At 46.4% G+C, this 57671-nt stretch carries 42 protein-coding genes and 1 riboswitch (1 of these 43 cut by a window edge); of the genes, 35 read left to right on the top strand and 7 right to left on the bottom strand.

Going from position 1 to position 57671, the window contains the following annotated elements; genetic code table 11:
* From AC50YG_RS07615 to AC50YG_RS07605, 3 genes are all read right to left on the bottom strand, one after another.
* Positions 1-1699 carry the 5' portion of a hypothetical protein gene (locus AC50YG_RS07615; RefSeq protein ID WP_473756565.1) on the bottom strand. Its footprint begins 65 nt before the window's first position, so the window shows 1699 of its 1764 coding nt (coding positions 1-1699); its start codon is at positions 1697-1699; its stop codon lies beyond the left edge, outside the window.
* Positions 1700-1989: 290 nt separating this feature from the next.
* On the bottom strand, positions 1990-3480 hold the full coding sequence (locus tag AC50YG_RS07610) for a hypothetical protein (protein ID WP_494825890.1): 1491 nt from the start codon (positions 3478-3480) through the stop codon (positions 1990-1992).
* Positions 3481-3806: 326 nt separating this feature from the next.
* Positions 3807-4412 carry a DJ-1/PfpI family protein gene (locus AC50YG_RS07605; protein ID WP_494825889.1) on the bottom strand — a complete coding sequence of 202 codons (606 nt, stop codon included), beginning with the start codon at positions 4410-4412 and terminating at the stop codon, positions 3807-3809.
* 298 nt (positions 4413-4710) lie between these two features.
* Positions 4711-4810, top strand: a riboswitch (purine riboswitch).
* 495 nt (positions 4811-5305) lie between these two features.
* Here AC50YG_RS07605 and purE point away from each other — a divergent pair.
* The 12 genes from purE to purD all read left to right on the top strand — a co-directional run bounded on the left by purE (position 5306) and on the right by purD (position 18674).
* A complete protein-coding gene (gene purE, locus AC50YG_RS07600; RefSeq protein WP_494825888.1) occupies positions 5306-5791 on the top strand; it encodes a 5-(carboxyamino)imidazole ribonucleotide mutase in 486 nt (161 codons plus the stop codon).
* Positions 5791-6975 (top strand): 5-(carboxyamino)imidazole ribonucleotide synthase, encoded by a 1185-nt coding sequence (gene purK / locus AC50YG_RS07595; RefSeq protein ID WP_494826359.1) that lies wholly within the window; start codon positions 5791-5793, stop codon positions 6973-6975. Before purE ends, purK begins: the two co-directional genes overlap by 1 nt.
* A 4-nt stretch (positions 6976-6979) precedes the next feature.
* Complete coding sequence (gene purB, locus AC50YG_RS07590; RefSeq protein WP_341281089.1) at positions 6980-8275, top strand: adenylosuccinate lyase; 1296 nt, start codon at positions 6980-6982, stop codon at positions 8273-8275.
* 16 nt (positions 8276-8291) lie between these two features.
* Entirely contained in the window at positions 8292-9191 is a 900-nt protein-coding gene (locus AC50YG_RS07585) for a phosphoribosylaminoimidazolesuccinocarboxamide synthase (RefSeq protein ID WP_494825886.1), read from the top strand.
* Positions 9192-9350: 159 nt separating this feature from the next.
* On the top strand, positions 9351-9593 hold the full coding sequence (purS, locus tag AC50YG_RS07580) for a phosphoribosylformylglycinamidine synthase subunit PurS (RefSeq protein ID WP_494825884.1): 243 nt from the start codon (positions 9351-9353) through the stop codon (positions 9591-9593).
* A 3-nt stretch (positions 9594-9596) separates the two neighbouring features.
* On the top strand, positions 9597-10292 hold the full coding sequence (gene purQ, locus AC50YG_RS07575) for a phosphoribosylformylglycinamidine synthase subunit PurQ (RefSeq protein ID WP_046231573.1): 696 nt from the start codon (positions 9597-9599) through the stop codon (positions 10290-10292).
* The gene (gene purL, locus AC50YG_RS07570; protein ID WP_494825882.1) at positions 10270-12513 is read left to right on the top strand and encodes a phosphoribosylformylglycinamidine synthase subunit PurL; all 2244 of its coding nucleotides are present in this window, start codon (positions 10270-10272) and stop codon (positions 12511-12513) included. The genes purQ and purL overlap by 23 nt, the downstream gene beginning before the upstream one ends.
* Positions 12498-13976 (top strand): amidophosphoribosyltransferase, encoded by a 1479-nt coding sequence (gene purF / locus AC50YG_RS07565; protein ID WP_341281092.1) that lies wholly within the window; start codon positions 12498-12500, stop codon positions 13974-13976. The genes purL and purF overlap by 16 nt, the downstream gene beginning before the upstream one ends.
* Positions 13977-14103: 127 nt before the next feature.
* Positions 14104-15147, top strand: coding sequence for a phosphoribosylformylglycinamidine cyclo-ligase (gene purM / locus AC50YG_RS07560; protein WP_341282863.1), 1044 nt, complete (start codon positions 14104-14106; stop codon positions 15145-15147).
* Complete coding sequence (gene purN / locus AC50YG_RS07555; protein ID WP_494825880.1) at positions 15147-15773, top strand: phosphoribosylglycinamide formyltransferase; 627 nt, start codon at positions 15147-15149, stop codon at positions 15771-15773. Before purM ends, purN begins: the two co-directional genes overlap by 1 nt.
* A 69-nt stretch (positions 15774-15842) precedes the next feature.
* Positions 15843-17393, top strand: coding sequence for a bifunctional phosphoribosylaminoimidazolecarboxamide formyltransferase/IMP cyclohydrolase (purH, locus tag AC50YG_RS07550; protein ID WP_494825878.1), 1551 nt, complete (start codon positions 15843-15845; stop codon positions 17391-17393).
* Positions 17394-17408: 15 nt separating this feature from the next.
* A complete protein-coding gene (gene purD, locus AC50YG_RS07545; protein WP_494825877.1) occupies positions 17409-18674 on the top strand; it encodes a phosphoribosylamine--glycine ligase in 1266 nt (421 codons plus the stop codon).
* Between the two features lie 161 nt (positions 18675-18835).
* Here the strand turns inward: purD and AC50YG_RS07540 are convergent, their stop codons facing one another.
* Together AC50YG_RS07540 and AC50YG_RS07535 are read right to left on the bottom strand one after the other, a co-directional pair.
* Positions 18836-19285 (bottom strand): hypothetical protein, encoded by a 450-nt coding sequence (locus AC50YG_RS07540; RefSeq protein WP_494825875.1) that lies wholly within the window; start codon positions 19283-19285, stop codon positions 18836-18838.
* Between the two features lie 107 nt (positions 19286-19392).
* Positions 19393-20241, bottom strand: coding sequence for a DUF6973 domain-containing protein (locus AC50YG_RS07535; protein WP_494825873.1), 849 nt, complete (start codon positions 20239-20241; stop codon positions 19393-19395).
* A gap of 331 nt (positions 20242-20572) precedes the next feature.
* Here AC50YG_RS07535 and AC50YG_RS07530 point away from each other — a divergent pair, with 331 nt between their 5' ends.
* The 9 genes from AC50YG_RS07530 to AC50YG_RS07490 all read left to right on the top strand — a co-directional run bounded on the left by AC50YG_RS07530 (position 20573) and on the right by AC50YG_RS07490 (position 30740).
* Positions 20573-21664, top strand: a complete 1092-nt coding sequence (locus AC50YG_RS07530) for a polysaccharide deacetylase family protein (RefSeq protein ID WP_494825871.1) — start codon at positions 20573-20575, stop codon at positions 21662-21664.
* 43 nt (positions 21665-21707) lie between these two features.
* Positions 21708-23126 (top strand): FG-GAP repeat domain-containing protein, encoded by a 1419-nt coding sequence (locus AC50YG_RS07525; RefSeq protein WP_494825869.1) that lies wholly within the window; start codon positions 21708-21710, stop codon positions 23124-23126.
* Positions 23127-23146: 20 nt separating this feature from the next.
* On the top strand, positions 23147-23908 hold the full coding sequence (locus AC50YG_RS07520; RefSeq protein ID WP_473756801.1) for a response regulator transcription factor: 762 nt from the start codon (positions 23147-23149) through the stop codon (positions 23906-23908).
* Entirely contained in the window at positions 23905-25314 is a 1410-nt protein-coding gene (locus AC50YG_RS07515; protein WP_494825867.1) for a sensor histidine kinase, read from the top strand. The genes AC50YG_RS07520 and AC50YG_RS07515 overlap by 4 nt, the downstream gene beginning before the upstream one ends.
* Positions 25315-25881: 567 nt before the next feature.
* Positions 25882-26463 carry a thioredoxin family protein gene (locus tag AC50YG_RS07510; protein WP_494825865.1) on the top strand — a complete coding sequence of 194 codons (582 nt, stop codon included), beginning with the start codon at positions 25882-25884 and terminating at the stop codon, positions 26461-26463.
* A 116-nt stretch (positions 26464-26579) separates the two neighbouring features.
* Positions 26580-27401 (top strand): alpha/beta hydrolase, encoded by an 822-nt coding sequence (locus AC50YG_RS07505; RefSeq protein WP_494825863.1) that lies wholly within the window; start codon positions 26580-26582, stop codon positions 27399-27401.
* Positions 27402-27757: 356 nt separating this feature from the next.
* The gene (locus tag AC50YG_RS07500) at positions 27758-28816 is read left to right on the top strand and encodes a DUF3048 domain-containing protein (protein ID WP_494825861.1); all 1059 of its coding nucleotides are present in this window, start codon (positions 27758-27760) and stop codon (positions 28814-28816) included.
* Between the two features lie 292 nt (positions 28817-29108).
* The gene (locus AC50YG_RS07495) at positions 29109-29720 is read left to right on the top strand and encodes a DUF47 domain-containing protein (RefSeq protein WP_341281104.1); all 612 of its coding nucleotides are present in this window, start codon (positions 29109-29111) and stop codon (positions 29718-29720) included.
* A gap of 24 nt (positions 29721-29744) precedes the next feature.
* On the top strand, positions 29745-30740 hold the full coding sequence (locus tag AC50YG_RS07490; protein WP_341281105.1) for an inorganic phosphate transporter: 996 nt from the start codon (positions 29745-29747) through the stop codon (positions 30738-30740).
* A 200-nt stretch (positions 30741-30940) separates the two neighbouring features.
* Here the strand turns inward: AC50YG_RS07490 and AC50YG_RS07485 are convergent, their stop codons facing one another.
* A complete protein-coding gene (locus tag AC50YG_RS07485) occupies positions 30941-31510 on the bottom strand; it encodes a tyrosine protein kinase (protein ID WP_494825859.1) in 570 nt (189 codons plus the stop codon).
* A gap of 341 nt (positions 31511-31851) precedes the next feature.
* On the opposite strand from AC50YG_RS07485, the gene AC50YG_RS07480 reads away from it, so the two are divergent.
* From AC50YG_RS07480 to AC50YG_RS07415, 14 genes are all read left to right on the top strand, one after another.
* Positions 31852-32142 carry a YerC/YecD family TrpR-related protein gene (locus tag AC50YG_RS07480; protein ID WP_046231556.1) on the top strand — a complete coding sequence of 97 codons (291 nt, stop codon included), beginning with the start codon at positions 31852-31854 and terminating at the stop codon, positions 32140-32142.
* 13 nt (positions 32143-32155) lie between these two features.
* The gene (locus AC50YG_RS07475) at positions 32156-32944 is read left to right on the top strand and encodes a sirohydrochlorin chelatase (protein ID WP_494825857.1); all 789 of its coding nucleotides are present in this window, start codon (positions 32156-32158) and stop codon (positions 32942-32944) included.
* A gap of 420 nt (positions 32945-33364) precedes the next feature.
* A complete protein-coding gene (locus AC50YG_RS07470) occupies positions 33365-34282 on the top strand; it encodes a diacylglycerol kinase (RefSeq protein WP_494825855.1) in 918 nt (305 codons plus the stop codon).
* A 153-nt stretch (positions 34283-34435) separates the two neighbouring features.
* Positions 34436-35959, top strand: a complete 1524-nt coding sequence (gene rlmD / locus AC50YG_RS07465; RefSeq protein ID WP_494825854.1) for a 23S rRNA (uracil(1939)-C(5))-methyltransferase RlmD — start codon at positions 34436-34438, stop codon at positions 35957-35959.
* A 486-nt stretch (positions 35960-36445) separates the two neighbouring features.
* The gene (locus tag AC50YG_RS07460; RefSeq protein ID WP_494825852.1) at positions 36446-38095 is read left to right on the top strand and encodes a hypothetical protein; all 1650 of its coding nucleotides are present in this window, start codon (positions 36446-36448) and stop codon (positions 38093-38095) included.
* Complete coding sequence (locus tag AC50YG_RS07455; RefSeq protein WP_494825851.1) at positions 38079-40043, top strand: hypothetical protein; 1965 nt, start codon at positions 38079-38081, stop codon at positions 40041-40043. The genes AC50YG_RS07460 and AC50YG_RS07455 overlap by 17 nt, the downstream gene beginning before the upstream one ends.
* Complete coding sequence (druD, locus tag AC50YG_RS07450) at positions 40036-41088, top strand: Druantia-type antiviral defence protein DruD (RefSeq protein ID WP_494825849.1); 1053 nt, start codon at positions 40036-40038, stop codon at positions 41086-41088. The genes AC50YG_RS07455 and druD overlap by 8 nt, the downstream gene beginning before the upstream one ends.
* Positions 41088-46343, top strand: a complete 5256-nt coding sequence (locus AC50YG_RS07445) for a DEAD/DEAH box helicase (RefSeq protein WP_494825848.1) — start codon at positions 41088-41090, stop codon at positions 46341-46343. Before druD ends, AC50YG_RS07445 begins: the two co-directional genes overlap by 1 nt.
* A 429-nt stretch (positions 46344-46772) precedes the next feature.
* Entirely contained in the window at positions 46773-47201 is a 429-nt protein-coding gene (locus AC50YG_RS07440) for an Imm44 family immunity protein (protein ID WP_494825846.1), read from the top strand.
* Between the two features lie 45 nt (positions 47202-47246).
* Positions 47247-50405 carry a DEAD/DEAH box helicase gene (locus AC50YG_RS07435; protein ID WP_494825844.1) on the top strand — a complete coding sequence of 1053 codons (3159 nt, stop codon included), beginning with the start codon at positions 47247-47249 and terminating at the stop codon, positions 50403-50405.
* A gap of 15 nt (positions 50406-50420) precedes the next feature.
* Positions 50421-50816 carry an 8-oxo-dGTP diphosphatase MutT gene (mutT, locus tag AC50YG_RS07430; RefSeq protein ID WP_494825842.1) on the top strand — a complete coding sequence of 132 codons (396 nt, stop codon included), beginning with the start codon at positions 50421-50423 and terminating at the stop codon, positions 50814-50816.
* Positions 50817-51580: 764 nt separating this feature from the next.
* The gene (locus tag AC50YG_RS07425) at positions 51581-54649 is read left to right on the top strand and encodes an S-layer homology domain-containing protein (RefSeq protein ID WP_494825840.1); all 3069 of its coding nucleotides are present in this window, start codon (positions 51581-51583) and stop codon (positions 54647-54649) included.
* Between the two features lie 130 nt (positions 54650-54779).
* On the top strand, positions 54780-56513 hold the full coding sequence (locus AC50YG_RS07420) for a dockerin type I domain-containing protein (protein WP_494825838.1): 1734 nt from the start codon (positions 54780-54782) through the stop codon (positions 56511-56513).
* A gap of 220 nt (positions 56514-56733) precedes the next feature.
* Positions 56734-56964 carry an NUDIX hydrolase gene (locus AC50YG_RS07415; RefSeq protein WP_494825836.1) on the top strand — a complete coding sequence of 77 codons (231 nt, stop codon included), beginning with the start codon at positions 56734-56736 and terminating at the stop codon, positions 56962-56964.
* A gap of 330 nt (positions 56965-57294) precedes the next feature.
* Here the strand turns inward: AC50YG_RS07415 and AC50YG_RS07410 are convergent, their stop codons facing one another.
* Positions 57295-57633: a sensor histidine kinase gene (locus AC50YG_RS07410; RefSeq protein ID WP_494825835.1), complete on the bottom strand. Its 339-nt coding sequence runs from the start codon at positions 57631-57633 to the stop codon at positions 57295-57297.
* Positions 57634-57671 lie beyond the last annotated feature (38 nt).

The following is a 57671-nucleotide window of genomic DNA, read 5'->3' as shown; positions in this document are numbered from 1 at the left end:
AGCCAGCGGGGTGGCTATCGTCGCGAACGGAAGGCATCCAATGCTCGAATGCGCCAGACGTCAGCTCAATTGCCGAGCCATCTGACATTTCATAGCGGCAGGAGCCCTGCTTCAAGAAATAGTTGCTGCTGCCGGCAATGGCTTCGAGACCTTCCCCGCTAAGCTTGCCATCCTTGGCAAAAACAAACGTCAGCTGCGTCATTACATCTTCTTGCAGCTTATCGGAATGTAGGCGAATGTCCCAGCCGTCTGCCGTTTGCGTAAGCTCCGATTCAATAAAATGCTCCTGCAAATGGGTTCTTTCCCGCTCTCCATGGGGAAGCAGGTACCAAGGGGCGTCCGCTGTTACGCCGTCCGCATCCAGCTTCGGAAGCAAATGGCTAGGAATGGGCCCATTATAGCCTTTATACATGCGTTTGCCGAGCTTATAATGTCCATCTTCCGCTTGAAACTGGTCGAAGCTGACGACGCCCGGTGTAAAGGCAGTCGACACTTTAACCGCAAGCAGGCTCGCCGAGCCATGGCGGAGCGAGAAGAAGGATGGCGCACTCGTCATAACCGTCGCGCTTGTCTGTCCATCGCGGACACGAACGAGCGGCGCGCCGAAGGCGGTATGCGCAGAGCTGTGAGTAATATGAAGCTGATGCCCCTGCTTTTTCATCTCCTGCAAATCTTCATGAATCGGGTGCTGACCGTTGATGATTTTTACATATCGATCTGACAGCGCAGCCCGCTCTATATGGCTGATGTCCATTTGCTCCGGATAGAGCAGATAGCCAATGAGCGGATGGTCTGTCACCGAGAAGAACTGTTTAAAGAAAGGACCCGCATAATCGGACAAGGCGGCAAACAGCGGATCGCGGTCATACGATGCCATCAAGCGGTAGGGGAGAAAATAGCCGGACATATCCGAAGGCTGTCCATAATCCTGCCTGCCAGAATAGTCCGTTACAACCTCTCCGGAAGGATGAACCAAATATTGCATCATTCGCAAATTGCTGCGTACACTTTCCAGCAGCTCAGGGCGATCAAGCGACAGCGCTGTATGGTACAGGGCAATATCGCTGACAGCATTGTAGATGCCATTGCTGCGCTCGGTCCATTCGCCATCGGCAGTAATATCAATGCCTTCTGCAAGCCATGCATTCGCACGAGCCACAAGCGCCGGATCAGGGAACGACTTGTTCAACAGGCCGAGGGCTGCTGTTAGAATCCAGCGGTGATTTGGCGTATGGCAGCCGCCCTCAAGCATGGCCGGCGTTGCCCGCTTCAGAAAAAGTGCAAGCAGGGAAATAGCTTTTTCAAAAGCGGGATATTCCACACTTTGCTGCACCAATAGCTCATAAAGCTGCGCAAAACCAATCACGACAAAGCCGGTATCTGGCGGCGAGTGATAGTTGGTTGAGCCAAGCGTAATCGTTCCGTCGCTATGCTGGCGGTTAAGCATATATTGCAGCGCAAGCTCAAGGCTGGCAAGCAGCTGCTTGTCGCGATAAAACGCCGATTCCGGACTGCACAGGGCAGCAGTCCACTTTGCGATGACAGCGCCTGTTCCGACATGGCTCGGATGAGGCAGGCCTGTAAATGAGTCTATAATGCCTCCGACATTGCGGCTTTCGGAGTCTTTAATTTGAAGGCCCAGAGATGGGGTGACAAGCTGATCATTTAATTGAACCAAGCGCTGATAGATGGAGTCCATGTTGTTGCTCCTTTTTAGGTTTGTGTATAAATCCGTTTTACAATGAGAAAATCTTCATTTCGACCCTTTAGTAAAGCGCTTTACCTGACACGGCGAATTCATAATTGGCCTCTTCATACATATCATTCGGTTTGAGCCAGATTTGATTCTCGTTCAGTTTACCATATTTCTCGAGATTTAGGCGTAGTCTAACTGTCTTATCACTCTGAATGCATTCTAAACAAAACAAGGCATTCTCCCGTTAGTAATAAACGAATAGAGAATGCCCTGCATTTTTAGTGAAAAAGATTTTAGTAAACAGAAATATCAACGAGGCTTCCGTCATTAAATAATGTTTGCAACGTTTCATTATTAAGGGAAGCAAGCGTTAGAAGCTGTGAAGGGGTAGAAGCGACTTTAAGAGGAATACTTTCTCCCCATTTTGTTAAATACCATGAGCCCTGGTTTTGTGTAATGAAGTATTTGACATTCATAAAAGTAAAGGATACTTCATGTCCCGTATTTAAGTCTTCTATCCATTGATTATAACTATAATTTAAGTCTGTTTCTATAATGTACCACGGACCCCTCTGCGGCTTGTTGTTATAATTCCAGTCATGCCTGTGCGGAACATTTGGGTTAATTTGCGCATTACCATGGTTAGTATAGTCAATATCTAGCTCTGCCTTGCCATCGGAGCCATAGTATCTTCTTTGTTCCAATTGGCCCTGCCTCATATTGTCTTTAGAGCTATAAGGTATTCCGATAACAGGTAAGCTTCGCGCATTATCTACTACTGAATGATAGGGAGCGGGACCTCCATTAAGCTTCGCATTGTCATAAGAGAGGAAAGTATAATTGCTAGCATTTGATGTAGTTAAGGCAGCAAAGTTACCCGTCACACTCGGAAAGCCAATGACAATTTGTCCGGTTATTAAGCCGCCTGCACGGCCAATGGTTGGCGTTTTATACTGTTTAACCGTGTAATCGGCATTGAGTACGCCTAGCGGAGCGGGCATTACGATAGAATTTGGAAATACAGTACTTGTTGGGTAAACAGTCTCTACGTAACGGCTTCTGGTGCGTCCATCTACGAAGTTAGGCTTCGTCGTATACGTGCCTTTCTCAATTTTAAATCGGGTAACGAATTCATTATAGGCGTCGCGGGCGTTGGCGAAAGGCTTGTTGTTTAGGTTTAATAAATTATTGTACCTAGCGTATGTCCCGTTATTTGTCACGATGGTGGCATAACCGTCTATATTTACAATTATATTAGTTATGAATCCAGCATCTATATAACCTATATTTGGATTTGCGCCGTTGCCAGAAATGTAGGTTACAGAACTTGGCCGTATAATCGCACCTGGTGCCATAATATCGGTAATGATTTTATTTGTCGTATCATAAGTTGCTCCGCCTCCAAAATGGTCAAACCATTTATCCTGCAAGTATGCCAGTGTCCGAGGCGACCAAGATACGACATAAGAATTAGGTGTGTTCCAGCCAGCTTGCATTCCATATGTACTTTCTGTAATGGAAGTCTTAATAGAAGCGGGTGCACTATCCCAAAGCGATTTTGCGAAAATTTGAATATTCTCTTGCAGTTCAGGCTTAACTCCAATTGCACCATCAGCCGAAGCGACATAAACGGCTCCACTCCAATAGGCTAACGCGGCGGCTTCAATGCCTCCTTCTGCAACGGGAAGTGTACTTGCCGCTGTCTTTTTCACAGGGGTTGTGATAGCGGCTACTAGTGATACTATCAACAGAGCAGCTAGGATATTTCTTAAAGTCTTCAACATTTAATAAACCTCCATTTTGTAATGAATCCTAAGTATTAGGTCAATTATACTGTTTTCCAGTAAAATTGTTATTAATATACTACAAAAGTTGTGTTTTGGCGATATTTTAAATAATTTATTTGGTATTTTTTAATGCGATGTGTATGTTATACGGCGCTGAGTTGCTGCTCCTTGCTTATATGTGGAAAACTTCATCAATGCATCCCTATGGCTGTAGTTGTGAATAGTCTGAAATTGTTTGAGAAGGAGAGCAGCGTGTAAAATAAGCAAAAGCCACGTCCATATCTAGACGCGGCACTAATTGTAGTCCCTGACATTGATGTAAGCTATAGCTCATACTTTCCGTCATACTCCATAGCTCTAGCTGTATTTATTGCTGTCTGGATGTCTAGAATCCTTCCAACCATATGCAGCGACATCTCGATGCCTGCGGAAATGCCAGCCGAGGTGACAACAGCACCTTCATCTACAAATTTCACGTTTTCGACGACTGTCGTCTGTGGGAACTGCGTCCGCATGCGTTCGATGCTTGCCCAGTGTGTCGTGGCCCGCTTGCCATCCAGCAGGCCAATTTCTGCAAGCAAGAACGCTCCCGTACAGACGGAGGTCATCCACGTCACCTGTTCGCTCTGCTGTTTGATCCACGCAAGCAGCGCCTGATTATGAATCTCGTGCCGTGTGCCCATGCCGCCAGGAATAACGAGCACATCGAATACAGGAGCATCCGCGAAGCTGTAATCTGGAGTTACCTTAAGGCCATTCTTGGCCGTAATGAGCGCACCCTTTTCAGAAATAGTCGATACTTGAAACGGGTGATAGGCATCCTCCTGCCCCCAGTTCAGCGCTGTTACTGCAAAAACCTCGAAAGGACCGGCAAAATCAAGCACCTCCACATCATTAAACAAAAGAATGCCTACTTTGTAATTTTCCATAGCTCATTTCCTCCGCTTCCTTTTTCATAAATGAATGAAATTTACATTCGTACTGTGTTATTCTGCGGAGGCCTTGGAAACCCTCTCGACAAATAAGCAGGGTCCTGCGAATATTCCTCCCATAAATCCACTTCACTTATAGCTGTCTGCGCGTAATCCCGAGTAGATTCCTGTCATATTATGATATTTTACCTGCCAAAAACGAACTTTAATAAAAGCTACTCTTTTCAACGTTCGTATTTTGTTGACAGCCCCGTGGGGATTAGATAAACTGGAGGAGGTCAGTAGCGGAGCAATCCGTTTATTATAGTGTTGGTCTCGTATAATCTCGGGAATTGGCCCGAAAGTATCTACCCGAAAACCACAATTTTCGGACTACGAGCAAGCTTGAAGCTGGTATGCTTGAGCTGCCTTTTTTGAACAAGAAGCAAGTATAAGTAGTATAAGTTTTACACTTATATTCGGCGTCTGGTTCTCCGCGAGACGAAGCATGCCGTTCAAGGACGGCGATAGCCGTTTCACCTTAAAATATAGGCAAGGATATCATTTCGTTATCTTTCTCTATATTTCTCGGAATGAAACGCGCCGTGCCGCCAAGGATGGCGTCTGTCGTTTCACCTTAGGGCAGCCTTGTGCTACTTTGTGCCTTGTTTTTTGCAAGGTTGCGGAAGTGGCGGCTTACTTCAGGCATAAAGAGCGCCAAGCGGTTCCCGGAAGTCGGGAGGCTGCGCTGTGCGCTCGGCTCGGGTCCCGCAGCATACGTATGATTAATACTCTTACGGTAGCTGTCGGGATTTTTCTGTTGAAATCGGGCAGTTTAGAAGGTAAGGAAAGCATCAAGTTACGGTTTTATATGGTTTACCTATTATATAGATGAAAGAAGGTTTGAACGCATGTCTGCGAAGGTAGGCGTCATCATGGGCAGCAAGTCGGATTGGGATACAATGAAACTGGCTTGCGATGTGCTGGAAGAGCTTCAAATTCCTTATGAGAAAAAGGTTGTATCGGCGCACAGAACGCCCGATTTAATGTTCGAATATGCGGAAACGGCAGCGGAGCGCGGACTTAAGGTCATTATCGCGGGGGCTGGCGGAGCTGCACATCTTCCCGGCATGGTCGCCGCCAAAACGGTGCTGCCGGTTATTGGCGTTCCTGTCAAATCTTCGAATCTCAGCGGTCTCGACTCGCTGCTATCTATTGTGCAAATGCCGGGCGGCATTCCGGTAGCTACAGTAGCAATCGGAAATGCTGGCGGCACGAATGCTGGACTGCTGGCCGCACAGATGCTGGGCGCGTTCGATCCGGACATTCAGGCACGCGTGATCACACGGCGCGAGCGCGTCAAGCAGGAAGTGCTCGAAAGCAGTGAGACGCTATGATGGTCGAAGCGGACAAGCAGCGGCCGGATAACATCCGCACGCTGCTGCCAGGCAGCACAATCGGCGTACTCGGCGGCGGGCAATTGGGCCGGATGATGGCGCTCGCAGGCAGCGCGATGGGCTACAAATTCGTCGCGCTTGATCCAGCGGTGGATTCGCCTTGCGGACAAGTCGCAGATCAAGTGGTCGGCGCCTATGACAATCATGAGGCAGCGCGCGAGCTGGCGCAGCGTTCAGATGTCATTACGTATGAGTTTGAAAATGTGAATGCTGAAGTAGCCGCGATGCTGATGAAGGAATCTTACGTGCCGCAAGGCAGCAAGCTGCTTTATACGACGCAGCATCGGCTGCGGGAGAAGCGGGCGATTGAGGCGGCTGGCGTGAAGGTTGCGCCTTACAGCGAAATTCGCAGCAGCGAAGAGCTTCATATAGAAGCTGAACGTTTAGGCCTGCCGTGCGTATTAAAAACAGCGACTGGCGGCTACGACGGCAAAGGGCAATGGGTCATCCGCGCCGCGGAGGAGATCGACGAGGCGTATGAAACGCTGAGCCGGGCTGGAACCGAGCTTGTGCTGGAGAAATTCATCTCCTTTGAAAAAGAGCTGTCGGTCATTGCGGCGCGCAGCCCGCAGGGCGAGGTCAAAGCATTCCCGGCGGCGGAAAATATCCATATCGACAATATTCTTCATTTGTCGATTGTGCCGGCCCGGATCGAGGAAGGCATTCAGCGCCGAGCGGAGCAGCTGGCGATGCAAATCGCCGAAGGGCTGGGCGCGGTCGGATTGATTGCCGTTGAGCTGTTTTTGACGGCTGACGGAGAGCTGTATGTGAATGAGCTGGCACCAAGGCCGCATAACAGCGGTCATTACACGATGGAAGCGGCACATACGTCGCAGTTCGAGCAGCATGTGCGGGCGGTATGCAATTTGCCGCTTGGCCGTACGGAGCTGCTGACGCCAGTCGTGATGGTGAATGTGCTCGGCCAGCATGTAGAGCCGGTCATTCAGCGCTTTGGAACCCGGGATGAAGCGGCAGTGCGCCTCGGCGTAACACCGAAGCTGCATCTGTACGGCAAGAAGGACGCCGTTCACAAAAGAAAAATGGGCCACATTAACGTGCTTGCTCCCGATGTGGAAGCAGCGCTGCAATGGATAGATGAAACAACAATTTGGAAGGTGGAGTAGCTACATGTTAGAGCGTTACAGCAGACCGGAAATGAGAGCGATTTGGACCGAGGAGAATAAGTTCCAAGCATGGCTGGAGGTTGAGCTTTGCGCATGCGAGGCTTGGTCGGAGCTGGGCATTATTCCGAAGGAAGACGTAGAAGAGCTTCGTAAAAACGCCAGCTTCAACATCGACCGCATTTATGAAATCGAGCAGGATACACGCCATGACGTTATCGCCTTTACGCGCGCTGTATCCGAGACGGTTGGCCCTGAGCGCAAATGGGTGCACTACGGCCTGACATCGACGGATGTTGTAGATACGGCAACGGGCTACCTGCTGCTGCAAGCCAATGCGATTTTGCAAAAGGATATTGAGCGTTTCATCTCGATTTTGCGCGAGAAAGCGATTCAGTACAAGGATACGCCGATGATGGGACGTACGCATGGCGTTCATGCTGAGCCAACTACTTTCGGCCTCAAAATGGCACTGTGGCATGAAGAGATGAAGCGCAACCTGGAGCGTTTCCTGCATGCAGCTGACGGCGTGCAATACGGCAAAATTTCCGGTGCTGTCGGCACTTACGCGAACATCGACCCATTCGTAGAAGAATTCGTCTGCAACAAGCTCGGCACAAAAGCTGCGCCAATCTCGACGCAAACGCTGCAGCGTGACCGCCATGCTGAATACATGGGCACACTGGCACTCGTTGCTTCGTCGCTGGACAAGTTCGCTACGGAAATCCGCGCTTTGCAGAAGAGCGAATTCCGCGAGGTGGAAGAGCCTTTCGCTAAAGGTCAAAAAGGTTCATCGGCTATGCCGCACAAACGCAACCCAATCGGCTGCGAGAACATTTCAGGTCTGTCGAGAGTCATCCGCGGACATATGCTGACGGCTTATGAGAACATTCCGCTGTGGCATGAGCGCGATATTAGCCACTCGTCCGCAGAGCGCGTCATTTTGCCAGATGCAACGATGCTGCTGAACTACATGCTGAACCGTCTGGGCAACATCATTAATAATCTGCAAGTATTCCCTGAAAATATGAAGCGCAACATGCAGCGTACGTTCGGCGTGCCGTTCTCCGGCCGCGTCATGACGAAGCTGATCGACAAAGGCTTCAGCCGCGAGCAGGCGTATGACACCGTTCAGCCGCGCGCGATGCAGGCTTGGGAAGAGCAGCGCCAATTCCGCGACATTATTGAATCGACGAAGGAAATTACCGAGCTTCTGTCGACGGAAGACATCGACGATTGCTTTAACCCAACATGGCATCTGAAGCATGTGGATACGATTTTCACCCGTCTTGGATTGAACTAAGGAGGCTTACTGGCGAATGACTGCATCATCTCAAAGCTTGTCTACTGCTGCTCCATATGTAAAAGCGCCCCTTCTATACAAGGGGAAGGTTAGAGAGCTTTATGATCTGGGCGAGCATTTTCTCATCGTTGTAACGGATCGTATCTCAGCGTTCGATTATGTGCTTGATCCGGCTGTGCCGGAGAAAGGCAATGTGCTCAACCGCCTGTCGGCGTTCTGGTTTGAGCAGACGGCTTCGATCCAGACGAACCACGTCGTGCATACCGATGTGGACAAGCTGGGCGAGCTCATTACCGAGCCTGAGCTGCTGCGCAACCGGATTATGGTAACTCTTAAAGCAGAGCGTATCGACATTGAATGCGTCGTACGCGGCTATATCACAGGCGGCGGCTGGAGACAATATCAGCAAACGTCTGCGATCAATGGCATCGAGCTCCCTGCAGGCCTGCGCAAAAATGAACGTTTTCCGCAGCCGATCTTTACGCCAGCTGCGAAAAACGACATCGGCCACGACGAAGATATCCCGTTCGAGCGGATGCAAGAGCTGGTTGGCGCTGAGCTTTCCGAGGAGCTGCGCGACCGCAGCATCAAGCTTTATGAGTTCGCTCACGCTTATTGCGCCGAGCGCGGCATCATTCTCGCCGATTGCAAATTTGAATTTGGCCTGATTGACGGCAAGGTCATTCTCATTGACGAGATTTTCACGCCGGATTCCTCGCGTTTCTGGGCAGAGGGCAATTTCGCCTATGACATTGAGATCGACAGCATGGACAAGGAGCCGGTGCGCACCTATTTGCTCGGCTCAGATTGGGACAAAAACAGCAAGCCGGACCCGCTGCCGGAAGCGGTTGTTGCAGAGACGACGAAGCGGTATCAGGATATTTACCGCCGCTTGACCGGCTCGGAAAGCTACTAGCTATTTCGTGCACTTAGAGATATAGATCAACGATTCATGCAAAACGATAAAAGCAAAGCGATTTTGCTGGAGGGAGCCTGTGGGGTGCTCGCCTAAAGCAGAAGAAAAGCGAAGCAGCGTTAACGCTACAATATTATTTTCATTATCAGGAGGCCAACAATGAAAGCAACCGTCTACGTAACAATCAAGGAAAATGTACTTGATCCGCAAGGAACAGCTGTACAAGGAGCTTTGCACTCGATGGGCTTTACCGAAGTGGAAAAGGTTCGGATCGGCAAATATTTGGAGCTTGAGCTGGGCGATATTGACCGCAGCGAGGCAGAGAAGCGCATCAAGGAAATGTGCGAGAAGCTGCTTGCGAACACGGTCGTAGAAGATTACCGTTTTGAGCTGGAGGGATAGGCGATGAAGTTTGCGGTTCTGGTTTTTCCAGGTTCCAACTGTGATATTGATTGTTACAAGGCGGTAGAGGAAGCGATTGGCCAAAAGGTAGAGTATGTATGGCATACATCGACGGATCTTTCCGGTTATGACGCGATTTTGGTTCCAGGGGGCTTCTCCTACGGCGATTACCTGCGCTGCGGCGCGATTTCCCGTTTTGCTCCTGTTATGAATGAAGTGAAGAAAGCGGCGGAGGAAGGCAAGTTCATCCTCGGCATTTGCAACGGGTTCCAAATTCTTACGGAAGCAGGCCTGCTGCCAGGCGCTTTGATCCGCAACAGCGGCCTCAAATTCCGCTGCCATCAGACGCCGCTGGAGGTCGTGAACAACGGCAATCCGTTCACGAATCAGTATGCAGAGGGCGATATCATCAACATTCCAATCGCTCACGGCGAAGGCAACTACTATTGCGACGACGCGACGCTGGCACAGCTGGAAGCGAACAAGCAAATTATTTTCCGCTATGCGGGTGACACCAATCCGAACGGATCGGTATCGAACATCGCGGGCGTGAGCAACGAGCGTGGCAACGTAGTCGGCATGATGCCGCATCCAGAGCGTGCAATTAACCAATTGTTCGGCTCAGAGGACGGCAAAAAAATGTTTACATCGATTTTGAATGCATGGAGGGAACAGCATGGCGCAGCAGTTAACAGCTAAGGAACCGACAGCGGAACAAATCGCGGATCAGCGGATTTATACGCAGTTCGGCGTAACGGATTATGAATATGAGCTGATTTGCGGATTTCTTGGCCGCCAGCCAAACTATACGGAGATTGGCGTATTCAGCGTCATGTGGTCGGAGCATTGCTCTTACAAAAACTCCAAGCCGATTTTGAAAAAATTCCCGATCACTGGGCCTAAAGTTCTGATGGGACCAGGCGAAGGCGCGGGTATCGTTGATATTGGCGACAATCAAGCGGTCGTATTCAAAATCGAATCGCATAACCATCCCTCTGCGGTTGAGCCTTACCAAGGCGCAGCTACAGGTGTAGGCGGCATTATCCGCGATATTTTCTCGATGGGCGCACGTCCGGTTGCTTTGATGAACAGCTTGCGTTTTGGCCGTCTTGAAAATGATCGCGTTAAATATTTGTTTGAAAATGTTGTCAGCGGTATCGCTGGCTACGGCAACTGTATCGGCATCCCGACTGTCGGTGGTGAAGTCATGTTCGACGAGAGCTACGAGGGCAATCCGCTCGTTAACGCGATGTGCGTGGGCCTCATTGATCATGATAAAATCCAGCGCGGTGTCGCTAAAGGCGTAGGCAACCCGGTATTTTACGTCGGTCCGGCAACTGGCCGCGACGGCATCCACGGTGCAACCTTCGCTTCGGTCGAGCTGTCCGAGGAATCCGAAGAGAAGCGTACGGCGGTTCAAGTCGGCGATCCATTTATGGAGAAGCTGGTTATGGAAGCGACGCTTGAGCTGATCGATTCCGGCATCGTGCTTGGGATTCAAGATATGGGCGCAGCTGGCCTAACTTGCTCCAGCGCCGAGATGGCTTCGAAAGCAGGAAACGGTCTTGAGCTGTACCTCGATGAAGTGCCGCAGCGCGAAACAGGCATGACGCCTTACGAAATGATGCTGTCTGAATCGCAAGAGCGCATGCTCTTCGTTGTAGAGCCGCAGCATGAAGCGCAGGCGAAAGAAATTTTCGACCGTTGGGGCATCATTTGCGCCAAAGTCGGTAAAGTAACGGATGACGGACGTCTCCGCTTGTTCCACCAAGGCGAGCAAGTGGCCGATATGCCGGTAACAGCACTTGTTGACGAGTGTCCGGTTTATGACAAGCCTTCGCAGGAGCCTGCATATTACAGTGCGAATGCGGCAATCGACACAACGGCTTATCCGGAAGTAACGGATTTGACGGCTGCGCTTGAGAAAGTGCTCGCTTCGCCAACGGTGGCCAGCAAAGAGTGGGTTTACAATCAATACGACTACATGGTGCGTACGTCGACAGCGGTACAACCGGGTTCGGACGCAGCAGTCGTTACGATTAACGGTACACGCAAGGCACTCGCGATGACAACCGACTGCAACAGCCGTTATGTATACCTTGATCCAGAAGTGGGCGGACGCATTGCCGTAGCGGAAGCTGCGCGCAACATCGTTTGTTCCGGCGCAGAGCCGCTGGCCATTACAGATAACCTGAACTTCGGCAGCCCAGAGAAGCCGGATGTATTCTGGCAGATCGAGAAATCGGCAGACGGCATGTCCGAGGCTTGCCGCGTACTGGAAACGCCAGTTATCGGCGGCAACGTCAGCTTGTACAATGAAAATGCAAAAGGCGCGATTTACCCGACGCCGGTTATCGGCATGGTAGGTCTCGTTCATGATATCGATCATATTACGACGCAAGGCTTCAAAAACGAAGGCGACGTCATCATTCTCGTCGGCGAAACGAAAGCCGAAATGGGCGGAAGCGAGCTGCAATACGTGCTGCAAGGCGTGAACGAAGGCCGTCCTCCGGTTATTGATCTAGCTGTTGAGAAAAAGATGCTTGGCGCTGTGCTGAGCGCGATTCAAAGCGGCCTGGTCGCTTCGGCGCATGACTTGTCCGAAGGCGGTATTGCGGTTGCACTGGCAGAATCCTGTATAAGCGGCAAGCTTGGTGCAGAAGTTAATGTAAATACAGAGCTGCGCGCTGATCATGCATTGTTCAGCGAATCGCAATCGCGTATTTTGCTGTCGGCGAAGCCGGAGCAAGCAGCAGCGCTGCAAGCATTGCTGTCTGAGCAAGGCGTTGCCCATGCGGCAATTGGTTCGGTTAAAGGAGCTGCTCTTTCGATCAGCATCAATGGCAAATCCGGCATTCAGGCGCCGGTACAACAACTGGAGAAGGTCTGGAAGGATGCGATTCCATGTCTGATGAAATAAAGCAGCCTAAGCTTTGGTCAGGCGATTATTATAATCAAGGCGGCGGTCGGGAGGATTTCTTCGACAAGCTGCGCGAGGAATGCGGCGTGTTCGGTGTCTTTAATCATGCAGACGCAGCATCGCTTTCCTACTATGGCCTTCATGCGTTGCAGCATCGCGGCGAGGAATCTGCGGGCATTTGCACCGTCGACACGACGGACCGCAATCGTTTCAGCTATCACCGCGGCATGGGACTCGTCAAGGAAGTATTCGACAAGGAGCGCCTAGCGGGGCTCCCTGGCGATCGCTCTATCGGCCATGTGCGTTATTCGACAGCAGGAGAGAGCAAGCTGGCAAATGCGCAGCCGCTGATCTTCCGCTATCGCGATGGCGATCTTGCGGTAGCGACGAACGGCAATATCGTAAATGCGCCGGAGATCCGCAAGGAGCTGGAGAACCTGGGCTCTATTTTCCAGACGACGAGCGATACCGAGGTTATTGCGCATTTGATCGCTCGTTCGCCGAAGGATTTTGTGACGGCAGCGAAAGAAGCGCTCCAGCGTATCGTTGGAGGCTTCGCTTTCCTGATTATGACAAACGACAAGCTGCTGGTCGCTTCTGATCCGAACGGACTTCGTCCGCTCGTGGTGGGCCGCATCGGCGAGGGCTATGTTTTTTCTTCCGAGTCGTGCGCGTTTGAATCGATTGGTGCCCAGTATTTGCGTGACGTTCAGCCAGGCGAGCTGCTTATTTTTGATCAGGATGGCATGAAAGAGGATCGTTATGCGGAAGTAACGCGCCGGGCGACCTGCGCGATGGAATACATTTATTTTGCCCGTCCCGACAGTGACATTCATGAGATCAACATTCATTCCGCGCGCAAGCGGATGGGCAAGCAGCTCGCGATGGAATCGTTCGTCGATGCTGATATCGTAACGGGTGTGCCGGATTCCAGTATATCCGCGGCAATCGGTTATGCGGAGCAGACGGGTATTCCTTATGAGCTTGGACTTATCAAAAATAAATACACCGGCCGTACGTTCATCCAGCCTTCGCAGGAGCTGCGTGAGCAGGGCGTGAAGATGAAGCTTTCCGCCGTGCGCAAAGTCGTTGAAGGCAAACGCGTCGTCATGATTGACGACTCGATCGTTCGCGGCACAACGTCGCGCCGGATCGTCAATATGCTGCGTGAAGCGGGAGCGACGGAAGTGCATGTGCGGATTACATCGCCGCCTTTCAAAAACCCTTGCTACTATGGCATTGATACGCCGAGCCGCGATGAGCTTATTGCATCTTCCCGCACGGTGCAGGAAATTTGCGAGCTGATCAATGCGGATTCGCTGACTTTCCTTAGCGACAGCGGCTTTATTGATTCGGTTGGCGGCAATGACGGCGCTTATAACCGCGGCATGTGCCTCGGCTGCTTTGATAATGATTACCCGACGCCTGTTGATGAGGAATCGGACAAAAGCTGCAGCTGCTAGACTTAGGGCAGTCTGGCTGCAGCATGAAGCTGTAATAATGCAATTTAGAACTAATAGTGCTGCCTGCCACTGGCGTGCCTAATTCAGGCGTGCCAGCTTGGCGGCTACGATAAAGGGGTTGAACGATGTGGCAGAAGCGTATAAAAAAGCTGGCGTCGATATAGCGGCTGGCAACGAAGCGGTCGAAAGAATGAAGAAGCATGTCAAGAAGACGTTCCGTCCTGAGGTACTGACAGATCTTGGCGGCTTTGGCGGCCTGTTCGGCCTAAACAAGGATAAATATGACGAGCCGGTGCTCGTATCGGGTACAGACGGCGTTGGCACGAAGCTGAAGCTGGCTTTTGCAATGGACAAGCATGACACGATCGGTATCGATGCGGTTGCCATGTGTGTCAATGACATCATTGTACAAGGCGCTGAGCCTTTGTTCTTCCTCGATTACCTCGCTTGCGGCAAAGTCGTGCCTGAGAAAATCGAAGCGGTTGTTAAAGGCATTGCAGATGGCTGCGTTCAAGCTGGCTGTGCACTAATTGGCGGCGAGACAGCGGAAATGCCAGGCATGTACCAAGGCGACGAATACGATATCGCGGGCTTTACGGTCGGCGTTGTCGATAAGAAAAAAATCATCGATGGCACGACCATTGCGCCCGGAGACGCAGTAATTGGACTTGCGTCAAGCGGCATTCACAGCAATGGCTATTCGCTCGTTCGCAGATTGCTTCTGGAAGAGAGCGGTTATGCGCTGGATCAGGAGCTGGCAGAGCTTGATGGCGCGAAGCTTGGCGATGTATTGATCGAGCCAACGCGCATTTATGTGAAATCGGCGCTTAAGCTAATTGAGCAAGTGAAGGTGAAAGGCATGGCGCATATTACAGGCGGCGGCTTCATCGAGAACATTCCGCGCGTATTGCCGGAAGGCGTGAACGTGAATGTGGAATACGGCTCTTGGCCGATCCACAACATTTTTGGCCTCATGCAGGAAAAAGGTTCGATTACGAATCGTGACATGTTCACGACGTTTAATATGGGTATTGGCCTCGTAGTCGTTGTACCGGCTGATGAAGCGGAAGAAGCGCTTCGCGTAGCAAGTGGGCTTGGCGAGAAAGCTTACCGCATTGGAACAGTAACGGAAGGCAGCCGCATCGTCACGTTTACAGGAGCGACGGTGTAATGGCAGCGAAGCGTATAGCCGTATTTGCATCAGGTCAAGGCACCAATTTTCAAGCCTTGGCCGATGCGGCATGGCAGGGGGAGCTCGATGCAACTATCGAGCTTCTTGTTTGTGATAAGCCGTCTGCTCCGGTTATCGAGCGGGCGCGCAAGGCTGGCGTAGAAACGTTTATTTTTAAGCCGAAGGACTATCCGTCCCGCGAAGCGCATGACAGCGTGATTTTGGCGGAGCTTGAGCGCCGCGGCATTGAGCTGATTGTATTGGCTGGCTATATGCGCATCATTACACCGGTGCTGGTGGAGCCTTTCTATGGGCGGATGATCAATGTTCATCCTTCACTACTGCCAGCGTTTCCCGGCATTAATGCGATTCGCCAGGCGCTTGATTACGGCGTGAAGCTGACGGGCGTTACCGTGCATTATGTGGACGGCGGACTCGACAGCGGCCCGATTATTGCCCAGCAGGCGGTCGGGGTTGCGGACGGCGAGACGGAGGATGAGCTTGCGGTACGCATCCATGCGGCCGAGCAGCAGCTGCTTCCGCAGGTCGTGCGGCAAATTGCTGGCGGACGGGTACAGCTGGACGGACGTTTGGTGCGGATTGATGTAAGTAAGCAAGCTGATTGATCGGGCATTCATAACGATAAAGCGGTTAGAGCGTAACAGGGTTAAGACAAATAAGGAGGGCTTTGTGGAATGGCTATTCGTAGAGCATTAATCAGCGTATCCGATAAGACGGGTATTGTGGAGTTTTCGCGTGAGCTGGCAAGCCAAGGCGTGGAAATTATTTCGACAGGCGGAACGTTCAGCTTGCTGGAAAAAGAGGGCATTCCGGTTATCGGCATTTCCGATGTAACGGGCTTCCCGGAAATTTTGGATGGACGCGTCAAAACGCTGCACCCTGCTGTACATAGCGGCCTGCTCGCTGTGCGCGACGATGCAGAGCACCAGAAGGTGATGGAAGAGCTGGGCCTCAGCTACATCGACCTCGTTGTCGTCAATCTGTACCCGTTCAAGCAGACGATTGCGAAGCCGGATGTGGAGTACGCGGATGCGATTGAAAACATCGATATCGGCGGTCCAACGATGCTGCGCTCTGCTGCGAAAAACCATGCATTCGTTACCGTTGTCGTAGACGCGGCGGATTACGCGGCTGTGCTGGAAGAAGTCAAAGCGGGCGGCGACACGACGCTTGAAACGCGCAAGCGCTTGACGGCGAAAGTATTCCGTCATACAGCAGCTTACGATACGCTGATTGCTGAATATTTGTCCAAGCAGACAGGCGAAGAGCTTCCAGAAAGCTACACCGTTACTTATGAAAAAGTACAGGATCTCCGCTACGGCGAGAACCCGCATCAGAAGGCTGCTTTCTACAGCAAGCCGCTTGCTTCGACAGGCAACATTACGACAGCTGAGCAATTGCACGGCAAAGAGCTGTCCTACAATAACATTAATGATGCAAACGCAGCACTTGCGATTGTTAAGGAATTTGATGAGCCAGCGGTTGTTGCCGTTAAGCATATGAATCCTTGCGGCGTAGGTACGGGCACTGACATTCATGAAGCGTATCAAAAAGCGTATGCGGCTGATCCGACCTCGATCTTTGGCGGCATCGTTGCGGCAAACCGCGTAATTGGCGCAGACACAGCTGAGCTGCTTGGCCAAATTTTCCTTGAAATTATTATTGCGCCGGACTTTACGCCGGAAGCGCTGGATATTTTGACGAAAAAGAAAAACATTCGACTCATGAAGCTCGGCGAGCTTTCCGTTGCTGCGGCTGACCGCAAGCCTGAGCTGCTCGTGACGACGGTTGACGGCGGCATGCTCGTACAGGAAAGCGATGTTCGCAGCCTGACGGAAGCAGACCTGCAATTCGTAACTGACCGCAAGCCGACTGAGGAAGAACTGAAGCAATTGCTGTTCGGCTGGAAAGTTGTGAAGCATGTGAAGTCGAACGCGATTTTGCTGGCGAAAAATAATATGACGATTGGCGTAGGCGCAGGCCAAATGAACCGTGTAGGCGCTGCTCGCATCGCAATCGAGCAGGCTGGTGCGCAGTCCGCTGGCGCTGTACTGGCATCGGATGCCTTTTTCCCAATGGGCGATACGGTTGAGCTGGCAGCTAAAGCTGGCATTACGGCGATTATCCAAACGGGCGGCTCCATTAAGGATGCCGAATCGATTGCCGCAGCAAATGCCAACAACATTGCCATGGTACTGACTGGCGTTCGTCATTTCAAGCATTAAGAGGGAGCTGACAAGATGCGAATTTTAGTAGTAGGCGGCGGCGGCCGCGAGCATGCGATCGTATGGGCGCTGAAAAAAAGCGAGAAGGTCCGCAGCATCTATTGTGCGCCGGGCAATGCAGGCATCGCGCAGCTGGCTGAATGCGTGCCGCTGGCTGTCAATCAATTTGACGAGCTAGTCGAGTTCGCTAAAGATGCGGCCATCGATCTCGTATTTATCGGCCCGGATGATCCGCTGGCGGACGGCATCGTCGATGCGTTTGAAGCGCATCAAATTCCGGTATATGGTCCGAATAAAGCGGCAGCGGAAATTGAAGGCAGCAAAATTTTTATGAAAAATTTGCTCAAGAAATATCATATTCCGACGGCTAAATATGAGACGTTTACCGAATATGAGGCGGCTTCCGCTTATTTGCAGGCACAGCAGACGCCTATCGTCATTAAAGCGGACGGACTTGCGGCAGGCAAGGGCGTAACGGTGGCCTTTACGATGGAAGAAGCACAGCAGGCGCTGAAAGAAACGATGCTGGATAAAGTGTTTGGCGATGCGGGCAACCAAATCGTAATTGAGGAGTTTTTGGAAGGACAGGAAATGTCCATCCTTGCTTTCGTAGATGGCGAGACGGTGCGGGCGATGGTGCCGGCACAGGATCACAAGCCGATTTTCGACGGCGATAAAGGCCCGAATACGGGCGGTATGGGCACGTATACGCCGCTGCCGCATATTGATCAGGCGATTATCGACGAGTCGATTGCGAATATTATTATTCCAACGGCGAAAGCGATGGTTAGCGAAGGCCGCCCGTTCCGCGGCGTATTGTTCGCGGGTCTGATGATTACGAAGGATGGCCCGAAAACGATTGAGTTCAATGCGCGTATGGGCGATCCGGAAACGCAGGTTGTGCTTCCGCGTCTGGAAACCGATCTTGTCGACATCGTATTGGCTTCGTTGAATGGCAGATTGGAGCAGCTTGATATTACTTGGAGTGATGAGGCAGCGGTCTGCGTCATTATGGCTTCCGAGGGTTATCCAGCTTCGTATCCGAAGGGCCGCGTCATTGAAGGGCTGGCGAAAGCCGAAGCGCAAGGCGCGCTTGTGTTCCATGCGGGAACAGCTGAGAAGGACGGCCAGTTCGTAACAAGCGGCGGACGTGTGCTAGGTGTTGTCGGCCGCGGCCGTGACATCGCGGAAGCACGTGCTCGTGCTTATGATGCGGTTGGCGTTATCCATTTCGATGGCATGCAGAGTCGTTCGGATATTGCGGCGAAAGCACTGGTGTAAAAAGTATCTTTTAGCTAGAAAGCGATCTTTATTTGATCTGAGTATGCGAAAAACAGGTATGATTTCTCTTTAATAGCGAGAGATCATACCTGTTAGTCTATCAAATGTATTGATTAACGCAGTAAAGCCGCCAATGTGCGGCTTTACTGCGTCAACCAACTTTATGGCTCTACTTGTACGATTGGAGTTTCATACTCACTATCTAATACACGAATAGTGCTGCTTGTTGTCAACTCCAGCGTTCCAAAAGGTTTGAATGTGAAATCTCCAATACCATAAATGTAATCATATACAAACTTCCCTTGATTCACAAACACAATTCTGCGTCTAACTTCCGTTTCTAGTCTGTCTAAATGGGTTTCAGCCCCGACAATTTTATCAATGGCTTCACCATCATAATAAGGATCCTCAAGTATATAAGCCCTATCCCAAGCAAATGGAATAACATCAGAAAATGGAGTAGAAAGATTTTCACCCTTCAAATTCAATATATTCTGATTTATAATTTTAGTATTTTCCGGGATTCTTTCAAACGTGATGAGAAATATTGCCAAAGCTGCTATAGCGATTAGTAAGATTGATATTAGTACTACAATTGTTTTTTTTTTCATATGCGCCTCCAATTTGGATTCTAGTAATTAAGTATAGCATATGATTTTAAAAACTATGGATAGACTATTTATTGTGTAAATTGGATATTAAATTAAGCTACGAGTAATTAATTAACTAGAACGATCATTTCATTATTGTTTATTTTCGTTTGAACTCTATTTGCTAAGTCTGTGTTTGATACAACAAAAGGAACATCATACCAGTTCACAGTGTCTCTCCCCTTCTGATTGTTATGCAAATCCATCGCTCTATGCTGTATTCCGTTATAACCGTTCCAATAGGTTGTACTTAGTTCGGAATCGGTAGCATCGACTTTTTCATGAGCAGTACCAAACTGTTCTGCTAATACTCTTCCAATATTTAATGTCATTATTGCATTCCATAGAGCGTGTCTAAATGCATTTCCCTTGTCTCCATCTGTCCAATGGCCATAACGGGAAAATGTAATTGAATCCGTATTATTTTTAGCTGCATTCACGATTAAAGCTTCGGCAGGGTAAAGAGCAACTAACCATTTTTCAGCAGTTGTTAATGCATTCCAGCCTGTATTAGATTCACGTGATGCCTGTAATTGTATTCCGCTAAAAGTTTGTGCTTTATTTTGCGCTGGGAATACAATCTCAACAATTTCCTCAGGGCTAAGCTGGGAATTTTCTTTTTTGAACTCGATTATACTGAAAATAAACTCAATATCACCTTGTTCTAAGTACTTACTTAATTCTTCAAAATTATCAGAAGATCCGCTTCTATTTGCTTCTAGTTGGGCTTTAATCTCGCTTTTCATTACTTCTAAATCAGCTTCCGAAGCTTCTTCAATAATGCTAGCATAAACAGCATCAGTGGTTAAAACATCGTCGTTAGTTTCGGAAGTATTAGCATATGAGTTTCCTGGTAGTAGTAAAGAAGCAGACAGAACAGATAGCACAATAGCTTTTGTTAGTAACCTTTTCCCCAATTTTATTACTCCCCTTCCAAATTATGATACCATTAAAAATTACCATAATATTCAATGGTAATCAATAGTTTTATTTTGAAAGATTTTAAATGGAATAATTACATAAAAAGGTGTTATAGAAACAGAATATTGGTTTGAGTGATACAGTCTTATTCTTAAAAAACACAAAATTAAAAAGGGGGAATTAGTTTTCATATTAATTAAGTAGTGACGATTAGTCGCCTCGTTTTCACTGTCAAATGCGGGCGAATGGTGTAACTAATTTGTAACGCACTCCGTCTATGAATGCGATAAGATAAATCTATCAGCAGGGAATAGAAGGGTGAATCGGATGAAGTATAACACACGAACTAGAGTTAGCAGCATGAAGACGCGCAAAAGAACAAAACGAAAACTAGCAGTAGCAAGCTTTCTACTTATGGCACTAGCCTTATGGCTTGGTGGCTGCGGGACTAAGGCTTCTTCGAGCCTTGAGGTGCTTATGCCAGGCAAAGAGGGAAGCGCAAACATCCAGCAGGGAGCTTCATCCGAGGACACTATCCATATTAACCATCCGACGTTGGCGGAAGGGACTAACAGCGGTACGGACACGGCAAGTCACCCAGCGAGCACCGATGCTTCCCATTCCCCTCAGAAAGGAACGGATGCTGCATCCGGTACAAACGGTGGAACTGGCGGAAAAACACAAGGCGGAGGTTCCAAAATAGGAACGAGCGTAACGAACAGCACTTATACAAATAAACCTTCAAGCACACCTGCAAGCTCACCAACACCAACAAGCAAGCCGTCTCCCACAGCAACGCCTTCGGCGTCTCCGCAAGGGGAGAAGGGAACGAGCAAGCCGGATAAGGAGCAGAAGCTTGTCGCGTTAACCTTTGATGATGGACCGGATAGCCGTTATACACCAGCAATTTTGGATATCCTGAAAAAGAAGGGCGTTAAAGCGACTTTCTTCGTAGTCGGCGTTCAGGTGAAGAAGGACCCGGATGTGCTTCAGCGCATCGTGGACGAAGGCCATGAGATCGGCAATCATACGACCCATCATAAAGATTTGACGAAGCTGACCAAGAGCCAAATTTGGGAAGAAATCACCACAACGGATAAGCTGATTAAAGATGTAGTCGGCTTTACTCCAAACCTGGTGCGTGCACCGTATGGAGCTGTGAACAGCACGGTTAAGCAGCTAATGAAGGAAAAAGGAAGAGAATTGGTAAGCTGGAATGTGGATACCCGTGACTGGGCGGGAACGTCTGTAGCTGTGATGAAGCAGAACATTAGCGAGCATACGAAGCCGGGTGGTATAATATTGATGCATTCTTTTGGAGGCAAAGGTATTAAAAACACGGTGGACATGCTGCCAGACGTCATTGATAGCTTGCATAAGAAGGGCTATACGTTCGTCACGATTGACGAAATGCCTTGATTCCGGTCTGCTTTCGAACCGTAAGCTAAGGGGGCTTAAGCGATTGTTTATATCAAAAATAAGCGGGGCGCTGCTTGCAGCCGCCTTGCTTTGTTTATTAGCAACCGGCTGCCGCTATACGGCGGCTCCTGCGGATTTGCTTGAAAAGCCTACTATCGCCTCGGACAAGCAGGCGCTCGTTCAGGCTGTGCAGAAAGCTTTGCCGCCTCATGCGCAGCTAGCGCTTCCGATGCGAGATGATAACCTTGGCGCCGTGCGTCTGCTCGATGTAGATGGCGACGGTGTAGACGAGGCGCTCGTTTCTTTTAACAATGAATACAGCTCTCCTGAGCTGATGCTGCTCCGGTATCGGGGCAACACCTGGAAGCCCTATTATACGATTCAGCAGCCTTTATCGATGCGAATGGATTGGATGAAGGTAAGCGACTTTGACAAGGACGGCAAGCTGGATCTGGCAGTCGGCTGGATTGGCTCCTATGATGGCTCCAATATGGTCGAGCTGTATTCGCTTGGCAAAACGCCAGTGCGCAATGAGGAAGGAAAGCTTGTGCTTGAGCCGGAGGATTCCCTGCCTTATTTGTATGCAGAAGCGGGCGATCTGAACGGAGATGGCAAGCTGGAGCTGGCGGTCGTCACGGGGGATTGGGCGAATCAGGAGGTACAGCTGCCGAACTATAAGCTGACGGTATATGAATGGACAAAGGGCAAGTTTCATGCGCTGCAGCAGCTTGATCTTAGCAATGATGTCATTAACTACGACCGGCTGTTGATTGGCAAAGTTTCCGAGCGGCAGACAGGTGTCGTATTGGAGGCTGCGGTAGGCGCCCATTCGATGTATACGTTTATGTATGTATGGGACAAAGGCAAGCTGCGGCCGGTTGCGTTATCCGAGCAGGGCGAGTATGAAAATGCGCTCGTGTCTGGAACGCCGACGCAAAATGAGGATATTAATGGAGATGGCATAATCGAGCTATCTCGGCCCAAAGAGCCTGCAGGCTATCCGGATCTGCCTTATGCCGGAATGCTCTGGGTTAATGAGTGGCTGCAGTGGGATGGCGATAAGGCGTTCAAGCTGGTCAAGGAAGAGTATTCGAATTACAGCTACCAGATCAGCTTTACGATTCCGAATCAGTGGAAGGGTCGCTATACGCTGAGAAGCCCTGACGTCCATCAGGAATATGGCATTGTCACCTTTGAATATTGGAATGAAGAAACCGGCTACAAGTCTGAGCTGGGCACGTTATATGCTGTTCCAGCAACCAAGTGGGGCAGTGTTCAGGAAGAGTGGAAGGAGTCAGACCGCGCTTACAATGTCGTGCTCAACTATGCGGGCTTGGTGTACATTTATGCGCAGCAGCTTGCTCCTCCAGAGACGATGGAGATCAGTGATCGCCAGCCGTTTTATGCGATGCAGCTGAGCAAGGAGCAACTGCCGGAATTGCTGGTGCCGAGGCCGGACTAATGGAAAAAGTGGGTGGACCTATGCGTATTTTGCTGCTGGAAGATGAAGAAGCGATTCGCGGCTTTGTCCGCATTAATTTAAAACGCAACGAGATGGAAGTGACGGAAGCAGGCGACGGTGAAACGGCGCTCGCTCTGGCTGATTCGGAGGGGCCGTTCGATATTGCGCTGCTTGATGTCATGCTGCCGACAATTAGCGGCTTTGAAGTATGCGAGCAGCTGCGCAGCAAATTTCCGAGCATGGGCATTATTATGCTGACTGCGAAGTCGCAGGAAGAGGATAAAATTCACGGGCTGGAGCTTGGCGCCGACGATTATGTGCAGAAGCCGTTCAGCCCCGGCGAGCTGATTGCCCGAATCAAGTCGCTCTACCGGAGAATGCAGCCGAGTGCTGCGCTGCTTCAGGCGGCGGCAGCCCAAGAGGCAACGGCTGGTCTTATGACGCAGGCTGCACAAGCAGCACAAGCGGATGATGAGCTAAAAATTGGGCCATTCCGCCTGTCGGTATCCGCGCGCAAGCTCTGGAAAAACGATGAGGAAATTATTTTGACCCCAACCGAATGGACGCTGGTGCGGCTTTTAATGGAGCGGGAAGGCAAAAGTGTCAGCCGCGATGATATTTTGAGCGAGGTTTGGGGCCGTTATTATGTGGGCGACCTTAAGGTTGTTGACGTTAACATTAGGCGGGTGCGCCAAAAAATCGAAGACAATTCCTCTGAGCCTGCTTTCATCGAAACGGTGTGGGGCTTCGGCTACCGCTGGAGAAGGGGCAGCAGCGGATGAACAGTCTCAAGACGAGAATCGTGTGGAGCTATTTGCTCCTGATTGCACTCGTTGTCGTCGTGCTCGGTGGACTTTTTGCCACGCTGATTACCAACTATTATTATGGCAGTGCACAAAGCTCGGTTAAACAGCGAGCTGTGTCAGCCCTTGCCACGCATAATCGGACGATGGCCTCCCTGAAAATGCATGATCAAGCTGATTATATGCTGCAATATATGGTGGAGGGCGATACGCGGCTCCAACTGCTTGATGTGTACGGAAAGGTGCGCATGGACTCGGACGGCCTGGTCGAAAATGTACAGTACAACACGCTGGACGTGCAGGCCGCGATGAACGGGCAGACGGACATTTGGCAGGGCAATGATCCTTATTATAAGGAGCGGGTTACTTCAATTACGATACCTGTCTGGAACGATACGCATGTGGTATCTCTGCTGCGTTATTCGGCCTCCATCAGTGCCGTGGATGATATGGTGAGCCAACTGCTGCGCATGTCAGCAGTTGTGGGGCTGGCTGTCATTTTGCTGTTCCTTGGGTTAAGCCTATGGCTGGCGCAGCGTATTGTACGCCCCATTCGCGAGCTGACGCGTGCAGCAAGGTATATGGCTGATGGCGATTGGACAAGGCGGGCGACGAAGCGAAGCAATGATGAAATTGGCCAGCTGGCGGAAACGTTCAATACGATGGTCATAGAGCTAAATAATCGCGAGAAGCTCAAAAATGATTTTATCTCCTCCATTTCCCATGAGCTGCGAACGCCGCTTACGTCGATCAGAGGCTGGAGCGAGACGTTGAAGGAAGGCGACCCGGCCGACAATGAGGAAATGAAGCTGGGGCTGCAAATTATTAGCCATGAAACGCTGCGCCTGTCGGGGCTTGTAGAGGATTTGCTCGATTTCTCCAAGCTGTCGGCAGGAAGCATGGAGCTTCATGCCGAGCTGCTGGATCTCAACAGCCCGGTGAAAGAGACGGTCGCCCAACTTGGTGTCCGGCAGGATCAGACAGGCGTAAAGCTGCTTGTGACGCTAGGCAAGTCACCAGTGATGGTGTATGCGGATGCGAACCGCTTGAAGCAGGTCATCATTAATTTGATTGACAATGCGTTCAAGTTCACGCCGGGAGGCGGCACGATTCGTGTGTCGGTCTCCATTACGCCTGACGAAGACTATGCGCTGCTGACCGTTGCCGATACCGGCTGCGGCATCGATGCCGAAGACATTCCCCATGTGACGGAGAAGTTCTATAAGGGGAATACAGGGCAGGGAGGAAGCGGGCTAGGGCTCGCGATCAGCAAGGAAATTACCGAGCTGCATGCTGGCGAGATGAAAATAGACAGCGAGCGTGGAGCTGGAACGGTAATTATGATTAAGCTGCCGATCAGCCATCAGGATAAACCAGCAACTTAACCTATATGTATGAAGGCAGATGAATGTATGGCATATGCGCAGAGGAACGGAATCAGCCGCCCGAGAGGGCGGCTAATTTTTATTGAACAGCAGATTGCGGTTGAAAAATACCCAGACGACAGCAACGACGACACCAAACGTAAGCATAACGGAAAGCCAGTGTTCGGTAAGCCATACGATCCATGCAGGCATATAAGCTCCACTCCTTTCTTGGCGGCATCATAAGCAGCCTATATAAGTTGAACGACTGATTAGCATGATGGCGATGGTCGTCACTGCGAGAAAGGTTGGACTTCCGGCCGCTGTTGTTTTCTGATTTCTTGATTCTATTCCTCTTTGAGGAAGAAATCCGAAAACAAAGGCGGACGCTACCGCTCTCTCCAGTTCCAACCTTTCTCTCCGTTTCTCCCCAGCCCCATTGCTTTCTTTCGTTCAACTTAAATTGTTGAATGATGATTTGCAGCTTTAATTAATATGTCCGAAGCACTCCCGGGCCATCAAAAAAAGCTTTGCCTAATTGTGGTATAATCATAGGTGATGGTCATTTCATACTGGGAGGGATTTATAATGTCTTTCACTGTTCAGATTGGTCAGCAAGCACCAGATTTCACGCTTCCGGCGACGGATGGCAAGAGCTATTCGCTGCAGGATTTTGCCGAAGCGGACACGCTGGTTGTATTTTTCACCTGTAATCATTGTCCTTATGTCGTTGGATCGGACGAGCTCACGCGCAAGACCGCCATCAAGTTCAAGGAGAAGGGCGTTGCTTTCGTCGGCATTAATGCGAACAGCATTAATACGAAGCCCGATGATTCCTTCGAGCATATGGTGGAGCGAATGAATGAACTGAAGTTCCCTTGGACGTATTTGCGCGATGATACGCAGGTGGTAGCGAAGGCTTATGGGGCGCTGCGTACGCCGCATTTTTATGTTTTTGATAAAGAGCGCAAGCTCGTTTATACGGGCCGGGGAGTTGACCAGCCGAGGGACGCAGGCAAAGTGACGGTTTATGATTTGGAGCGCGCACTTACCGAGCATACGCTGGGCAAGGAGGTTTCGGTGCCTTATACGAACCCGATTGGCTGCAACGTGAAGTGGGATGGACAGGATGAGCACTGGATGCCGGTTGAAGCTTGCGATCTTGTATAAAAAACGGATTGACAGCGGCATCTGCGGGTGCTATTATGGCTTTAACAAATTCAAAGTATTCGGGTAGGAATTAATATAATTAAGACGCTGTATGGAAACGGCAGGAGGTTTTGGACATGGAGAAGCATCTGGTATTGCGCCATGAAGGATTGGAGCTGGCAGCTACGCTGCATTATCCGACGGATGAGAAGAAGAACGACGACTGCAAACGCCAGGCGATCATTATTTGCCACGGATTTGTTGGCAGCCGCATCGGGGTGGACCGCTTGTTTGTGAAAGCAGCCCGCGCTCTTGCTGCCAAAGGCTCGTATGTGCTGCGCTTCGATTATGGCGGCTGCGGCGAGAGCAATGGCGATTATGGCTCGCTTGGCTTCGACAGCATGGTCGATCAGACGCGCACAGCACTTGATTACATCACGAGCATGGAATGCGTAGATCCGCGCAAGATTGTATTGCTCGGACATAGTCTGGGCGGAGCGGTCTCCATTATGACAGCCGTTAAGGATAAACGGGTCAAGCGCCTTCTTCTATGGTCGCCAGTTGCTTATCCCTTCAATGACATTGTCCGTATTGTCGGCAGGAAGGGCTATGATGAAGCAGTCCAATCCGGCAGTGTTGATTATTCTGGCTTTACGCTGAAGCCCATCTTCTTCGACTCACTGCTGGAGCATCAGCCTTTCCAGGCAGCAACGCGCTTCTCCGGCGACGTTCTGCTCGTCCATGGCACGAGCGATGAGCTTATACCGGTCGATTACAGCTTCCTTTATCAGAAGGTGTTCTGGACCCGCAGTGAGGGGCTGTGCGACAAGGAAATTATTTTTCAGGCGTCGCATACGTATTCCAACCGCCAGCATCAGGAGGAAGCGATTCGCATCAGCTCTGAATGGCTGGAGGGTCTGGATAAGAAGCAGCAGGAATGGCATCATTGGAGCATCTAAATTGGAAAAAAAGGGAGTGCCGCTTATGGCGGCATCCGGCTTTATGGCAGGACCTGTTACGCGGGACTCACGCGTGAGCAGGTCCTGTTTTTGCTTAATTTGTTACTCCTTCTATCATCCTGTGGTATAGTAGAAAGGTAGAAAAGGCAGCAAAGCTGCTTTTGCGAGCTTTTTGCTGCGTAAATTGTCATGTTATCTATCATGCTAGAGGATAGATTTGAAATTATAAAAATATAAGCATTTATAAGTTTCAACTTATAAATGCTTATATTTCTCGGATTGAAACGCGCCGCGCCCCAAAAGGATGGCAACAGCCGTTTCACCTTGGATCATTCGGATAAAGGCGGGTATCATTCATGAAATTGGGAAAAAGAATCGTTTTATCGTCCAGCATTCTGCTGCTGCTTGTACTGCTTGCAGCTTGTGCGGGAGGCAATAAAGGGGAAGCGGTTCCAACCGCATCACCAGAGCCAAGCGCTTTGCCAAGCCCTAGCGTGTCACCGGGGGCATTGCCGTATCAAGCACCACTAACGGGAGTTGGACGGCAGACAGAAGCCTTAGAGCGCCCGATTGCCGTCATGATCAACAACCTGAAGCCGGCTCGCCCGCAATCGGGATTGTCGAATGCCGACGTCGTGTGGGAGGTGCTTGCCGAAGGCGGCATTACGAGGCTCGTTGCGCTGTTCCAAAGCACGGACGCCTTGACCGATTCGATTGGCCCAATTCGCAGCATACGGCCTTATTTAATTAATATTGGCGAAAGCTACGGTGCTGTGCTTGCCCATGCGGGCGGCAGCAATGACGCATATGCGATTTTGCAGCAGCAGAAGAAGCCGTATTTGGATGAAATTTCGAATGCGGGCGCATACTTCTGGCGTAGCAAGGAGCGCAAGGCGCCGCATAATCTGTATTCGGATCTGGAGAAGCTTCGTTCCGGAGCGGAGAAGAAAAATTACAAGCAGGATACAGCGGTGCCGGCCTATGTGTTTGCCGAGAACGGCGCAGCGGAGGCGACGACGCCTGCGACGGCGGTCACGATTCATTTTACGCTGAAGGATTATAAGGTATCTTACGCCTATGATGAGGCGAGCAAGCTATATAAGCGTTCCATCAACGATGAAGCGCATATTGACCTCAACAATAATGAGCAGCTTACGGCAACTAATCTGGTTGTACTCGCTGCAAGCCATAAGACGCTGGACAATGAAGGCCGGCTCGCGGTCGATTTGCAATCGGGTGGAGATGCGATGCTGTTTCAGCAGGGCCGGATGACGGAGGCGTCATGGGTACGGGCGCCGGACCATATGATTCGGATCGTGAAGGATGGCAAGGAGCTGGCTCTGGTGCCGGGCAAAACCTTTTTCCACATTGTCCCGAATACAAAATCGATTGCTGATCATGTGATGTATGGGTAAAATAAGCACGGTTCGGAAACACTTTTAGCAGGTGAAGAGTGCTTTCCGCGTCCGCAATAATAGCTAGTTATGACGCTGTCTCTTTAGGAGGCGGCGTTTTGTTTTGGAAGCGGAGGAAATGAACGGAGTGTCGGCATAGATTGAAAAAAAGAAATTTTTTTCATAAACGTTAATATTCCGTTAACAATTTTAAAGTAAACTGTGTTAAGATATTCTGGGCTTATCCACCAAAGGTCACCATAGGTCGACAAAATGCCCAAACAAAACATCCAGCCGGGTAAAGGGGATTACGATGTTCAAGAAAAAAGATATTTTCTTTAAAACGTTTGAAGAAATGGCCGATGCGCTCGTTGTTGCTGTTGAGTATTTCTCGAATGGTTTGTCGGATTTGTCCGATGTCTCTACTTTTGCCAAGACGATGAAGGAATACGAAAGCCAGTGCGACCAGTATGTGCACACGATTTTGAAGGAATTGAACAAAACGTTCATCACTCCGATTGAACGAGAAGATATTATGGCGCTGACAAGCTCGCTTGACGATGTGCTGGATGGAATTGAGGCTTGCGCTTCGCGTTTCGAAATGTACAACATCAAGGAGAAGGATGAGTACATTCAGCTGTTTGGCGACATTTTGCTGCGCTGCGCGCATCAGATCAAGAAAGCCATTTATTTGCTGACGCAGAAGAAGCTGCTGGCTATTCGTGAGCCGAACATTGCGCTCAATGAGCTGGAAAATCAAGCCGATGATCTGCTTCGCGTATGTATTACAAGCTTGTTTGCGAACGTAAGCGATCCGATTGAGCTGATGAAACGCAAGGAAATTTATGAAATGCTGGAGCAAACGACCGACTATTGCGAGGATGTAGCCAATACGCTGGAATCGATTATTATGCGCAATAGCTAACGCGGAAAGTGGGAGTCAACTCTAATGGATTCATATATTTTATGGACGGTTGTCATTCTGGCACTCGGTTTTGATTTTATTAACGGCTTCCATGATACCGCGAATGCGATTGCGACGTCGGTATCTACCCGTGCGCTCAAGCCTCGCGTAGCCATTATGATGGCTGCGGTGATGAACTTCCTCGGTGCGATTATGTTTACCGGGGTAGCCAAAACGATCGGAAGCGGCGTAGCGAATCCTGCTGATTTGCCGAATGGTGTCGAAGTCGTTATCGCTGCGCTCATATCGGCTATTATCTGGAACCTGGTTACGTGGTGGTTCGGAATTCCGTCCTCCTCGTCCCATGCGCTCATCGGCTCGTTGGCTGGTGCGGTTATTGCAGGTTCAGGTATGGGCGCGATAAATGCGTCGGGCTTTACGGATATTGTTAAAGCTCTCATTTTATCGCCGCTTATTGCTTTCTCGGCTGGTTTCATTATTATGTGGCTGCTCAAGCGGATTTTCGCCAAATCGAGCCCGCATCAGGTGAATAAAGGCTTCCGTTTCAGCCAAATCATAACGGCGGCCTTCCAATCGTTCTCGCATGGTACGAATGATGCGCAGAAGGCGATGGGGATCATCACGTTTGCGCTCGTTGCTGCGGGAGTTCAGGATAACTTGGATGTTCCGCTATGGGTTAAGCTGTCCGCTGCTCTGGCGATGGCGCTTGGTACGTCCGTCGGCGGCTACAAAATCATTAAAACGATGGGTACGAAGATTTTCAAAATCGAACCGATCAATGGCTTTGCTGCCGATGTAGGCTCGGCTGTCGTTATTTTGACGGCTACCGTGCTGCATTTGCCAGTAAGTACGACGCATGTTATCACGTCTTCGATTCTCGGTGTAGGCAGCGCGAAGCGCTTCTCCAGCGTGAAATGGTCGATGGCGGGCCGCATCTTGGTCGCTTGGGTCATTACGATTCCGATCACGGTTCTGATGGCAATGGCTGTCTACTGGGCAATAGATTGGTTGTTCATTTAAGCTTGCATAACATTTTGAGGCCCGGTCCGTTAGTGGACGCGGGCTTTTTTGTTGCGCGGGGATGGGGGGACGGTGAAAAATAGAGCTTCTGCCAGCAAGGCTTGCTGCTGGCAGAAGGGAAGGAAAGCGCGCCGGTTACCGCGCTTTTGTTGCTGCGGAGGCAGGCCGAGTTTGCGGCGCTGCTCTCCGCTGCCTGGGGCTTAGCGCCGGCGCTTTCTTCTGCGTCTGCGGTTAGCGGGGCCTGTGGCTGAGCCGCTGCCGGATTTGCGGCGCCTGCGTTTAGGGACGAACTCCTCCACGTCATCGGTGGCGTCGTCCTCGGCCCCTTTTTTCCCAAAGGAGCCCATGATCACCTTCACAAGCGGAGCCATCTGGGATACGCTGCTCATGACCTTCTGAACCTTCGTCACGGTGGACAAAATCCCATCAATGCCGCCTATACGGTCGACGAAGCCTTTAATCTCTCCTAAATTCGCGAGCGAGAATGCGCCGCCTTTGGCAGGTGCTACGGATTCGGCAAGCTCGGCTGCGGTAGCGGGGACGATGGTTTGGGATTCCGGCTGTACGGCTTGAACCGATTGAAGCGGCGGCTGGAACTCTGGGATCGCATTTTCATTCAGTAAGCCGGATACGCTGGCCTTATGGTTAACGGCGGGGCTGAGCTGGCTCTGCCCTTGGAGGCTGCTGCGATGCTGGAATTGCTGCGGCTGCTGAGCATGCGGGTAGCGGGGATATTGGGGATAGCCGCCGGGATTATTGCGATAGTTCACGCTGATCACCCTTTTATTTTTTATAGTCGAATCGCCGCGCCTCATGGTGGAATGCTCTGCCCGTGGGAGACGAGGAGCGTTGTGCAAAGCGGTCCTAGTGAAGCGCGGGCTCCTCCGCCAGAGCGGCGGTGAAGCGGTGTACACTTGGTATTAGTCTATGGCATAGGCAAACGTAAGGATTGGACGAATGTCACGGGTCCTGCAGAAAAATAACGGCAGATGTCCCTCATTTTCTCTTCTGTTCTGTAAAGCGTGAATACGGTAATGCTTGAAAAAAACGGTTAAAAAAGCTACAATGTGAGCATTGGAAGTCCGGTTCGAAGACTAGAGGAGTGAAGAATATGCAGCTCAAAAAGCTGAACGATAAAGCAGTAGATCAATTGTTTGAGGCCATCCTAACTTTAAAATCCGTTGAGGAATGTTATGTGTTTTTTGATGATTTGTGCACGGTCAATGAAATTCAGTCGCTGTCGCAGCGTCTGGAGGTAGCGCGTATGCTCGGCAAGGGCAGCACGTACAATCAGATTGAAGCGGAGACAGGCGCGAGCACGGCTACAATCTCGCGGGTGAAGCGCTGTTTGAATTATGGCAACGACGGGTATAAAATGGCTTTAGAACGTTTAGGACGGTAGGTGCGTGAAAGCCATGACAAAACCCGGTATTCTCGTTATAAGCCACGGCTCGCGCGATGCGCAGTGGGTGCGGCTTGTAGATGAAGCAGTAGAACGGGCAACAGAGACGATGCAGCGGGCCGAGGTGCCCGTGTATTCGTCTTTTCTTGAAATTGTAGAGGGCCGGCTTATTCAGGACGGCATTGACGAGCTGGAGGCACAGGGCGTAACGGAGCTGTATGTGCTGCCGCTGTTTATTTCATCAGGCAGTACGCATATCGATGAGATTGGACAGGCTTTTGGCTTTGCGCCGATCTCGGATTTTGAGGGCGATCTGGGCATTTTTCGGGTGAACGCAAACGTTCATATGGGGATGCCGATTAATGATGATCCAGAAATTGCGGAGCTGCTGCTGGAAAATTTGAAGCCGCTTAGCGCGGACCCGAGCCGCGAAGCGCTGCTATTAATTGGCCACGGCAGCAAGGAGCCGGTGTTTCATGAGCGCTGGCAGCAGGGCCTCGATGCGCTAGCTGGTCGTATACGCGAGCTGGGCGGTTTCGCGCGCGCGGAAACGGCTATGCTGCTGCCAGATCAGGCCGCTGAGCGGTTGAAGGGCATGCAGGTGGAACGGCCGGAGGAAGCGGTTATCGTTGTGCCGTTATTTTTGAGCAACGGCTATTTCACGAATGAGGTCATTCCTGAGCGCTTGTCGGGACTGGACTATCGCTATAACGGAAGGCCGATGCTGCCTGACCCGGCGATTGAGCGTTGGCTGGTGCGGAATATGGTGGATTGGCTGGCGGGGCTGGGACGGACGGAATAGACGGAATGGATGGAAGTTAATGGAATTGAAACGAATTGAAGTGTAATGAAGTATAGTGGATTGGATTGAAATAAAGTGCAGTATAGTGAATTGAAGTGCATTGAGGTGCATTGAAGTGCATTGAAGTGCAGTGGATTGAATCGAATTGGATTGTATTGAAATATAGTGAAGTGCTATAAAGCGCTTTGAAGTGAATTGGTTCGAAAGGCGCGAAATTTGAGTGAAATAACGCAAAGTTGGAGTAAAATAAATAGTTGGTAAATGAAATGAACACCCGGGTAGGCGGGTAAACGTATAATAGTGGAACGTGGATAGTTGAAGGTTGAAGGTGGAAAGCAAGATACGAATGAAGCATGCGCGAAGGCGATAGGTAGGCCTGCCGACACATGAGAAATTGCAAATGGCTTGGAGGTCACGCTGATGTCAGCATATAAAAGAGCAAGATTAATCTATAATCCTTCTTCCGGCAGGGAAGAAATGAAGCGCAGGCTTCCAGATATTTTGCAGCGGCTGGAGCGCGCCGGCATCGAGACCAGCTGCCACGCGACGATAGGCGAGGGCGATGCGACGCTTGCGGCTGCCGAGGCCGCGGAGCGCGGCTATGACCTGATTATTGCGGCGGGCGGCGACGGAACGCTGTATGAGGTTATTAATGGGCTGGCGGAAAAGCCGAATTTGCCGCCGCTGGGCATTTTGCCGCTCGGGACGACGAATGATTTCGCGCGGGCGCTTGGCATTCCGAAGCATTGGGAATATGCGGTCGATCTGATCATTCAGCAGTATACGCGCCCGATTGATGTCGGCAAGGCGAATGAGCGTTATTTTATCAATATTGCCGGTGGCGGTTCGATGACGGAGCTGACGTATGATGTGCCGAGCAAGCTCAAGACGATGATTGGGCAGCTGGCGTATTATATGAAGGGCATGGAGAAAATGACGCGCCTCAGCCCGACCGAGCTGAAAATCCAGGCCGCAGGCGTTGGCGATTTTCATGAGGAATTTATGCTTTTTCTCATCTGCAACAGCAATTCGGTTGGCGGATTTGAGAAGCTGGCTCCAGACTCGAAGCTCGACGATGGATTGTTTGACGTGATTTTGCTGCGAAAATGCAATTTGCCGGAGTTTATCCGCCTCGTGTCGCTCGCGCTGCGCGGGGAGCATATGAATGATCCGCATATTATCCATTTCCGCACGAATGAGATGAAGGTCACGACCCCAGACTACGTGCAGATTAATCTCGACGGCGAGTACGGCGGCAAGCTGCCGTTTACGTTCTCGGTGCTGCCTTCGCATTTGCGAATTTTTGCCGATGAGATGGGCGAGTCGACCTATCGGTAGTATAATGGATTTATGTGAGCGTGAAGTGGATAGGATAGATCAGGGATTCGTGTATGATGGCGAGTCATTTTGTGAAAAAGAATAAGAGCAGAAAGTTGGCCGCTTAGCGGCCTGCTTGCGTTAATGGCGATATAGAGCGGAGCGGGTAGAGCAATGAACAGAAGGAATAACAGAGGTGGCGGCGGACGTGGGCGCAGCAATTCCCAGTCGAAGCCACCGGAAAATGTGCCGGTAAGCAAAAATGAAGAGGTCGTCCTCGATATTATCGGACTGACGCATGACGGGGAAGGGGTAGGCCGCGCGGAGGGCTATACCCTTTTTGTGCAGGGCGCACTCCCTGGTGAGCGCGTGCGCGCGAAGGTCATGAAGACGAAGAAGCAGTATGGCTATGCGCGCTTGCAAGAGCTGCTGGTCGCGAGCGATGATCGCGTCGAGCCGCCATGCGATATTTACAAGCAATGCGGAGGCTGCCAGCTTCAGCATATGGAATATGACGCCCAGCTGAGCTGGAAACGCCAGCATGTGGTGGATAATCTGGTGCGGATCGGGAAGCTGAGTGTGGCTGGGGAAGCGGAGAAGGCACAGGCAGGCGGATCGGCGGAAAATCGAGCGGCGGAAGCAGCTGTTATTGTGCATCCGACGATTGGGATGGACGAGCCTTGGCGCTATCGGAATAAGGCGCAGGTACCGATTGGCATGATGACAGACGGTCATGGTGCGGAGAGTAAGCTGATTGCTGGTTTTTATGCGCGTGGCAGCCATCGGATTATAGATATGGACGATTGCCTGATTCAGCATGACCGCAATGATGAAATCGTGCGGGCAGTGAAGGCGATTGGCCGCGAGCTAGGTGCAACTGGCTATGATGAGGAGAGCGGACGCGGCGTACTGCGCCATGTGATGGCGCGTACGGGCTTTGTAACGGGCGAAATGATGGTCGTGCTCGTGACGAATGGACGCAAGCTCCCGCAGGCTGAGCGCTGGGTGGAGCGCATTCGTGAGGAGCTGCCAGGTGTGACGAGCATCGTTCAAAATGTGAATGAGCGGAACACGAATGTGATTTTTGGCAATGAGACGAAGGTGCTGTGGGGCAGCGATGTTATTTATGATGAGTTGGACGGCATTCGCTTTGCAATATCGGCGAGATCGTTTTATCAGGTGAACCCGCTGCAGACGGTGGCCTTGTACCGCAAAGCGGTGGAATATGCGGCGCTGACCGGGATGGAGTCCGTCATTGACGCTTATTGCGGGATCGGGACGATATCGCTGTTTCTGGCGCGGCAAGCGGGGCGCGTGTACGGCGTGGAGATCGTGCCGGAGGCGATTGAGGATGCGAAGCGTAATGCGGAGCTGAATGGTATTGGGAATGCGACGTTCGAGGCAGGACCTGCCGAGGTCGTCATTCCGCGCTGGCGCGAGGAGGGCGGCATTGTGCCCGACGTCATCGTCGTCGATCCGCCGCGCAAAGGCTGCGATCCTGAGCTGCTGGAGACGATTCTGGCGATGCAGCCGGAGAGAGTTGTTTATGTGAGTTGTAATCCGTCGACCTTGGCAAGGGATTTGCGGATGTTGGAGGATGGCGGGTATCGGACGGTTGAGGTGCAGCCGGTGGATATGTTTCCGTGGACGACACATGTGGAGTGCGTGGTAAGGATATATCGGGATCAAAAGCATTGATGGACTTGGGAAAAAGAGGAACAATAATATGTTCCCGCATTCAAAAAAATGTCGTGAGGTTGAGTGTGGGAACATTATATTCTTTTCATGCACATGGCATGTGGAGTGCTGTGTGTTGTTAGCAAGGGAGCAGTCTAAACTCCCAATAAAGAGTTGAAATTAAATAAAGATTTGAAAAAATAGAAATAGGGAAATGGAAAAATGAAGCCGAGTTTTCTCGTCTCCATTTTTCCATTTCCCTATTTCGTTTGGGGATTTTTATTTGATTCAATATTTACATGCTATTTCAAGTTTCTTCAGGTACTCATTAAGAAATATCAAAAGATCAAATAGAAGCTTTTGTCGAATTTAATCTAATTATGGATATATATTGATGATGTATTTTGATCTATGTTGTATTATTAAGTCATAACAGAATCTCAAAGGATTATTGGGTACAAGTCCCATGATTAAACTTATAATATTGGATAATAAGGAGTGGGAGGCTTGGATGTAGCAAAAGAAAACCACGCATTAGGAAGTCAACGAACTATTACAGTAAAAATGGCGGAAATTTCCTACTATACAACAGTTGGTTCTGGGGCAGAGAAATTTGTTTGCCCCGAATGCGGTGAGTATGTCGCCTTTGTAAGAAGATATGAACTCAAATCATATTTTAAACATGCTAAAAAAAATGAAACAACAAAAAATTGTGAACTGAGAAGCACAACTCAATTCTATAACTCATTAAATGAAAGATTAGGACTTCCGATGTATCTAAGGGATATTCAAAATGGACAGTATGAATTGTGTGTTGGGTTTCATAAATTAGACAATACAATCATTAACAGAGCTGAAGTAGATAAGTTGAAAATAATGATTGAAAGTTCCGATAAATCAAACTTATATAATGAAAAAGTTAGTTATTTCGTCAACAATTCAAACTTTTCTGTTTTTAAAACGATGTTCAAAAAAATAAATTATATTTCCTCCCGTTATACTATTTATTATTCTCTTTCGCAATATGAAAAAATAATAACGCCCAAATGGGGAAATCACGTGGAAGGATTACTAAAGGATGGAGCGATATTCACTTCTAACGAGAACGGTGGTAGAAAAATAAACATAAATGATGAGATCACTACAGATATGGAATACCTTTTCCTGTGTAGGAATGAGGATATATTGAACAGACGTAGTGAGATAGAGAGAAGCTTTCTTGGAAATGTTTCCTTAAGTAATAACGGTGAATTTTCCGATTATAGCATTTATAAAATTAAATTCCGGCCACAGAATGACTATCAATTCAAAGTATTATACAAATTTTGCAGGGACCATTTCAAAGTTAGTTTACTATTAAGACCGACTTCTTTAATACCAATATGGCCACCTGTTGTACTCAGAGATAATTATGTTGAATGCATTGGAAATGATGAGAATTTGTTTTTATTAAAAAGCGACGATCTACAATTGTCTAGTGTATTTCTTCATAAAGGAGCAGAATATAAAAAAATTAAGGGAGAGGAAATAAATGAAGGAGTAAAATTATTGATAATTAATGAATTTCATTATGAAGACGTTGCTATAACAATAAATGAAAAATACAACTCAAGTAGTGTTTTAGTTCGTAAATTTAATGATAGAGTAAAAACTTATGAAAACTTGATTCATATTAGTGACATTGAAAATAATAATATGGAAGAAGATTTTTTGTGTAAATTACCTATAAAAAAAATAGTGAACGTTATTTCCGATAGCCGATGTTACATTATTCATAAACGAGGAAATCGTATTGAAAAATTTAAAATTAGCGATTCTAACCCCATTGTTCTTCGAGAATTGTCCCTAGGAGATGAAATTACTGCCATAACTGATGGACGCAGTGTCACTCTGATAAGATTCTTAGAACATACTTTCGAAGAGAATGAAGTGAATTATGAAAAATTAAACACTCAATTAATGAAGTTAACTCCCCCTTTTATTGCGACGCCTCCTTGGATTAAATTTATAATGAACATCTTGGTTAAACAATTTAGATTAAAAAGAACATTAAATACATATATAGTGACAAATAAAATGCCGATTGAGGCTTACAAGATATTAAAAGAACTACTATATCTATTAAAGGATGGAGAGTCTTATGACAACAAGAAATAGTGAGTCTCTGATTGAAAAATATAAAAATAACTATTCAAAGGAGGAATTTGAATTTATCATCTCATTATTTCCTAATAGTAAGACTTCTGAAGTCATCAAGAACAATGAAAAAAAATTTCGAGGATACTATAATGGATTTCGCCCTGATAAATTAACTTTAAAAAAATTACAAGAAATATACTATAGGGCTATTTACAATTCGAATAATATAATGCTTGCGAACTATTTAGAGCAATTGATTATAAATTTTACGCAAAAAATCGACATGATTATAACTGAACAAATTGAATCTGCTGTACTTGTTAGAGAAAAAGTTAAAGATAATAATATAGTTAATTTTATAGAGTTAACAAATGTATTACTAGATAATAAATTTGATGATTCTTATAAAGTTTATGTATATTTTAAAATGGTTGATCTAAATTTAACAGAAGCACAAAGAGAATATTTAAATAATGATTTTAATCAGGTTGCTAACCTCAAAAGAATAAAGGTAGAGGTAACTAATGAAATTACTCAAAATTATGAGATGAAAATACAAATTTTAAAAGATGAATATGAACGTGAAATTAAAAACAATAAAAATCAGTTGAAAATGTTAGAAAGTCTTTTCGAGGATTCTAAAATGAGATTTGAAGAGATATTATCACGTAAAGATGAAGAATTTAAGCAGTTAGAGATGGATAATATTAATAAAATAGAAAGAGTGATCAGGGAAAATAGTAAAGATAAAGACAGAATAACTTTACTTAAAAATGAATTAGAAGTACAGAAGGAGGAAAACATAAAGTGTATAAACTTAGTGAAAGACTTGAAAAATAAATTAGGAATTAATAGGGAGGAATACTTTATTAAAATTAAAGAGGAGTGGTTAGAAAATAATAATGAGCTAGTTTGGAATAAAGAAAAGATTCAAGCCTCTCTAGAAAATCTGTTATCAACGAAGGGCAATCTTGAATTAGAGCTAGCTTCATTAAGTAACCAAAAACTTGATTTGGAAAATATGATTGATTTATTAGGTGATGAAGGCAAAGGGATTGTAATTAAAATGCAGGACTTTCTACGTGGAATAGGCTTCGAGGGAGGAACTAAAAAATATGAAAGTAAACTGCGTATAGTTGAAAGTGAAAATTCAAAAAACGAAGAGGAATTAATAAAAGATAGATTATTTTTTATTGATGATTTATCTGATAATTTACAAATTTGTGGTATTAGAAGTGAATATTCTAATGACCTAGCACAGTATATATATGGTTCTATAGTTAATCAATTAAGTTTGCTTTTAGTTGGATATAATACAAGGAAAATAGCAGATGCTTTGTCTTATATTATTAGTGGATCGAATGCTGAAATTATTTCCCTTCCTCCTGGGTTTGATGACTGTAATGAGTTAATAAATACAGTAAATATGTCTTTGAGTAAAGTTGTGTTAATTGAAAACGTCGTAACAAGTATCTCTGAAGGTGTATACTTGCCATTGTTGAAAGAGAATAAGGAGCACATTTTATTATTTTCTATGGATTCATCAGAACACATTAATTTATTACCTAAATGTCTTATGGATTACATGTTGATGATTGATATAGATCCACTAATTGATTATTTGAAAGATTCCAGTGAATTAATAAAGGCGCAAACAGATTTTACGATATTTAATGTAGTAACTGATATGGATAAAATCAGAAGAAATATGAGACGAATTAACTCCTTAAATAAAATACATAGTCTAAGCAAAGTAGCTCGAATAAAGTTGGCTGAAGTAATGAGCGTAGTCGATCAACTAGATTCACATAATGCTTTATATGATATTGTAATGTTCACCATTAAGATGTTGTGCGAAAGTACTGGGAGTTCTATAAGGTTGATGGAATACGTGGAAGAACAAGATTTTAGTGCATTGATATTAAAAATGCTTAAATCGGCAATTGAGGAAAACTTGGATGAATAAATTTATAATAATAAGACGTATAGCTGATGATTTAAAAATCGAAAAGATTCCTAATGAGCAAGATAGTCGATACTTTGCAAGAGTAATTTACTCAGCATTATCTATGTGGCTAAGATACTCCATATTAGATAAAGATATTTTAGAGCTATCAACTAAAAAAGTTGGAAGAAGTAAACATTATATAATGAATAAATCTAAAATATTCCTAAATGAAATGATTGAACTTTACCCTGAAACGAAAAAGTGGTTTTATCCATCTGAATCTTCACTCTGTCCTGTGGAAATATTAAGAGATAGGTTATATGAAGGAGGAGAGATAGTGAATGTAGGCTTTAAGACTGATTTAGCATTGCCAACCTTTCAAACATGTTTAGTAGAAGGGAGATCTAAAATTATAAGAGGGATAGAGAATAGGCAATTGTTTAAAATGAATGGTTTGATACAGGTAGGAGATTTGGATATTGGTCAATCACATCAAGATTTTGTTGATTTATTTCTATTCTATGGATTAAAAAATATAAAAAGCGATATCATTTTAAATGATTATTTTAAGTTTATAAAGTGGACAAAACGAAATGAAGTTAATGCTGAGATTTTTGATAAGTACAGTTTAAAGAGTTTTTCAAAGAGCTGGGAACAAGAATATAGATTAATAGATAGAGATATAACTGTTTATAGGAATTCCTTATATATGAAAGGTAATAAGGACTACGGATTTATTCAAAAGATCAACGGAAATTTTTATACAAGTCAAATAAACGAATATTTAGTTGAACAGTATGAGGTTAGAAGATTTATGTATGCCCTAAAGAGCAGTGCTGGAATTCCGGTGAAAGCCAAGTATAAGAGGTATGTTAAACAAAACATTGTTGAATTACGTCTATCAAATGGATTACCGTTAAAAGAAGAGAACCTACTATTACTGCTAGGATGGCCAAAAGATAATATAAGTGATAAACGTTATTTATTATACGATAGTATGACGTGGAGCTTTATAGCGATATTATTAAGCAACCTTAACATGAAACTAGAGGAGGTCAATTGATGGATAAGTACACTGTATACGGCACACATAATGCATTAAAAAAGAAACTCATGGACTATATTAGAGCACAATACTTAGGTGAGAATAGGCTCTTACTTAATGCTAGTAGTGAAGTTCTCGAGAAGCAAGGAGTATTATTTCAAGAGCCTTATATCGAAGCTAATCCAGCTTATAAAGTAATGGAGAGAGGAATAGAAAGAGCGAATATTCCAAACTCACCTAAAAAAGTATTAATTGGAATGTCTGAAAAAAACTTGGGAGTCTTTCGACATCCATTTAAACATCAGGTGGATGCTCTTGAAAGTTTTTATAGTGGTAGAGATTTATTTATTACTACAGGGACGGGTTCAGGTAAAACTGAATGCTTTATGTGGCCTATGGTGAGCAGCATTGTTAATGAGGCAATCACCAATTCTAACTCTTGGAAACAAAGGGGAGTGAGAGCGCTTATGTTATATCCCATGAATGCTCTCGTTTCTGACCAACTTGGTCGTCTTCGAAGAATGATTGGTGATGATATGGGAAAATTCAGAGATGTGTTTCATAATCATACTAAAGATAATAAGTTGCGTATCCCTCAGTTTGGTATGTATACAGGTCGTACCCCTTATCCAGGAGGAAATGATAAAACAAATAATGATGATCTTGCAGAGACTCTCGAGAAAAATTTGTTGAACAGAGATAGTGTAATAAAACAAAAGTTGATAGACATTGGGAAATATCCATCAAAATATAATCTAAAGGAATATATTGATAGTCTCAAAAATGGAAATCATATTACAAATGATCAAGATGCAGAACTTATAACAAGACAAGAAATGCAACAATTATGTCCTGATATACTTATAACTAACTACTCGATGCTTGAATATATGCTAATAAGGCCGATTGAGCAAAGTATATGGAATAATACAAAGTCTTGGCTAAATTTATCTAAAGAGAACAAATTGCTAATTATTATTGACGAAGCGCATATGTACAGAGGGGCTTCTGGTGGTGAAGTAGCTTTATTGATCAGAAGATTGCTACACAAACTAAATATATCAAGAGATAGAGTTAGATTTATATTAACGAGTGCTAGTGTTCCTGCTGATGCTGAGGCGAATATTAGAGAGTTCTCAAATAATTTAACAGCACAAGATGAATGTAAATCTACGTTTGATATCATTTACGGAAAACAACAAGAATTAACTTATAATAATTCGATAGAAACAACAACTGCCCAACTTGCTGATATTGATATTAATCCCTTTTTAAGAGATGAGGATAGCAAGCTTAAGGCCATCAAAGATTTTGCGCAATTAATGCTAGAGCCAAGTTTAAACCAATTTATTAATTATTCTGAGGCTCAAAATTGGTTGTATTTATTTTTAAATAAGTTTAAACCTATGATTGAAATAATGAAGGCATGCAGGGGAAACGCCATTTCTTATAATGATTTAGCTAGGTATACTTTTCCTAACGACGATCTAGACGTTGCCAGAAGAGCGACGGAAACTTTGTTAGCAATAGCACCACTAGCTAAAAATAAAGATAATCAAATCTTATTTCCAGCAAGGCTTCATATGATGTTTAGAGGTCTTCAAGGAATCTATGCATGCAGCAATCCGAATTGTAGTGATGGGAGATCTTACGAAGGACTGGGACTTGGTAAAATTTTATTTGGGAAACGAAATGATACTTGTGAATGTTGTGGAAGTAAGGTATATGAGATAATAAATGACAGACGATGCGGGGCATTATTTTTGAAAGGTTATATGTATCAAAATCCTAAAACTCTTGATTTTGTTTGGAACTCGATAGGAGAATTATACGATGATACATTTAAAGAGGTTCATTTTTATATTATTCCTAATAATGAATTTAATAAACAAACAAAACAAACAAAGGTTGGGTGGCTAAATGCATTGACAGGTAAGTTTTTCGATAATGATACCTATGCAAATCAAAAAGGATTTTTACATGTAGCATATAATAACAAGGAATTTCAAGGTAAACCTGGGAAATTAACTTATCATTTTTGTCCTAAATGCGAGAAGTCGCATCTCAATCCATCTGATTTTGTGACTAAAGGTAATGAATGTTTTTATAATTTGGTCTCTGAACAATTGACTATACAACCGCCATCCATATTTGATGGGGATTTGCTTAGAAATCTACCGAATGCAGGGAGAAAAGTACTGTTGTTTTCAGATAGCAGACAGCGAGCGGCAGTATTAGCAAAGGATCTAACTAGGGCAGCAGATGATGAAGCAGTTAGAAAAGCAATGGTTTTAGCTGCACAAAACCTCGAAGAATGGGCAAATGAAAAACAAAAGATGCCAACTATGAATTTGTTATATATGGCATTTTTGGAGGTAGCAGTATCGCATAATTTACAATTATTTTATGGTGAACAAAAGAATAGCTTTATTGAAGATATGAATAAAATTAAAGTAAAGTTAACTAAGGCTGGGCGAAGAAACAGGAAATTGGATTACGAGTCTTTAAAGACTGATTTCAATTCCACACCTGGACTTTATGACGAGCAATTATTAAAACTACTATGTAGTAGTTATCGTTCACTTAGTGATATTGGTTTATGCTATATCCTACCTTGTAATCAGGATAAACTGGATGATGTCGAAGATGAAATGTTAGATTATAACATTAAAATGACAAAGGATGAATTCGAAAAACTATTTGCTTCTTGGACTAATATTGTCATGAAAGACAGCTATGCCCTTGGTGATACAATAAGTGATGAGGTCAGAGAAAATGCTCGGCCCACAAGTTATGGTAGGTTTGGAATTTCTCCTAGTTCTAAGCTACCTTCCTCTTTAACTAAAGTTTTAAATGAGAGGGGCTATTCCCAAAATGAAATTGATGTCATTTATAAGTGTTTGTTGATGTATACAGCCACAGTACAAGGTAGTGAAAATAAATATCTTAATTTAAACGTCATATCTTTAGTTTATAATAAGGAGCATGATTGGTATCATTGCAAGAAGTGTTCCGGAGTATTTGCACTTACCCTTTGGGGAAAGTGTGCTCATTGTGGGAGTCGACATGTTGATGTCATGTGTAAAGAAGATTTTCGTCGTTTTGATTTTTGGAGAAAGCCAGTATTGGATATATTAAAACAGAATCATACAGAATTTATAACAAGTATCAACACCGAGGAACACACAGCTCAGTTATCCCATAAAGATCAACGTCAGAAAATGTGGTCGACAACAGAAGATTATGAAATGAGATTTCAAGATGTTCAGATTAATAATGAATCATCTGTGGATATATTAAGTTGTACCACAACCATGGAGGTAGGTATTGATATAGGGTCTTTGACCGCAGTTGGTTTGCGAAATATTCCTCCTATGCGTGAGAATTATCAACAAAGAGCTGGCCGAGCTGGGAGACGCAGTTCAGCAATTTCAACAATTGTAACATACACAGATAATGGACCACATGATAATTATTATTTTCTTCATCCGAAGAAGATTATTTCTGGAGAAGTAAGGAAACCATGGATTGATGTTCATAATATAAAGTTGATTTCCAGACATATGAATATGATTTTACTTACAGAATATATGTCTAATGTTAATGAGGGAATTGATAAATTAGGAGTTGAGAACTATTTCAATAGATATCATCAAAGTTTCTGTGAATTTTTGAGTGATTACAATAAAACTAAATCAGAACTAAGCGTTGTTATGCCAAATGTAGATTTTGTAGATATGTCAGATCTAAAGCAATTTCTAAAAGAAACCCTTGATAATATCGGCGAAAAAGTAAAAAGAAACGCAACTGATTATGTTACTGAAAAAGGAGATCATAAGTCATTATTAGATGTACTATACGAAGAGAGTGTGCTCCCTACATACTCATTTCCAAAAAACGTTGTAGGTTTTTATATTGAAAACAATGAAGGTAATTTAATTGATCAAAAGCCAGATCGATCATTAGATATGGCGATAAGTGAATATGCCCCAGGGCGTGTTTTAGTTGTGAATAAAAAGACGTATAAGTCCGGCGGAATCTATAACTTTCATTCGAAATTTAAAGCTAATTATTACGAGAGGCCAGCAAGACCATATTTTGAAAATGGAGAGTACTTTAGAAATCTGTATTATTGTAAAAATGATTTTTGTGGATGGTTTGGAATAAATGAACCAAAACAAAGCGAATGTCCATTTTGCAAAGGACACGACATTTCAATCCAGTATATGCTAAAACCATGGGGGTTTGCTCCGATTAACGGTAAAAGCATTCCGGAATCTGAAGCTGAGAATGAATTATCTTATGCAGAAGTGCCTTGCTATTCTGCAACACCTGCCCAAGACGACATGACTACAACAGACTATGAACATATTAAAGTGGCTAAACGCGCTGATCAGACACTTATTGTACTTAACAAAGGTCCTAAAGGAAAAGGGTTTAAAGTTTGTAAGGATTGCGGGGCGGCAGTAACTGGGGATGAAGAGTTTACAGGTATGCCATACAAACATCCCAGATCGTATAAGAAGTGTAAACATTATGATATAGAAAATGTTGTCCTAGGTCATAATTTTAATACAGATATGGTTGTATTTGAAATAGCAATAGACAGTAATCAAATTAATACAGATCTTAATGATTTATGGATAAAAACAGCGGCGTTAACTCTTTCTGAAGCTATGTTGCTAGCTGCTGGAAGAACACTTGATGTTGAATTTAATGAGATAAGAAGTGGATATCGATTACGTTATGCACCAGACAATATGTTTATTGATATCTATTTATTTGATAGTTTATCAAGTGGGGCGGGCTATAGTTCTGAAGTCGCTACTAAGATAAATGATGTACTAATTGAAACAAAAAAAATTTTAAGTGATTGTAATTGTACTTCATCCTGTCATCAGTGTCTCAATCATTTTTGGAATCAGCGAGTGCAAAATAAATTAGATAGACATATTGCTTTGCAGTTACTCAAATGGGGGCAATATGGTAGCTTAGTTGATGTGTATAATCTACAAGAACAGTTAGAAATATTTAAACCTTTAAAAGAGTTGATCGAACTGAATGGTTCAAAGCTAGAGGTGTATGATAATTCATTAATAGTTGTTAATGAATCTCGAATGAAGATCTATGTCTACCCATCCATGTGGAGTAAAACATGTGAAGCAATACCTGAAAACGTAATTGCTATTTCAGATAGACTGATTTCTAAAGCTCTGCCTGAAGCATATTATCAGTTAGTTAATCAAAAACAATCAGAACTTTATCAAGTTTAATGACTTCTTGCTCCATATTGGTAATTCGGTAAAAAGGCTTATTGGACATGCAGGCCATTATATCTTGATTTATAACGGCTTTATGGTGACCTCGGATGGTACTTGAAGGAAGGGTGCACCGCTGCTTTTCCTGTTACACGGAATTAACTCTAAACATGAAGAGTGTAGCTCACTATTAGAACGTAAAGGCAATTTATTTAGATATTTATTGATAATAACAATAGTAAAGAGGGGGCCCATTCCTTAATCATCATTTAGATCCCACAAAACAAAGAGAAACCCTACGACTTTAGACAAGACGTAGGGTTTCTCGACAATCTGAGAACAGTCCTATAATTAGGGCTGTTCTTCTTTCTATTCCTTTATTCATCTATGTTAATATAAGGATATATCTCTTTAAAAGTCACGCACTAAGGAAGGAGAAAAACAATGAAACTTGGTAAATCATCAGATACATCAGGATTAACGTTAGTTGCCCTTCTATCTGACGAATTGGAGCTAATGTTTGAGAAAGCGGAACAGAAGTATCAGGACTGTGATATTGAACTGTTTTTTGTTTTTCGCTGCCTTCCTGAGGAATATGATAGAACTTCAAAAGCCAGGTATTTAAAGAAGGACAATACGATTTATTTTGATATGACGGTTAGTGAAAATAAATATAAGACCTTATCAAAGCAGAGCCAGAGATATGAGCTTAGCCATTATTTTTATAACTTCTTGAGTGAGAACCTCAAGAAATACAAGATAGAAAATCTAAATACTAATGAGTTTCTAAACGACATGAATACATGGCTGAAAGAAATCGGCTGGTTGAAAACAGAAGCAGAAGTGTACGCAGATGAATACGAAGCCTACTAAATGAAGCATGCTTAATGACTGATTTCAAACACACAGAGGTGTTCCATGAAGCAAGGTCTTTATGAACAGATCATCAATAACGGAACGTTGAGGCAACTGGAAGCATTAGATCCGTCGGCCTATGATATTGGCAAGGAGCCGCTTGATCCGGAGGAAGCTCGGAAGCTGCTTTCTAATTATATCGCGACGGTCATTCGCCGAGCATTAAAGCTGGTACGCGAGAGTTCCAGCAGCGACGAGGAAGCGGTACTAGCGCAGGTTCGAGCCTGCAACGAAATGATTGCCTCGCTCAGAAATAGCCTCGATCATCAGGATTACGAAGAGCTGGAGCTACACGAGCAAGGGGAAATCCTTACCTACGTGTATGCCAAGCTAAATTCTCATCGTGCGATCAAAAACGATAAGATTGTGCGTCCAACGACGCCGCTATCCCAAAGCTCGCTTTTCACAGGTTCACATGCCGAGCCTAATATGTTAAACGAATTAAAGCAGGAAATTGTAACCGCAGACCGTATTGAATTTCTCGTTTCTTTTATCAAATGGAGTGGGCTTCGTTGCCTCATGGAGCAGCTTGAGCAATTTACTGCACGAGGCGGGCGACTACGGGTCATCACGACGACCTACATGGAAGCGACAGATTTCAAAGCGGTTATGGAGCTAAGCAAGCTGCCTAATACAGAAATCAAAATCTCCTATGATAGCAGTCGTACAAGATTGCATGCCAAAGCTTATGTTTTCAAAAGGGATACTGGATTTACGACCGCTTATGTCGGCTCATCCAATCTTTCAAATCCGGCGCTTACAAGTGGATTAGAGTGGAATTTGAAGGTAACGGAGAAGGATTCCTACGACGTTCTGAAAAAAATCGAAGCGACCTTCGAGAGCTATTGGAATGATCGTGAGTTTGCCAGTTATTCAGCTAACGAACCGGAGCATGAAGACCGACTAAAGCAAGCACTTGGAAAACGGGATAAAAATGATCCGAATCAAGAAACGATGTTTTTTGCCTTCAATATTATGCCTTACGATTATCAGAAGGAAATCCTTGAGAAGCTGGAAGCGGAGAGAACGCTATACGGCAGGTCGAAAAATTTGCTCGTCGCCGCTACAGGTGTAGGCAAAACGGTCATTTCCGCTTTTGACTATCGACGCTTTACTCAGCGGAACGCCAGTGCCAGGCTGTTATTCGTGGCCCATCGGGAAGAGATTTTGAAGCAAAGCCTAGACACGTTCCGCTTTGTCCTGAAGGACTTGAACTTTGGTGAGCTACATGTCGGGAGTCATCAGGCCGAGTCTATGGATCACCTTTTTATCAGTATTCAAAGCTTTAATACGCTTAAGTTAACGGAGCATACAACAGCGGACTACTACGATTTTATTATTGTGGATGAGTTTCACCATGCGGCGGCGCCGACCTATCAGAAGCTGTTAAACCATTACCGACCGAGCATCTTATTGGGCTTAACAGCAACGCCTGAGCGGATGGATGGCAAGGATGTTCTGCATTATTTTGACGATACGATTGCTGCGGAAATTCGTCTGACAGATGCGATTGATCGAAAGCTGCTTAGTCCCTTTCAATATTTTGGGGTGAGCGATCATGTGGATCTGTCTCAGGTGAAATGGTCAAGACGTGGCTACGACCTGCAGGAGCTAGAAAACCTATATACGAACAACAAAATTCGGGCCACACAAATCATTAACAGTCTGAAAAAATATGTGACCGATGTAGACGACGTAAAGGGCCTTGGGTTTTGTGTAGGGGTTAACCATGCGCTGTATATGGCTAAAGTGTTTAATGAAGCGGGTATTCCAGCGCAAGCGTTGCATGGTGGTTCAAGTGAACAAGACCGGAGTCAAGTCAAGCATAAGCTCGTTAATGGCGAGCTGAAAATGATTTTTGTCGTAGACCTCTATAATGAAGGTGTCGATATACCAGAAGTGAATACGGTGTTGTTCCTGCGCCCAACGGAAAGTCTGACGGTGTTTTTGCAGCAATTAGGCCGGGGCCTCCGGTTGGCGGAAGGGAAGGAATGCTTGACGGTTCTTGATTTTATTGGCCAATCGCATAAGGACTACAATTTTCAAGATAAGTTTCGAGCGATATTGGGAAAAACGAAGCATTCTGTCCAGCATTATGTAGAGCATGGTTTTTCGAGCCTGCCGAAGGGCAGCTTTATTCAGCTAGAGAAGCTCGCCAAAACCTTCATTCTACATAATTTGAAGCAGGCAACGATAAACAGACGAAGCCTGATTTATAAGCTGAAATATTTTGAAGGGGACACAGGACTTGAGCTGAGCCTTGAGAATTTTGTCCAATACCATGGAATGACCTTACATGAGCTTTATGGCGGGAGAACAGGGAAACGTTCCTTTCGAGGCTTGATGGTGGAAGCAGAGGTTCTAGATGCTTTCGAAATGGAGCAGGAGGATTATTTAGTCAAACGATTGCCCGCCTTGCTAAGCTTTAACTCTCGTAGGCTATTAAAATTCCTCATTGCTTACCTATCCGATGAAAAAAATGTGGCTACAGACGAAGAGCAGCTTATGCTGAATCTGTTCTACTACACGTTCTATTCATCTGAGCCTAGCAAGCAAGGCTTTACGAGTATAGAGCAGGGCATTCAGTTTATTATTTCCTGCCCAGCGTTCCGGGAAGAAATCATTGATATTTTATCCTATAATATGAAGCATATCAATTTCGTTGACGAGTCAAATGCTTTTCCATATGATTGTCCATTGGATTTGCATTGCAGGTATTCGACCAATCAAATATTAGCGGCTTTTGGGGTTTGGAACGAGCATAAGGCGCCAAGCTTCCGTGAAGGCGTGAAATATTTGGAGGACAAGGGCACGGATATTTTCTTTATTACGCTCAATAAGTCAGATAAGGATTTTTCGCCGTCCACCCTATACGAAGACTATGCGATCAACGAGCGTTTGTTCCATTGGCAGACTCAAAGCCGCATCTCGGAGGAGACGAAAACCGCTCAAAGATATATTCAGCATAAGCAGCTTGGCCATCGCATTGCCTTATTCGTTCGTGAATACAAGGAAGAGCATAGCTTCACGTCGCCTTTTATGTTTTTAGGAGAAGTGGAATATGTTAGACACGAAGGAAATAAGCCGATGAGCTTTGTATGGCGCTTGAAGAAGGAGATGCCTCCTGCTTTAGTGCCGGCAGCGAATAAAGCCATTGTTTAGGAGGAGGGGATTGGAATGCTCGAGGTGGCTGCGGCAATTATAAGCAATGAACAGAATCAGCTCTTAATCGCTCGGCGCAAAAAAGGAAAATCGCAGGAAGGGCTATGGGAGTTTCCTGGCGGGAAAATCGAGCAGGGAGAATCGGCGCAGGCCTGTCTCCGCAGAGAGCTGCTGGAAGAGATGCAGATTGAGATTTTTCCCCATGAATGCTTTGGTGTAAATGACCATTATTATGGTGCTACTCATATCCGGCTAATCGCGTTTAAAGCCAAATACGTGAGCGGTGAAATTATTTTAGTCGATCATGATGACTATCGTTGGGTTCGTCGTGAGGAGCTGAAAGAATATAGCTTCGCGCCAGCCGATATTAAGTTTGTTGAGCTGCTGGCGCTCGAACAGAGCCTAGAATAGATGGAAAAAGACGATTTCTTAACGGATATGCTCCCATCATAGTAGATAGTAGAAAAACAAAACTTCTACTGCTACCATGATGGGGGTTTTTGCAATGTCTAAAAGGAGTCCAATTTCATTAGATGTAGAACGACATGTTGTAAAAAAGATGCCTTGAACATGATTCAAATCCTTATTGTGAAGCAGAGGGTTATGAAGGATAATTCGTATTTTCTGTACATGGTTTGTTGATGTGAAATGGGTGTGAAACGGCCACATTTACCTTTAAAACAAGTCATAACCACCGCTTAGTCGGTGGTTATGACTTGTTTTTTTGCAGGAGAAAACGACTGATCAAGGTCATTGTTCATATAATGATTCATGTAATTTGGCATATATGCGTTCTTTGTGAAGGCAACATGCTGTGGAATTATGTCGATTTTTAAGGTTTTTTTAAGGTGCGATTTTTTATACTAGGCTAAAAGGAAGGGGACAAAAGTATGACGATCTGTGGTGGCATACGCACATTGCAGGAGAGTTAAAAAAGCTTATAGATTTTGTAATTGAACAAGAGGAAGAAGAGGATGGTACATCCTATGTGACTTTTCAGAATGTAAGTGACGCGCTGAATGTCGTTGTAATGAAGTATAGCGAGGGCCATGGCCGGATACCCCTCGGGAATCTGGATTCTCTGCCGACAATGGGCTATAAATGCTGGCGATGGTATTGTGATGACAAGGATGTCAAGGCAATCTTGGCGATCATTTCAGGAAAGGGTTGAGCACATGAAATTTTATGAGATGAAGGAGCGAAATTTGGCGGGCTGGAGAAGATGGATATCCCTCTTGCTAGTTATTTGTCTGGTGCTGTCCGTCAGTCCGACGGTTCGAGCTGGAAGTTCCTCGGGTACAGATAATCTGCCTGCCATTGAAGTGAGCAGTACGGAGGGTAAGCCGGGAGATACAGTAAGTATGGCAGTGTTTACCGAGCCGGAAGACCTTATTTATAAATTTGATTTCTCGCTCGAATACGATGCCAGTTCACTTGAATTGCTGTCAGTGGATGACGAGCTTCATGTAAGCAGTACAGAGACCTACGCAATTGATAGCAGCACAACAGGCAGCATTCACTTCAATGCACTTCTTTCAAATACAGTAATTTTGGAGAAGACCAAGATTGCTACACTGAACTTCAGAATCAAAGAAAGTGTACTACCTGGTGATTTAATGGTAAATGTAACGAATTATGTAGTTAATGATTCATCCGATTCAATCTATGTTTCTAATGGAAGTATTACGGTTACAGCAGCGAAGTATTCAGTGGCCTTCGATTCACAAGGAGGCAGCTTGGTGGAGAGCGTCATCGATGTAAACAGCGGAGCAACCATCAGCGAGCCGCCTGCTCCGATCAGGAAAGGCTACAGCTTCATGGGCTGGTACACCGACCCGGAAGGGACATCGGCCTGGGATTTCTCCTCAGCAGGAGTTAAGGCGAACACGACACTTTATGCCAAATGGCAGCGTCATACGGTAACGATCGGCATTGGCAGTATAGCCGGAGCGCCGGGTGAGACAGTCAATGTCTCGGTAAGAGCCGTTAGCGAGATTTCTGGAGTCGGCTCCTACATGCTGCGAATAGACTTTGATGCAGGCGCCCTGGAAGTGACGGATATTCAAGGTGCAGCGGGCGACTACTTCGACTCCAATTATAATAATACATCAGGCTGGCTCAAGACGGTCTGGGTAGACAGTGACGGCGGAGATACGCCGATTATGGCTGGAGACGAGCTGTTCACGGTGAGCTTCCTCATCAAGAGCGAGGCGACAAATGGACAGAAGGCTCTGACCGTGCAGACGTCAGACTTGAATCAATTTAGTGTCACAGATGCTTCGGCAAATGAGATGGAGAAGACACTGAATCCCGGTAAAGTAACGGTCTCGCCGTCGTCTGGAAATTTGGACGTACCTGCTGTTCCACAAGGACTGACAGCAGTTGGAGGAGACAGTCAGGCTTATCTGGAATGGACTACAGTAACAGAAGCGACATATTACAACATTTACATGTCTACAGAGCCCGAGGGATATAGTGAACAGAAGATCGCGAGTGTAGCGGCCTCTGTCTACACGGTCAAGAATCTGAGCAACGGTCAAGCTTATTACTTTACGGTCAAAGCAGGCAATGCTCATGGGCTGAGCGATGCTTCGGTACAGCAGAGTGCAACTCCAAGCGCCGGAGGTGGTTCCGGACCTGACACACCGACGCCTGCAACCGTTCCGGGAGTGCCAACGAACGTGACAGCTATTGCGGGAAATGGACAAGCAACGGTCCGCTTCACAGCACCGGCAAGCGATGGCGGTAGCTCGATTACTGGCTACGAGGTTACTGCCGAGCCGGGTGGAGTTGTTGTGACAGGAACGGCAAGTCCAATCGTCGTGACTGGTTTGACCAATGGAACAAGCTATACGTTCACGGTAAAAGCTGTGAATACAATCGGGGCGAGCGCTGCTTCAGTTGTATCCAATGCAGTGGACCCTTACAGCAGCAGCACCAGTGGTGGTACCGGTACGCCTGTAACGACAACGCCATCCCAGGCTGCCGGCGTGGAGATTCTAGTCAATGGCAAGGCTGAGCAAGCGGGGACGGTGGTCACAAGCGATCGCAGCGGCCAGAAGGTAATAACCATTCAGGTTGATCCGCAGAAGCTGGAGCAAAGGCTTGCAGTAGAAGGCCAGGGAGCGGTCATCACGATCCCGGTCAGCACAAGCTCGGATGTAATCATTGGCGAGTTGAACGGTCAAATGGTCAAGAACATGGAAAGCAAGCAGGCGGTGGTCGAACTCAGGACCCTTCAGGCGACGTATACGCTCCCTGCAAGTCAAATCCAGATTGATGCCATTACGGAGAAAATGGGCAGGTCCGTTGCACTGAAGGATATAAAAATATACATTGAAATCGCTGCGACAACAGCAAGTATGCTGAAGATAGTAGAGGATACAGCTGCGAAAGGCTCGTTCACTTTCGAGGTGCCGCCGATTGAATTTACAGTGAAGGCCGTGAATGGTGATACTATTGTTGAAGTGTCGAAATTCAATGCTTACGTGCAGCGGAGCATCGTGATTCCGGCTGGAGTCGATCCGAACAAGCTCACGACAGGTGTCGTGGTTGCTCCAGACGGCAGCGTGCGGCATGTACCGACGAAGATCGTGAATGATGGTGGAACCTATTATGCGCAAATTAACAGTTTGACTAACAGCACCTATTCCGTTGTATGGCATCCGGTGGAATTCGACGATGTGGCTTCGCATTGGTCACAGTCCGCTGTGAATGATTTGGGGTCACGGATGATTATTGAAGGGACTGGCGATGGGCAGTTCAGTCCGAATCGCGACATCACCCGGGCGGAGTTTGCAGCTATCCTTGTACGGGGGCTGGGACTTGCTTTCGAGCAGGGAGAAACAGCATTTTCGGATGTGTTGCAGACGGACTGGTACAGCAAGGCAGTCAGCACAGCACAAGCATACGACCTGATTGGTGGATATGAAGATGGTACATTCCGTCCGAACGAAAAGATTACGCGTGAGCAGGCGATGGTCATGCTGGCGAAGGCGATGAAGTTGACTGGACTTAAGGACAAGCAATCTTCTGTGAACACATCCACAACTGCCGTACTCGGTTCGTTCAAGGATGCAACAGCTGTATCGACTTGGGCGCAAGACGGTGTAGCCGACAGCGTGCAGGCAGGCATTGTAACTGGTAGAGGCTCTGCTGAGCTGGCACCTAAGCAGCATATGACTCGCGCCGAGGTAGCGGCGGTTGTTCAAAGGCTTCTGCGTCAATCCGGTCTGATTGATTAGTTCAGTTCAGGGGGCTATTCGCCCCCTGTGTTTGTATACGTTGGCAGACGTTCTTTAAGCGGTATTTCTGCTTGCATCATGGGAAATATGGAATGCATTTTTGCATTATCGAGAGGAGAAAGATCAATTTATGCTCAAAAAAGTAGGAAAAGTTGCTTTATGCCTGTCGTTGGTCTCCACCTTGCTGGTCAGCTTGTTGCTTTCCAAGGACGAGGTACAAGCAGATGGTTCAGCAACGGCTCCGCAGTATAAATACAAGCTGCTCAAGGATAACATAGGTTCCGCAATGAAGCTCTATTACAACAACGGTACCTTTTACTACAAATCGCAATTGACTGGTGGTTATAATGTCGCTCACCAATCCACGGATATGCAGACATGGACCAAAATCATTGGCAAGGATACCTTCGGTTCGAGCAAGAGTTTTAACCTGGAAGCCCTGTCCTTTATTGGAGATAGAACCTATGCGACGGGATATAACATGTCTACAGACTTTTTTGATTATACGACTACTTCTTTCTTGGGTTACATGAATGATACATCCAATACCAGCTCCAGTTGGACTCCATCCGCCTTTCCAATGGAAAGTTTGTTGCTTGGACCCGTTGTTACTGACGGAAGTAATTTTGTAATGGGAGCTGGCAATAGCAATGTCATCTATCGGCAAGCTTCATCCACTGGGAATATAGAAGAGAAGGCATGGACGAAAAATACATTCAGTGGCGTTCGCATTATAAATGCTGTATACGATCAGGTTAACAGTCGATTCATCTTAGGAGATCTAAGAAAAAATATTTACTATTCGACTAACGGAGGCTCTACCTGGAATTCTATTCAGGTGAGCTCTACAGATACGGACTTTAGCGACCTTGCTCAAGCCGGAGGGACAACTTATATTTCCGGGGCAGACGGAGTATGGAAGCTTGTAGGCACTACAGTAACCAGATTATTGCCCTCAGGCAGCAATTACCGCGCTCTAGCTGTTGATGAAGACAATAATGTGTATGTATTGCGTTCTAACGGAACCGTGCTCATGTCATCCGATGACGGGACTACGTGGACATCCATCGCGACACCAGACAGTGACATTACTTCCACTTCTTTTGGTGCTATGCAATATGGAAACGGGAAGCTGCTTGTCGGCGGTAATGCTGGATTGTACCAGGTAGGAGCCGATTTAAGCATTACTAAGCAGCCGGAAGATACACCGGTGGATGTTGGTGCAACTGCTACCTTCTCTGTAACAGCCAGCGGCAGTGGCCTTACCTATCAATGGCAGCTAGATACGACAGGTACAGGTAACGGCTTTACGGATGTGAGTGGAGCAACAAGCAGCAGCCTGACTATTAATCCAGTATTACAGAATATGAACGGTTATCTGTATCGCGTCATCATTACCGGTGCCTCCGGGCAGCAATTAATCTCGAACACAGCTGTCCTTTCTCTCCATTTATTGAAGGTGAGCTATCAGCCTGGCGATCATGGGACAATCAGCGCACAGAGCGAGGACGTTGAAGTTGGAGCCAAGCCAGTAGCTGTGCCCACTGTTACTCCAGATAGTGGCTATCGGTTCACAGGCTGGAGCAACGATGGTGGTGTGACCAAGCTGAGCAGCGAAGAGTTGAAGGCGATGATAATCACTGCGGAGACCACATACACAGCCTATTACATCCAGATTGTTAAGGGTGATCTTGATGGCTCTGGCAGCGTATCGTCTGCGGACGCCCAGTTGCTAGTGAAGTATCTGAAGGGACAAATCACACTAGAACCGGATCAATTGGCAGCAGCGGACTTCAATAATGATGGATTTGTGGATGAGCTGGATGTTAAGGCAATCCTGGCCTATATTATAGGAAGAACCTAAGCATTCAGTAATTGGAAAGTAACTCGATGTAAAGTCTGAGGTCAGCCGTATCGCCATATTTGTTCGTGAATACAAGGAAGAGCATAGCTTCACGTCGCCGTTTATTTTTCTAGGGGAGGCGGAGTATGTGAGGCATGAAGGGCTATGAGAGTTTCCCGGCGGTAAAATCGAGCAGGGAGAATAGACGCAGACCTGTCTCCGCAGAGAGCTGCTGGAAGAAATGCAGATTGAGATTTTTCCCCATGAATGGTTTGGTGTGATCGATCATTATTATGGGGCTACTCATATTCGGCTAGTTGCGTATAAAGCGACATATGTAAGCGGGGAAATTATTTTAGTCAATCATGATGATTATCGTTGTGTTTCTCGTGAGGAGCTGAAAGAATACAGCTTTGCACCTGCCGATATTAAGTTTGTTGAGAGGCTGGAGCTCGAACAGAGCCTAGAATAGCTTGAAAAAGACGATTTCTTAACGGATATGCTCCCATCATAGTAGATAGTAGAAAAACAAAACGTTCTACGTCTATCTATGATGGGTTTTTTCATGTCTATACGCAGTCAGCCATCTCTTAAAGCGAAGCTGCACTACACATTTCTAACTGCATGTTAAGTTGTATTTCAGGTTTTTTCAAGGGCAAGAGTGGGGTATCTATTCAATAACCTGCTCTTGCCTTTGATTTCTGAACTTGATCCTTAACTTAATGACATTGGGGCGACGAGCCCTTCTTTGTTGTTACCAGACACAGATTTGACGCTTACATCTCAGGATTGAACCGCTTGGTTATATAAGTGTCGCTGCCATAGACTCCAATACAAGGAAGCGATACATAGAAAATTGACCCCGTCTTGCCGTCGCTCTCCGCTCGAACCGTTCCACCATGCGCCGGACGATATTCCTGCAAATCCCCAGTCCAAGCCCACTTCCCTCTACGCCATTCCCCGGGCTCAGTCCATCATACCTGTAATTACGATCAAAGATTTGCTCGAGTTGGTCTGGAGGAATACCCGTGTCAGAGTTTTGTACGCTAATTTTCGCGCAACGGGAAAGGTTCACCTCATCCGCAGCCAGCACAATATGCACCAGCCCGTCTTTGGAGGTGAACTTCATGGCGTTCGACACGAGATTGAACAACGCAAGGTGAACAGGCCAAAATACAA

Source organism: Paenibacillus sp. J31R34, from assembly GCF_059383715.1.
Note: the sequence above shows the minus strand (reverse complement) of the source record. Positions and strands in the feature narration are given on the sequence as shown.

Coding starts and splice junctions, on each gene's coding strand:
- mutT (WP_494825842.1), top strand. CDS start 50,421: ATGCTCGAGGTGGCTGCGGCAATTATAAGCAATGAACAGAATCAGCTC.
- AC50YG_RS07500 (WP_494825861.1), top strand. CDS start 27,758: ATGAAATTGGGAAAAAGAATCGTTTTATCGTCCAGCATTCTGCTGCTG.
- purB (WP_341281089.1), top strand. CDS start 6,980: ATGTTAGAGCGTTACAGCAGACCGGAAATGAGAGCGATTTGGACCGAG.
- AC50YG_RS07445 (WP_494825848.1), top strand. CDS start 41,088: ATGGATAAGTACACTGTATACGGCACACATAATGCATTAAAAAAGAAA.
- purK (WP_494826359.1), top strand. CDS start 5,791: ATGGTCGAAGCGGACAAGCAGCGGCCGGATAACATCCGCACGCTGCTG.
- AC50YG_RS07610 (WP_494825890.1), bottom strand. CDS start 3,480: ATGTTGAAGACTTTAAGAAATATCCTAGCTGCTCTGTTGATAGTATCA.
- rlmD (WP_494825854.1), top strand. CDS start 34,436: ATGAACAGAAGGAATAACAGAGGTGGCGGCGGACGTGGGCGCAGCAAT.
- AC50YG_RS07480 (WP_046231556.1), top strand. CDS start 31,852: ATGCAGCTCAAAAAGCTGAACGATAAAGCAGTAGATCAATTGTTTGAG.
- purF (WP_341281092.1), top strand. CDS start 12,498: ATGTCTGATGAAATAAAGCAGCCTAAGCTTTGGTCAGGCGATTATTAT.
- AC50YG_RS07470 (WP_494825855.1), top strand. CDS start 33,365: ATGTCAGCATATAAAAGAGCAAGATTAATCTATAATCCTTCTTCCGGC.
- AC50YG_RS07420 (WP_494825838.1), top strand. CDS start 54,780: ATGCTCAAAAAAGTAGGAAAAGTTGCTTTATGCCTGTCGTTGGTCTCC.
- AC50YG_RS07415 (WP_494825836.1), top strand. CDS start 56,734: ATGCAGATTGAGATTTTTCCCCATGAATGGTTTGGTGTGATCGATCAT.
- purE (WP_494825888.1), top strand. CDS start 5,306: ATGTCTGCGAAGGTAGGCGTCATCATGGGCAGCAAGTCGGATTGGGAT.
- druD (WP_494825849.1), top strand. CDS start 40,036: ATGAATAAATTTATAATAATAAGACGTATAGCTGATGATTTAAAAATC.
- AC50YG_RS07435 (WP_494825844.1), top strand. CDS start 47,247: ATGAAGCAAGGTCTTTATGAACAGATCATCAATAACGGAACGTTGAGG.
- AC50YG_RS07605 (WP_494825889.1), bottom strand. CDS start 4,412: ATGGAAAATTACAAAGTAGGCATTCTTTTGTTTAATGATGTGGAGGTG.
- purN (WP_494825880.1), top strand. CDS start 15,147: ATGGCAGCGAAGCGTATAGCCGTATTTGCATCAGGTCAAGGCACCAAT.
- AC50YG_RS07440 (WP_494825846.1), top strand. CDS start 46,773: ATGAAACTTGGTAAATCATCAGATACATCAGGATTAACGTTAGTTGCC.
- AC50YG_RS07505 (WP_494825863.1), top strand. CDS start 26,580: ATGGAGAAGCATCTGGTATTGCGCCATGAAGGATTGGAGCTGGCAGCT.
- AC50YG_RS07540 (WP_494825875.1), bottom strand. CDS start 19,285: ATGAAAAAAAAAACAATTGTAGTACTAATATCAATCTTACTAATCGCT.
- purS (WP_494825884.1), top strand. CDS start 9,351: ATGAAAGCAACCGTCTACGTAACAATCAAGGAAAATGTACTTGATCCG.
- purQ (WP_046231573.1), top strand. CDS start 9,597: ATGAAGTTTGCGGTTCTGGTTTTTCCAGGTTCCAACTGTGATATTGAT.
- purH (WP_494825878.1), top strand. CDS start 15,843: ATGGCTATTCGTAGAGCATTAATCAGCGTATCCGATAAGACGGGTATT.
- AC50YG_RS07530 (WP_494825871.1), top strand. CDS start 20,573: ATGAAGTATAACACACGAACTAGAGTTAGCAGCATGAAGACGCGCAAA.
- AC50YG_RS07455 (WP_494825851.1), top strand. CDS start 38,079: ATGACAACAAGAAATAGTGAGTCTCTGATTGAAAAATATAAAAATAAC.
- AC50YG_RS07495 (WP_341281104.1), top strand. CDS start 29,109: ATGTTCAAGAAAAAAGATATTTTCTTTAAAACGTTTGAAGAAATGGCC.
- purL (WP_494825882.1), top strand. CDS start 10,270: ATGGCGCAGCAGTTAACAGCTAAGGAACCGACAGCGGAACAAATCGCG.
- AC50YG_RS07510 (WP_494825865.1), top strand. CDS start 25,882: ATGTCTTTCACTGTTCAGATTGGTCAGCAAGCACCAGATTTCACGCTT.
- AC50YG_RS07475 (WP_494825857.1), top strand. CDS start 32,156: ATGACAAAACCCGGTATTCTCGTTATAAGCCACGGCTCGCGCGATGCG.
- AC50YG_RS07520 (WP_473756801.1), top strand. CDS start 23,147: ATGCGTATTTTGCTGCTGGAAGATGAAGAAGCGATTCGCGGCTTTGTC.
- purD (WP_494825877.1), top strand. CDS start 17,409: ATGCGAATTTTAGTAGTAGGCGGCGGCGGCCGCGAGCATGCGATCGTA.
- AC50YG_RS07490 (WP_341281105.1), top strand. CDS start 29,745: ATGGATTCATATATTTTATGGACGGTTGTCATTCTGGCACTCGGTTTT.
- AC50YG_RS07585 (WP_494825886.1), top strand. CDS start 8,292: ATGACTGCATCATCTCAAAGCTTGTCTACTGCTGCTCCATATGTAAAA.
- AC50YG_RS07515 (WP_494825867.1), top strand. CDS start 23,905: ATGAACAGTCTCAAGACGAGAATCGTGTGGAGCTATTTGCTCCTGATT.
- AC50YG_RS07425 (WP_494825840.1), top strand. CDS start 51,581: ATGAAATTTTATGAGATGAAGGAGCGAAATTTGGCGGGCTGGAGAAGA.